The sequence below is a fragment of the Streptomyces cinerochromogenes genome (genome assembly GCF_014648635.1).
GTDB classification, from domain to species: domain Bacteria; phylum Actinomycetota; class Actinomycetes; order Streptomycetales; family Streptomycetaceae; genus Streptomyces; species Streptomyces cinerochromogenes.
This window is the reverse complement of the sequence record NZ_BMRM01000029.1, coordinates 1-56,155: the sequence shown is the minus strand read 5'-3', so window position 1 is coordinate 56,155 and position 56,155 is coordinate 1. Positions and strand designations below refer to the sequence as shown.

Below are 56,155 nucleotides of genomic sequence, written 5' to 3'. Positions count from 1 at the left end.
CCGCGCGGACGAACCCCTCGTCGGCGAAGTCCGCGTACGCCGGCCCCCGCCACAGTCCGAGGGCCTCGGTGAGCAGGCCGGCCCGCCTCCGCGGGTCCGCGACGGAGCGTGCCTCGGCGACGAGCCGGCCGAAGCGGTCGGCGTCCACGTCGTCGGCGGGGCCGAGCCGCAGCCCGTACCCCGGCGGCTGCCGCAGCAGCCGTTCCCGGCCGAGCACCCGGCGCAGCTGCGAGACCTTGGCCTGCAGCGCGCCCGCCGGATTGCCGGGGAGACGGTCGCCCCACAGGTCGTCGATGAGCCGGTCCGCGGAGACGGGGCCGCCGTCGTGCGCGAGCAGATCCGCCAGCAGCGCCCGCACCTTGGTCTCGGGGACCTGAAGCTGCTCCCCGTCGTCGTCCCACACCGCGAGTGGTCCGAGCACCCCTAACCGCATGTGCACCACCGTACCCGTTCCGTAATGCGTCCGCTCGGTTCCGGTTCCGCCCTGGGCCCGATCCGTTCCGACACCGGCCCCGACCCGTTCCGGCACCGGCTCCGAAGCGTTCCCGAAGGCTTTCCGAAGCATTCCCGAAGTGGCCGCGCGCACAGTCGTGACTCCCCGGATGTCCGGCTGCCGGGTGTGCCCGGCGGCGTCACGGCAGGCCCCCTCCTCCCCGGCCGCGCCCCCGGGCTTCGCACCAGCAGATACGGAGTACACCCCATGAGCGCCTCACCCGAAACCGCCGCCGCTGCCGCCCCCGGTGCCGCGCCGCCCACCGGGCGGGCGGGCGAGGAGCCGCGGCAGAGACTGCCGATGCTCGCACTGCTCGCCCTGGCCACCGCGGTGTTCGTCACCAGCCTGACCGAGACGCTGCCCGCGGGCCTGCTCCCCGACATGAGCCACGACCTGAGGGTGAGCGAGTCCGCGACGGGGCAGACGGTCACGATCTACGCCATCGGCACCGCGCTCACCGCGATCCCGCTGACGGCGGCCACCGCGGGCTGGCGGCGCAAGCGGCTGCTGCTCACCGCCGTCGCGGGCTTCGCCGTGGCCAACACGGTCACGGCCCTGTCGTCCGTCTACGGCCTGACGATGGTGGCCCGCTTCCTCGCGGGCGTCGCCGCGGGCCTCGCGTGGGCCCTGCTCGCCGGCTACGCGCGCCGCATGGCACCGGCCCCCCTCCAGGGCCGGGCCATCGCCGTCGCCATGGCGGGCATCCCGGTGGCGCTCTCCCTCGGCGTGCCCGCCGGGACCTTCCTCGGCCAGGCCCTCGGCTGGCGCTGGGCGTTCCTGGCGATGACGGCGCTCACGGTGGTGCTACTGCTGTGGATCACCGTCGCCGTGCCCGACTACCCGGGCCTGCGGCAGGGCGAACGCCCCCGGATGCTGCGGGCGCTGGGTGTCCCGGGTGTGCGCCCGGTGCTCTTCGTGACGCTCGTCTTCGTGCTCGCCCACACGGTGCTGTACGCGTACATCGCCACCTTCCTGGACGGCCTGGACATGGGCGGCCAGACCGATCTGGTCCTGCTCGCCTTCGGTGTCACCTCGCTGCTCGGCATCTGGATCGTGGGCGCCCGGATCCAGCACCGGCTGCGCGCGCTGACCGTCGCCAGCACCCTGCTGGTGGCTGCCGCCGCCGCGCTGCTCGCGGTGCTGAGCGACGGCGGCCCCCTGGTGTACGTCGCCGCCGCCCTGTGGGGGCTGGGCTGGGGCGGACTGCCCACCCTGCTGCAGACCGCCGTCGGCGACGCGGGCGGCGACCAGGCCGACGCGGCGCAGGCGATGCTCGTCACGCTCTGGAACGTGGCCATGGCCGGCGGCGGCGTGCTGGGCGGTGTGCTGCTCGACGCGACGGGCAGCGGTTCCTTCCCCTGGACGGTGCTGCTGCTCCTGGTGCCGGTGTTGGCCGTGGTGCTCGCCGCGCGCCGTCACGGCTTCCCGGCGCGACGGCGCGCAACGTGATGTTCATACACCGGTGATGGTTCGCGGGCTTTCTTCCGGACCTTCTTGGCCAGTGGCACCGGCCTTGGGCGGAATACCCGCCTCACGCTGCCTGACCAGTGGAAACCGGTCTCCTTCCGCGGGTCGCGGGAGGGGCGCAAGGGCTTTCACCGGCCTCCTGACCGACCTCGGCCGCACCCCTCCCCCGACCCTGTTCCCGCTGGTCAGCGGCCGAAATGTCAAAGTGACAGCACGACGCGTGAATTTGGCGATGCAGCCGGTAGCTTTGTCCCTCGTACGACTGCCCGTACATCCACACGGACACTGTGGGGCGACACGACTGCGAGGGGGCGTAGTTCAACATGTCGTCATTGGGAGTGCGCGTCGCTGCCGGGGATCGCGAGCGCATACAAACGTTTGTTGAAAGCGTATTCAATCCACTGCACCGGGCGGAACAACGCCGCTGGGCCCGGGCCTACTTGTGGGGGCTGATCCACACCCCCGGCAAGAAGACCCCGCGCCGCATGGCCGAGGCCGGCTTACTGCCGGCCGGGGCGGCGCACGGTCTGCACCAGTTCATCAACAGCAGCACCTGGGGCTGGGAACCGGTGCGCCGCGCGCTCGGCCGGACCATCGCGGCGCACCGGCCGGCGTACGCCTGGACGGTCGCCGACGTCCTGATCCCGAAGCAGGGCGAGCACTCGGTGGGGGTGCACCGTCGCCTGGACCAAGCGACCGGACGCACCGTCAACTGCCAGCGCGGTGTGGGGCTCTTCCTGTCGACGGGCTCCCGGTGCTTCCCCGTCGACTGGAGCCTCGTCCTCGACGGAGCCTGGGACTGGGACGATCTGCGCAGGCGCCGGGCGCGGATACCGGACACGGAGACCGGGCGCCCCGTGGGGGCGTTCGTCCTCGGCTTCGCCGCCGGGGTCACCGCGGCGCACCCGCCGCTGCCCACGGCGCCCTGGGTGCTGAACCTGACGCAGCGGTGCGACGACGCGAGCGGTGTCATGGCCGGACTCGCCCGCCGGGGGCTCGACTTCGTGTGCGAGGTCGACTCCGGGCAGATCGTCCTCGTCGGACGTCCCTCCCCGAGGGTGATCACGGTCGGCGAGCTGATGGAGGAACCGCACGCCCGGCAGCCGCATGTGCTCCTGCGCCCCACCGAGCACGGGATCTCCCGGGCCGTACGGGTCAACGTGTACACGGGGCCGGTCCGTCTGTCCCAGCGCGGGGCCGCCAAGGACGGCGTCCCGCGGGCGTACCACATCCTCGAACAGCTCTCCGCCGACGGCGCCCAGCCGTCCCGGTACTGGGTCACCAGCCTGATGGGCCGGGGCGTGGAGGAGGTCCTGGCGCTGGCCTGGAGCCAGGCCCTCGCCCGCCGGACCGTGGCCGTGCTGCGGGAGGGATTCGGTGTGCTCGACTTCGAGGGCCGTTCCTTCCCCGGCTGGCACCACCACATGACCATGGTCTCGGCAGCGTACGCCTACCAGCAGCTGTACGGCGCTCCCGGCGCCGTCCCCGCGCCGGCCACGGGGCTGGCCGCGGCCGGCACCGATGCCGCGGGCTACTGGGCGGACGCCGGAGCGAAAGGCCTGGGAGCGTGAAGAGAGTGCTGGTCGTGGAGCCGGACGCCACCGCGGCCGAGGCTACGGCGGGTGATCTGCGCCGGCAGGGCTACGCCGCCCACACCGTCGACCGGGGCGCACGGATCCTGCGTTCCTACCATGACGCCGATCTGGTGCTGCTCTCCCTGGACCTGCCCGACATCGACGGACTGGAGGTCTGCCGCACCCTGCGGGCGGAAAGCGATATTCCGCTGATCGCCTGCACGCACCGGGACAACGAACTGGAAAGGGTGCTCGCGCTCAAGGCGGGAGCGGACGACTGCGTGCTGAGGACCTGGAGTCCGCGGGAGATCGGCGCGCGGATCGAAGCGGTGCTGCGGCGCACCCGTCCGCACTCCGTCGGCGCCGACAGCATCTCGCTCCGGCCGCTGCACATCGACCCGCGGACGCGGGAGGTGCGGCTGCGCGACCGTGTCGTCGACGTGACGGCCACGGAGTTCGAGTTGCTCTACACCCTGGCCGCCCGGCCCGACTCCGTCGTGTCGCGCAAGGAGCTGATGGCCAAGGTCTGGGGCAGCAACTGGGTGAGCACCAGCCGCACCATCGACACGCACGTGAGCAGCCTGCGGGCGAAACTCGGCTCCAGCCGCTGGATCATCACGGTCCGCGGGGTCGGCTACCGCATGGGGCACGTCGGGCAGCTCCCGGAGGTGTCCGCGGGCTGACCCGCCCGGCCCGCTGCCCAGGGCCCCGGGCACACGCGGTGCCGGTCACCGCGCTGCCCGGGGCCGCTTCCCCCGCATCCGAGAACCCGCGCCTGACAAGGAGCACCGTGCCGAAGCAGATCCACCTCGCGGCCCAGCTGCCGGGCATCCACAACGTCACCGTCTGGTCGGACCCACGCTCCGGGAGCCAGATCGCCATCGGCTCCTTCGTGCACCTCGCGCGGACCGCGGAGCGCGGGAAGTTCGACTTCTTCTTCCTCGCCGAAGGGCTGCGGCTGCGCGAACACAAGGGCCGCGTCTACGAGCTGGACGTGGCCGGCCGCCCGGACAACCTGACGATGCTGAGCGCCCTGGCCGCCGCCACCACGCGGCTCGGGGTCGCCGCCACCGTCAACGCCACGTTCAACGAGCCGTACGAGGTGGCGCGCCGGCTGGCGACCCTGGACCACCTCAGCGGCGGACGGGCCGGCTGGAACGTGGTGACCAGCTTCGACGCCTTCACCGGGGAGAACTTCCGCCGCGGCGGCTTCCTCGCCGAGGCCGACCGCTACTCCCGCGCCGCCGAGTTCCTCGCGACGGCGCGTGAGCTGTGGGACAGCTGGCACGGAGCGGATGTGCCCGCGGACCCGGTGTCCGGGCGGTTCGTGCGCCCCGGGGCCGGCGCGTTCACCCACCACGGCGGGCACTTCGACATCGCGGGGCGGTTCACCACCCCGCGCAGCCCGCAGGGGCACCCGGTGGTCATCCAGGCCGGGGAGTCCGACGCGGGCCGTGACTTCGCGGCCTCGGACGCCGAGGTGGTGTTCAGCAAGTACAACCGGCTGGAGGAGGCCCGCGCCTTCTACCGGGACGTCAAGGGCCGGCTCGCCCGGTACGGCCGCTCACCGGACGACCTGCGGATCATGCCCACCGCCACCGTCGTCGTCGCCGACACCGACGCGGAGGCCGCGGCCTACGCCGACGAGATCACCCGCGCCCAGGTGAGCCCGCAGACCGCGATCGCCCACCTGGAGGCCGTCTGGGGCCGCGACCTGTCCGCGTACGACCCGGACGGGCCGCTGCCCGACATCGACCCCGAACCCGAGTCGCTGGTCCTGAAGGGTCACTCCGTGTTCCGCACGGGCCGGGCGGAGACCGCCCGGCGCTGGCGGGCCCTCGCCCACGAACGCGGGCTGAGCATCCGCGAACTGGTCATCGAGGTGCACGGCGGCCAGACCTTCGTCGGCAGCCCGCACACCGTCGCCGACGCCGTCGACCACTTCGTGCAGACCGACGGCGCGGACGGCTTCGTCTTCGCCACGCACCTGACGCCCGGCGGCCTGGACGACTTCGTCGACCGGGTGGTGCCCCTGCTCCAGGAGAAGGGCGTCCACCGCCCCGACTACACCGGCACGACGCTGCGGGACCACCTCGGCCTGCGCCGGCCGCCGGACACCGGGCGCACGTCCAGAACCGCTTCGGCCCAGTGGGAAGGCAGTGCATCGTGAACGACAGCCCGCTGCACCTCGCCGTCGCCCTGGACGGCGCCGGCTGGCATCCCGCGGCCTGGCGGTCCGAGGGCGCCCGGCCCGGCGCCCTGTTCACGCCCGGGTACTGGGCGGACCTGGTCGCCGAAGCCGAGCGCGGCCTCCTCGACCTCGTCACCTTCGAGGACGCGCTCGGCCCGCAGTCGGCCGCGCCGCACCGCCCCGACGACCGGACCGACCAGGTCCGCGGCAGCCTGGACGCGGTCCTGCTCGCCTCCCATCTCGCCCTGCTCACCACGCGCATCGGCCTGGTCCCCACGGTCAACGTCACCCACACCGAGCCCTTCCACGTCGCCGTCGGCATCGCCACCCTCGACCACGTCAGCGAGGGCCGCGCGGGATGGCGCCCGCAGATCGCCTCGCGCGCCGCCGACGCCGCCCACTTCGGCCGCCGTACGACCCCGCAGCTGACCGACGACGACCTGCGCGACCCCGAGCTGATCGCCGCGCGGCTGCGCCCGCTGTTCGCGGAGGCCGCCGACGTGGTGGAGGTGGCCCGGCGGCTCTGGGACAGCTGGGAGGACGACGCGGAGATACGGGACACCGCCACGGGCCGCTTCCTCGACCGCGACAAGCTGCACCACATCGACTTCGAGGGCGCCTGGTTCAGCGTCAGGGGCCCCTCGATCACCCCGCGCCCGCCGCAGGGCCAGCCGGTGGTGGCGAGCCTCGCGCACGCCTCGACACCGTACGAGTTCGCGGCGCGCGCCAGCGACGTCGTCTTCGTGACGCCGTTCGACCGCGCGGGCGCCACGGCGGTCCTCGCGCAGGTGGCCGAGGCCGCCGACCGGGTGGGCCGGGACCTGCGGGACCGGCCGCTGCGCAGGTTCGCCGACCTGGTCGTCCTCCTCGACGACGAGCCCGGCGCCGCCGCCCGCCGCAAGGAACGCCTGGACGCGCTGGCCGGCGCGGAGTACACCTCGGACGCCCTGGTCTTCACGGGCACCCCCGGTGAGCTGGCCGACCTGCTGCTCGACTGGCGCACCGCCGGACTGGACGGCTTCCGCCTGCGCCCCGGGGCGCTGCCGCACGACCTCACCGCCGTCACCCGGCGGCTGGTCCCGGAACTGCGCCGCCGCGGCGCGTACCGCAGCGCGTACGGCACCGGGACCCTCCGCGAGCGGCTGGGCCTGCCGACGCCCCGCAACCGGTACGCCGGGCAGGGCTGACCACCGCCGGCGAGCGGTGTTCCGGGCAGCGTTCAGCGGGTGTCGTTCACCGGGCGTCGTCGGGGACGCCGAGCCCGGTCAGCGCGCCCACCGGGTCGGGGTCCGGGGTGCCGCGGGGCCACCAGTCGTCCTGGCCGGGCTCCGACTCGTAGGCGTACCAGAGGCCGTCGCGGCCGAGGCGGAGCTGGACGTGGCCGCGGGGGTGGGTGAGCCGGTTGCGCCAAGGGCGGAACGCCGGGAGGTCGGCGGCGAGCAGCAGCGGGCGGGCCCGGTCGAAACGCCCGGCGGGCGGATCCCAGGGCTCCTCCAGGACGGCCAGGCCCGCGGGGCCGCCCTGCCGCCACGCGGCGACGGCACGCGCCAGGTCGACCGGGGTACGGCCGACGGCGTCGGCGAGCGTGGCGTACAGCGCCCGGGTGGCCGCGGTCAGCCCGGAACCGGGGCGAGCCGCGGCGAGCCGTACCGCGTCCTGCCACAGGGTCAGCTCGCCGACCGGGTCGCGTCCGGTGCCGAGCAGGGCGTGGGCGCGGGCGGCCGCGTCGGTGGCCAGCTGGTCCAGCGCGAAGGGGTCCGGGCCGCCGGGTGCCGAGGGGTAGACCGGAGGCTGCCCGGGGTGCGGGGGCACCGGCGACGGCGGGGGCAGCGGCGGGCGTTCGCGCGCGGCGAGGGCCTCGGTGGCCCGGACGCCGGGCAGGGTCTGCGGCTGTGCTTCCCGCGCGGCGCGGGCGGCGCTGCGCCGGGACAGCGCGTCGAGCAGTTCCTTCTCGCCCCGGCCGCGCAGCAGGAGCAGCACGAACGGGTCGGCGTCGAGCAGGCGGGCGGTCTGGTAGCAGAGGGCGGCGGCGTGCTTGCAGGGGTGGCCGGAGTCGGGGCAGCTGCACCGGGGGGTGAGGTCGCCGGGCCCGGGCAGAAGGGGCACGCCGCAGTCGGCGAGCGAGTGGGGCAGCTCCTTGTCGAGCAGCGCCGCGATGTGCCCGGGCCGGTCGGCCGCGGTGTCGAGGAACCTCTCCCAGTCCTCGTCCCCCAGGGTCCGCACCCGGACCTGCACCCGGTAGGGGCGGGGCCGGCTGCCGCGCACATAGGCCAGCACCAGCCCCGGGGTGACGGTGATCGCGTCCACGTGCCCCCGCTCCGCGTACCCCCGTCCGCGCGCCAGCCGCCTGCCGTCCAAGGCCCCCCGCTCCAGCGCCGCCACCCAGGCGTTCCCCCACCAGGTCCCGGCGAACGGCGTCTCCTCCCCCGCCTTCTCCCGCACCGCGAACGCCGGGAACGTACGCCGGAGCTCGGTGTCGCGGTGGGGGGTGGCCATGGTGGGGGGCACTTGGGGGGTCGCCGGTGTGACGGGGGCGACCGGACCGGCCGGGGCGGGGGCCGGGGGCGGGACCGGGACGGGGGACGACGGGGCTGACGTCGGCGTGGGAGGCTGCGTCGGCGTGGACGTGGGCGTGGGCGTCGGCGAGGTCGGCTCGGTGGGCGCGGGGGTGCCGTGGGCGGGGTGTTCCGGCTCGTCGGGGGTGTCCGTCCACGTGGGCATGCGGAAGGCGTTCGCCAGGTAGTGCCGCATCTCCTGCGCGGCTTTCGCCCTGGCGGCCCGGGCCTCCCCCTCCGGCGCGGGCGCCGCGGGACCGGTCGGCGCCGGTGCCCGCCGCTCACGCCGGGGCTCCGCCGCCCGGGCGCGCAGGGCCTCCCGGCGGGCCGCACGCAGCGCCTCCCGCGCGGCATCCCCGGGACGCCCACCCGTGGCACCGACAGCACCGGAACCGTCACGGGCACCGTCAGCACGGGCACCGGCACTGGCAGGACCGGCACCGCCAACACCCCCACCGCCAACACCGGCACCGGCCGCACCCGAACCGGCCGCACCCGAACCACCCGGCCCCGCTTCCGCCGCGGCGCGCGCCGGCTCCTCCTGCCCCGCGCCCGCCACCGGATCGGTGACGTCGCCCGCCGGCGCCCCGTCATCGGCCCCCGACGTGTCTCCCCGCCGCGCGGAGAAGGCAGCCCGGAGCGCCGCCCGCGCCGCATCCCCGGGCCGCACCGCACCCCCGGGCCGCGCCGCGCTCTCGCGGGACGGCACCTCGCGGGTCAGGTCCTCCGCCCCGGCCTCGCCGCCACCGGACAGCACCCCACGCGCCGCATCGCCCGGCTGACCGCCACCACCGGACGACACCGTCGCCGGCAGGTCACCCGACTCACCGCCACCACCGGACGGCACCGTCGCCGGCAGATCGCCCGGCTCCGCCTCCGTGCCGTCGGTGCCGGTGCCTGCTCCGTGGCGGGCCGCCCGCAGGGCGCGGCGGGCGGCGTCCGCGGGGCGGGGGTCGTCGGGGCCGGTCATGGCGTCCTCCGCAGGGAGACCAGGTCGGAGAGTTCACGGTCCGTGAGTTCGGTGAGCGCGGCCTCGCCGGAGCCGAGGACGGCGTCGGCCAGGGCGCGCTTGGAGGCGAGCATCTCGGCGATGCGGTCCTCCACCGTGCCCTCGGTGACCAGGCGGTGGACCTGGACGGGCTGGGTCTGCCCGATGCGGTACGCGCGGTCCGTGGCCTGTTCCTCGACGGCAGGGTTCCACCAGCGGTCGAAGTGGACGACATGGCCGGCCCGGGTCAGGTTGAGGCCGGTGCCGGCGGCCTTCAGGGACAGCACCAGGACCGGGGTCTCGCCGCTCTGGAAGCGGTCGACCATGCGCTCGCGCTCGGGCACCGGCGTGCCGCCGTGCAGCAGGTCGACGGGGACCGCGCGGGCGGACAGGTGGGCGGTGAGGAGGCGGGCCATGCCGACGTACTGGGTGAAGACGAGGGCCGAGCCGTCCTCCGCGAGGAGGGTGTCCAGCAGCTCGTCGAGGAGGGCGAGTTTGCCGGAGCGGGCGGCCAGGCGGTCGGGGTCCGGCTGCTCCTTCAGGTAGAGCGCGGGGTGGTCGCAGATCTGCTTCAGCGCGCCGAGCAGCTTCAGCACCAGGCCCCGGCGGGCCATGCCCTGCGCCGTCTCGATGGCCAGCATGGACTCGCGCACCACCGCCTCGTACAGCGCGGCCTGCTCCCGGGTGAGCGGCACCGGGTGGTCGGTCTCCGTCTTGGGCGGCAGCTCGGGCACGATGCCGGGGTCGGACTTCTTGCGGCGCAGCAGGAAGGGCCGGACCAGGCGGGCGAGGCGCTCCACGGCGTCCGTGTCCTCGCCGTTCTCGACGGCTCGGGCGTGGCGGGCGCGGAAGGACTTCAGCGGGCCGAGGAGGCCGGGGGTGGTCCAGTCGAGCAGGGCCCACAGTTCGGAGAGGTTGTTCTCCACGGGGGTGCCCGTCAGCGCCACGCGCGCGGGGGACGGGATGGTGCGCAGCGCCTTGGCGGTGGCGGAGTAGGGGTTCTTCACGTGCTGTGCCTCGTCGGCGACGACCATGCCCCAGGGCTGCCGCGCCAGCTGCGCGGCGGTGGAGCGCATGGTGCCGTACGTGGTGAGGACGAAACCGCCGGTCACGTCCTCCAGGGTGCGCTCGGGGCCGTGGAAGCGGCGGACGGGGACGCCGGGGGCGAAGCGGGTGATCTCCCGCTGCCAGTTGCCGAGGAGGCTGGCCGGGCAGACGACGAGGGTCGGCTCGGTGCGGGCCCGCTTCAGGTGCAGGGCGATGAGGGTGACGGTCTTGCCGAGGCCCATGTCGTCGGCGAGACAGCCGCCGAGGCCGAGGGAGGTCATGAGGTCGAGCCAGGCCAGGCCGCGCAGCTGGTAGTCGCGGAGGACGGCGTTCAGGCCGGGGGGCGGGGCGGCGGGGTGCAGGCCCGCGGTGAGCCGGTCGCGGAGGGCGGCCAGCGCGCCGGCGGGGACGACGTCGACGGTCTCGCCGTCCACCTCGGCCTCGCCGGTGAGGGCGACGGACAGCGCGTCGACCGGGTCGAGCAGGCCGAGTTCGCGCTTGCGGGCCTTGCGGACCAGGGCGGGGTCGACCAGCACCCAGCGGTCGCGCAGCCGGACGACAGGGCGGTGGGCCTCGGCGAGGGTGTCCATCTCGGCCTCGCTGAGCGGGTCGCCGCCGATCGCCAGCTGCCAGCGGAACCGGAGCAGGTCCTCGCTCTCGAAGAAGCCGGTGCCGTCGGTCGCGGAGCCGGGCGCCGGGCGGACCACCGCGGTGGCGGTCAGGTCGCGGGCGAGGTCGCGGGGCCAGTGGACGGCGACCCCGGCGGCGGCGAGCCGGCCCGCCGCCACGCCGAGCAGGTCGCCCAGCTCCTCCTCGGTGAGGGCGAGGACGTCGGGCACGTCCTGTTCGGTGAGGCGGTCCAGGGGCGGCCACACCCGGGCGGCACGCCGGACGGCGAGGGCGGTGTCCACGCGCGCGCGGGGTCCGAACGCCGCGTCGGCCCCGCCCGTCCACAGGGCCGCCGCGTCGGTCACCAGGGTGGGGTCGGCGAGGCTGTGCACCTGCACGATCGCCGCCCCCGCGGCACGCGTTCCCTCCCGTGCGCCGGCGTCGAACACGTCGTACGCGGACAGGTCCAGGCGCAGCGAGATCCGGACGCCCGCGTCCATCCCGGCGGCGACCTCGGCCGCCCAGGCGTGGGCCTCGGGCAGGTGCTGGGGCTCGCGGGCCGCGTAGGGCCGGCCGGCGGTGAAGGGGGCCGCGGGCGTGCGGGGCAGGGTGTCGGCGACCGCGTCCAGGAAGGAGCGGACCAGGGCCTCCGGTTCGGGCAGGCACAGCGGGCCCGGGCCGGGCAGGGGCACCGCGTGGCCCTCGGCGGGCAGGGCCGCGGCGACGGCGCGCAGGTGGGCGATGTCCTCGGGCTCCAGCGGGCCGGCCCGCCAGGCGTCGTGGCCGCCCGGGGTGAGGCCCGGGAGCAGCCGGCCGCGGGCGACGAGCCGCAGCGCGTGCAGGGCGGCGGCGCCCCAGCAGGCGGTGGCCGGGTGGGCGGCCGGGTCGCGCCGGGCGCGGACCAGCAGCGGCAGGGCCTCGGCGAGCGGCAGGGTCAGGGCGGGCACCTGCCGGCGGCGCACTCCGGGACCGTGCCGTCGTACGACCGTCAGCTCCTCGGCGGTCGCACCGGCACCCTCGGGCAGCGGGGCGCCGTCGGGGTCCCAGAAGGCGAGGCGGCCCTGGCGGGGCAGGGGCGCGGGCAGGTAGACGGACGCGAGACGCACCGGGACCGGGTGCCCGGCACCCGTCTGAGGGGAACCCCCTGTGCGCTCGGCCACCGCAGCCGTGCCGCTCATACGTCCTGCCACCTCCCGCCCGTGTCCCGGATCAGTCGTCTCCGACTCTACGGGCGGGGTCTGACAATCGGCTCCGGGGCCGGTCGGGGCCCGGCTACGGCACCGTGCGGGAGACGACGAACACCATCGGCTGCCGGGGGTCGGACAGGTTGACGACCACGTCCTGGGTGGGTGCCGGGTTCCTCTGTTCGTGGGTCAGGCCGTACCACGGGCCCGGGCCGCCGAAGGTCCAGCCGCTGACCTTCCGGTCGCGTTCGCCGACGGCGATCTCGTTCTTCCTCAGCTGGTCGCGGCGGACGCCCATGGCCCCCAGGAAGCTGTCCAGGCCGGCGGGGTTGGTGCGGAACTGGACGTAGAGACGGCTGGTCTTCCAGTTGTTCGTCTCGTAGGAGGCGATGTCGTCGGCGGGGTGCGGGACGGTCACCTGGTACAGGCGGCGCTGGACCTTCGACGGCCAGCCCGGGGTGAGGCCGGTCGCCGAGTACTTGGCCTCCTTGTCCTTGCCGCTGTCGCGGCTCTGGTTCGCGGAGATCACCAGGTAGCCGGCCGGGACGCCGATGAGCAGGACGATGATCAGCAGGGTGAGGGCCCGCCGCTTCGCCTTGTGCCGGGGGTCCTCGACGGGCCGCTGCGGCTCGTCGGGCGGGCCGCCCTGGTGGGGCAGCGACGAGGTCATGCGGTGTCCTGGTCGCGGCGGCCCTGGACGTACCGCTCGTAGCGCTCGTACCGCTCCACCCGGCGCCGCTTGGCCCGGCGGAAGCGGCGGGCGACCAGCCGGGCCAGGTCGGCGGCGCCCACCATGCCGGCCTCGGGGCCGAGCTGGGCGCGGGTGATGCGGGCCTCGGGGCGGTAGCCGCGGCCGGTGAGGTGGCGCTTGAAGGCGTCCCGGGCCGGGCCGATGAGCAGGTCGTCGGCGGCCGAGACACCGCCGCCGATGACGAAGCAGGAGGGGTCGAGGGCGGCGGCGAGGTTGGCGATGCCGACGCCGAGCCACTGGCCGATGTCCTGGAGCAGCTCCACGCACATCGCGTCGCCCTCGCGGGCCAGCTCGGTGATCATCGGGCCGGTGATCTCGTGGATGTTGCCCTTGACGTGCTCGATGATCCCGTAGGCCACCGGGGAGTCGGCCGCGGCCAGTTCCCTGGCCTCGCGGACGAGGGCGTTGCCGGAGCTGTACTGCTCCCAGCAGCCGCGGTTGCCGCACGGGCAGCGGTGCCCGCCGGGGACGACCTGCATGTGGCCGAACTCTCCGGCGACACCGAACTTGCCGCGCTTGACCTGGCCGTCCTCCAGGATGGCGCCGCCGATGCCCGTGCCGAGGGTGATCATGACCAGGTGGTCCTCGCCGCGGCCGGCGCCGAAGCGCCACTCGGCCCAGGCGGCGGTGTTGGCGTCGTTGTCGACCAGGACCGGCACGGCGAGGCGGCCGGCGATGCGGTCGCGCAGGGGTTCGTTGCGCCAGGACAGGTGGGGGGCGAACAGGACGCGGTTGCGGTCGGCGTCGACCCAGCCGGCGGCGCCGATGCCGACCGCGTGCACGTCGTGCCGGTCGGACAGGTCCAGGACCAGCTCGACGATGGTGTCCTCGACGACCTTGGGGCTCTTGGACTTGTCCGGGGTCTCCGTGCGGAGCTTCTCCAGGATGTTGCCGTCGGCGTCCACGACGCCCGCCATGACCTTGGTGCCGCCGATGTCGATACCGACCGTGGGCACCCGGGGCGCGGTCAGGTGGGACCGGCGCTCTCGGGTGCCGACGGTGCGCAGGACCGGGGCTCGGCGGGAGCCGATGGGGGCGGTGAGGTCGCGGTAGGTGCTCATCGTGGGTCGATTCTGCCGCACGCTCACGCCGGGTGCTGCGCAGGGCAGGGCCAGGGGGTGCGCGTCTCAGGTCCGCTGGAGTTCGTGGACCAGGGCGTCCAGGTCCGCTCCGCCCGCCATCTGCTTCGTCAGGTCGTCCAGTGTGATCTCGTCCCGTGTGTGATGGCCCACCATGGTGCCGCGCCGCAACAGCACGAAACGGTCGCCCACCAGGTAGGCGTGATGCGGATTGTGGGTGATCAAGACAACACCCAGGCCTTCGTCCCGTGCCGCCGCCACATATTTCAGGACCACACCGGACTGCTTCACGCCCAGGGCCGCCGTCGGCTCGTCCAGGACCAGGACCTTCGCGCCGAAGTGGACCGCCCTCGCGATGGCGACACACTGGCGCTCGCCGCCCGAGAGGGTGCCGATGGGCTGGTCGACGTCGCGGAGGTCGATACCCATGCGCAGGAGCGCCTCACGGGTGGTGCGGCGCATGAGGTCGGTGTCGAGGCGCTTGAAGGGGCCGGCGCCCTTGCGGGGCTCGGAGCCGAGGAAGAAGTTGCGCCAGACCGGCATGAGGGGGACGACGGCGAGGTCCTGGTACACCGTGGCGATGCCCCGGTCCAGGGCGTCGCGCGGGGAGGAGAGGGTGGTCTCCTCGCCCTCGATGCGCAGGGTGCCGGCGTCGTGCCGGTGCAGGCCCGCGATCACCTTGATCAGCGTCGACTTGCCCGCGCCGTTGTCGCCGAGGACGCAGGTGATCTGGCCCGCGTGGACCTCCAGCGAGACCCCTTCCAGGGCGCGGACGGTGCCGTAGTGCTTGCTGACGTCGGTCAGCTCCACGAGTGTCACTTGGTGGCCTCCGCGCGCTTCTTGACCCAGGCGTTGAGCAGGGTCGCGAGGAGCAGCATCGCTCCGAGGAAGAACTTGAACCAGTCGGGGTTCCACTCGGCGAAGACGATGCCCTTGCTGGTCATGCCGAAGAGGAGGGCGCCCACGGCGGAGCCGATCGCGCTGCCGTGGCCGCCGGTGATCAGACAGCCGCCGATGACGGCCGCGATGATGTAGATCAGCTCGTTGCCGACGCCCTCGCCGGACTGGACGGCGTCGAAGGAGAACAGCAGGTGCTGGCCGGAGATCCAGGCGCCGAACGCGACGCCCATGTAGAGGCCGATCTTGGTCCGGGCGACCGGGACGCCGACCGCGCGGGCCGCGTCCTCGTTGCCGCCGACGGCGAAGATCCAGTTGCCGGTGCGGGTGCGCAGCAGGATCCAGGAGGCGAGGGCGACCAGGCCGAGCCACCACAGGATGGTGACCTTGACGTCGACGCCGCCGACGCCGATGGTCGAGGCGAAGACGGCGTGGGCGCTCTCGAAGCCCTCCATGTCGGCGATGGTCTTGGTGGAGACGGTGCCGTCGATCAGCTTGGTGAAGCCGAGGTTCATGCCGGTGAGCATCAGGAAGGTGCCCAGCGTGATGATGAAGCTGGGCAGCTTGGTGCGGGTGAGCATGAAGCCGTTGAAGGCGCCGACGGCCAGGGTGACCAGCAGGGACACGCCGACGCCGACCCAGGTGTTGGCGGTCATCTGGTAGCTGAACATCGAGGAGACCAGCGCGGAGGAGGTCACGAGGACGCCCGCCGAGAGGTCGAACTCGCCGCCGATCATCAGCAGGGCCACGGGTACGGCCATGATGCCGATGGTCGAGGAGGCGTACAGGACCGTGCTGAGGCTGGAGGCGCGCAGGAAGCCGTCGGCGGCCAGGGCGAAGAAGACGAAGACCGCGAGGGCCCCGACGACCGAGCCGAGTTCGGGGCGGGCCAGCAGCTTCCGCAGCGGAGAGGTCTGCAGAATCCTTTCGTCCGGCATCTTCCCGTCGGTGACCGCGCTCATCGGGTGCCCCGCTCGGTGTACTCCGCGAGGGCGGACGCCTGGTCCCTCGTGATGATCTGCGGGCCGGTCAGGACCGGCTTGCCGCCGCCGAGGACGTCGCCGTTGTACTTGTACAGCCACAGCAGGTCGACGGCCTGGTAGCCCTGGAGGTACGGCTGCTGGTCCACGGCGAAGCCGAGGGTGCCGTCCTTCAGCGAGGCCGCGACCTTGGCGTTGAGGTCGAAGGTGTCGATCTCGGCCTTGCTGCCCGCGTCCGTCCTGGCCTTCACGGCGGTGTCGGCGTAGGGGGCGCCCAGGGTGACCACGGAGTCGATGGAGGTGTCGGCCTGGAGCTTGGCCTCGATCGCGGACTGCACGTCGGGCATGTTGGTGCCGTTGACGTAGAGCTTGCGCAGGGTGCCGCGGAAGGTCTTGGCGACGCCGTCGCAGCGCTGCTCGTGGCCGACGTTGCCCTGCTCGTGCAGGACACACAGGGCCTTCTTCCTCCCGCGCCTGTTCAGCTCGTCGCCGACGGCCTCGCCGGCGATGGTCTCGTCCTGGCCGATGTGGGTGAGGGCGCCGAAGGCCTTGGACTCCTCGGAGCCGGAGTTCACCGTGATCACCGGGATGCCGGCCTTCTCGGCGCGGGCCACGGCGGCCTTCATGGCGTCCGGCTTGGCGAGGGTGACGATGATGCCGTCGACCTTCTTGTCCACCGCCGCGTCGACCAGCTGGGCCTGCTGCTGGGCCTCGTCGTCGTGCGAGTACAGGAAGTTGATGTTGTCCTTGACGGCGGCCTGCTTGGCACCGCTCTGCACGATGTCCCAGAAGGTGTCGCCGTCTCCCGAGTGGGTGATCATCGCGAAGGTCCAGCGGGGGGTGTTCACCGCCGCCCGCCCCTGGGCCGCGGCGGCCTTGCGGGCGTCCTCCGCCCGCTTGCCTCCGGTGCTGCTGCACGCCGCCAGGGACACGGAGAGTGCCCCCGCCAGCGCTATGCCTACCCAGGTCCGAAACCGTGCCACGAGGCCGTGCCCTTCTTGCCGTGTTCTTCCATGCGCAAGGGGCCGTCGATCGCATCAGCGGCCCCAAACGCTCCAGTATCGAACACGGGGGACACCCATGACATGACCGGGGAGCCCCCACGGGCCGCATTGTCCGGACATTGCGACGAAGCGGGGCGGTCGCTCAGGGGCGTACGAGCAGCTGGAACTCGAAGGAGTAGCGGCTCGGGCGGTAGGTGTGGTCGCCGAACTCGACTGCGCGGCCGGTGTCGTCGTACGTGGTGCGCTGCATGGTCAGCAGCGGGGCCCCCTCGGTCTCGCCGAGCCGCTCGGCCTCGGCGGCCGTGGCGCCGCGGGCGCCGATGGACTGGCGGGCGCTGTGCAGGGTGATCCCGGCGGAGCGCATCAGCCGGTACAGGCCGGTGGCCTCCAGCTGGTCGGTGTCGAGGTCGAGCAGGCCGGGCGGCAGGTGGTTGAGCAGGTACGCCATCGGTTCGCCGTGCGCGAGGCGGAGCCGCTCGACGCGGTGGACGTCACTGCCCTCGGCGACCCCCAGGGCGGCTGCGACCGTGGCGGAGGCCGGGACGACCGTGTTGACGAGGACCTTCGTCGCGGGGCGCTGCCCGGCCGCCTCCAGGTCGTCGTAGAGGCTGCTCAGCTCCAGCGGGCGCTTGACCTGGCTGTGCACGACCTGGGTGCCCACGCCCCGGCGCCGCACGAGGAGCCCCTTGTCGACGAGGGACTGGATGGCCTGGCGGACGGTGGGCCGGGACAGACCGAGCCGTGCGGCCAGCTCGATCTCGTTGCCCAGCAGGCTGCCCGGGGTGAGGCTGCCCTGCTCGATGGCGGCCTCCAGCTGCTGGGAGAGCTGGAAGTACAACGGCACCGGGGAGCTTCGGTCCACACGGAGGTCGAGCGACACGGTCGGGTCCACATCTGGTTTCGGCACGGGCTCGAGCGTAGTCCCGTGCCCGGTTGACGGGAAGTTGTGTAGTCCGGTTGTCCGGACATGCACATTGACAGGGTGCGGGGTCCGCCCTCACTTTGTTTCCATGCGCATCGGGGTCATCGGTACGGGCCGCATCGGCACCCTTCACGCGAGGACGCTCAGCCGCCACCGGGAGGTCGGATCCCTGATCCTCACGGACGCGGACCCGGCGCGGGCGCAGGAGCTGGCGCACCGGCTGGGCGAGACGGCGGCGCCGGGCGTGGACGAGATCTTCCGGTGGGGCGTGGACGCGGTGGTGATCACCACGGCGACGGCGGCCCACGCGGAGTACATCGGCCGGGCGGCCCGCTCGGGTCTGCCGGTCTTCTGCGAGAAGCCGATCGCGCTGGACCTGCCGGGCACCCTGCACGCGCTCGCCGAGGTGGAGACGGCCGGGACGGTCCTGCAGATGGGCTTCCAACGGCGGTTCGACGCGGGCTACGCCGGCGCCCGGGAGGCCGTCGGCGCCGGCCGGCTCGGACGGCTGCACACCGTGCGCGCCCTGACCTGCGACCAGGCCCCTCCCCCGGCCGCGTGGCTGCCGCTGTCCGGCGGGCTGTTCCGGGACACACTGATCCACGACTTCGACGTGCTGCGCTGGGTGACCGGCCGTGAGGTGCGCGAGGTGTACGCCACCGGTTCGGACCGCGGCCCCGCGATGTTCCGGGAGGCCGGGGACGTCGACACGGGCGCGGCGCTGCTCACGCTGGACGACGGCACCCTGGCCTCGGCGACGGCGACCCGGCTGAACGGCGCCGGCTACGACGTCCGCATGGAGCTGGCCGGGGAGCGCGACACGGTCGTGGTCGGCCTGGACGACCGTACGCCCCTCGCGTCCACCGAGCCGACCGGTCCGCCGCCCGCGGACAAGCCGTGGACGGGGTTCCTGGAACGCTTCGGCCCCGCCTACGAGGCCGAGCTGAACGCCTTCGTGGAGGTCGTGCGCGGCGAGCGGCCCAACCCCTGCGACGGCCGGGAGGCGCTGCAGGCCCTGCGGATCGCCGAGGCCTGCGAGCGCTCCCGCCGCGAGCGGCGCCCGGTGCCGCTCGCGGAGATCCCGGGCGGCCGGCAGACGGCGTACGGCTGAGAGGGGCGTACGGCCGAGGGCGTACGGCCGAGGGCGTACGGCCGAGGGGCGCACGACCGCTGTCCGGACTCCCGTTCGCCCGCTACCAGCGCACCGGCAGGCTTCTGACGCCCCGCATGAGCAGACCCGGCAGCCACTCTCCCGGTGCGCCGTCCAGGGCGAGGCCGGGCGCGCGGTCCAGGAGGGTGCCGAGGGCGATCCTGCCCTCCAGGCGGGCCAGGGGTGCGCCCAGGCAGTAGTGGATGCCGTGGCCGAAGGCGAGGTGGCCGCGGGTGTCGCGGCGGATGTCGAAGCGGTCCGGCTGCGCGTACCGTCCGGCGTCGCGGTGGGCGGCGGTGAGACCGACGAGCACGCCCTGGCCCCGCCCTATCCGGGTGCCGGCGATCTCCAGTGGTTCGGCGGCGTACCGGAAGGTGGCGTTCTGCACCGGGCCCTCCCAGCGCAGCGTCTCCTCCACCGCCGCGTCGAGGAGGGCCGGGTCGGCGCGCAGGGCCGCGAGCTGGTCGGGGTGGGTGAGCAGGGCGAGGACGGCGTTGCCGATGAGGTTGACCGTGGTCTCGTGGCCGGCGATGAGCAGCAGGTAGGCCAGGCCGCGCAACTCCTGCGCGGAGAGCCGGTCGCCGTCCTCGGCGGTGGTGCGGATCAGGTCGCTCAGCAGGTCGCCCGTGGGCCCGGCGCGGCGCTTGTCCTCGATCAGCTCGGTGAGGTACTCGGCGAGGCGGACGGTCGCGGCCTGCTCGCTGTCCTCGCCGGTCGGCGCGACGACCTCCGTGGAGAGCTTCCGGAACTCCGCGCGGTCCATCTCGGGGACGCCGAGCAGCTCGCAGATGACCGTGATCGGCAACGGGTAGGCGAGGGCGTCGATGAGGTCGGCGCGGCCGCGCGGCAGCATCTCGTCGAGCAGTTCGTCGGTGATCTGCTGGACGCGCGGGCGCAGTTGCTCGACCCGGCGCATGGTGAACGCGCGCGCGACCAGGCCGCGCAGGCGCGTGTGCTGCGGAGGGTCCGCCGTCAGCAGGTACTTGCCGATCAGCTGCTCGTCCAGCGGCACCTCGCCGATCTTGGCGGTGTCCTTGGCCAGCCGGGCGTCGGCGAGGGCGGCCCGCGCCTCCTCGTACCCCACGACCAGCCAGGTCTCCCAGGGTCCTCCCGGCGTGGCGAACCGGACCCGGTGCACGGGGCCCTGTTCGCGCAGTCGTGCGTAGACCGGGTGCGGGTCCCGGCGGAGTGCGTCGCCGTACTCCGTCAGGTCGATCACTGGTTCCATGTCCTCCCCTTACGGACAGCCCCGAGGTCCCGGACAGCCGCCGGTACCCGGACAACGCGCACGGCGGCCGGCTAGTGCCCGTCGCCGCCGTCCGTCAGCCCGGCGTCGTAGGCGAGCAGAGCGATCTGGACCCGGTTGTCGAGGCCGAGCTTGGCGAGGATGCGCGAGACATGGGCCTTGACGGTGGCCACGCTGAGGAAGAGCTCGGCGGCGATCTGCGCGTTGGCCAGTCCCCGGCCGACGGCGACGGCGACCTCGCGTTCGCGGTCGTTGAGGACGGCGAGCCGCTCGCGCGCACGGGTCTGCCGGGAGTCGGCGGCGGCGCCGGCCGCGTGCCGCATCAGCTGCCGGGTGACGGCGGGCGACAGGACCGGGTCGCCGGCGGCGACCCGGCGCACGGCGTCGACGATCTCGGCGGGCGGGGTGTCCTTCAGCACGAAGCCGGCGGCTCCGGCGCGCAGGGCGTGCAGCACCTGTTCGTCGGCGTGGAAGGTGGTGAGCACCACGACCTGCGGGGCGTCCGGCCGCGCGCGCAGCCGCCGCGTCGCGGTGATGCCGTCCACCGCCGGCATCCGGATGTCCATCAGCACGACGTCCGGCCGGACCCGCCGCACGACGTCCTCGGCCTCCGCCCCGTCGGCCGCCTCCCCCACGATCTCGATGCCCTCGGCCCCTCCGATCATCAGCGCCAGACCGGCGCGGACGAGGGGGTCGTCATCGACGAGGAGCAGTCTGATCGGCGTCGCAGTCATGGGGGTTACGTAATCACGGGCGCGGCGTGGCACACACGCGCGTACGGAACAGGGCTCCCGGCCGCACCGCGTCGGCGGCCGGGCACACGCGCGTGTGCCGTCCGCGTCGAGCGGTGCCCGCTGACGACGGGCCCCGGGCTCGCCGGGGTCACGGCCACGGCAGCCACCCCCGTACCTCGAAGCCCCCGTCGGGCCGCACCCCGTGGCGCAGGTGGCCGCCGGCCAGCGTGGCGCGTTCCGTGAGGCCGATCAGGCCCTGGCCGGAGCCGGGGACGGGGGGTACCTCGGCGGGCGGGGCGGGGTTGGTGACCGTGACCGTCAGGCCGTCGCCGGGGGTGCCGGCGAGGCGGACCCCGACCACGGTGCCGGGGGCGTGCTTGCGGGCGTTGGTCAGGGCCTCCTGGGCGATGCGGTAGGCGGTGCGGCCGACGGAGGCGGGGACGGCGCCCGGGTCGGCGACGCGGTGGTCCAGGGTGATCTCCATGCCGGCCTCGCGGCACTCGGCGACGAGGGCGTCCAGCGCGGCCAGCGTCGGCTGGGGACGCCCGCCGGAGGCCTCCTCGGCCTCGCCGGCCCGCAGTACGCCGATGATCTCCCGCAGGTCCTGGAGGGCCTCGTGGGCGCTCTCCCGGATGACCCCGGCGGCCCGCGCGATCTCCTCGCGGGAGGCGTCCGGCCGGAACTCCAGGGCGCCCGCGTGCACGCTGAGCAGGGTGAGCCGGTGGGCGAGCACGTCGTGCATCTCCCGGGCGATGGCCTCGCGGGCCAGCCGCTGCGCCTGCTCGGCCCGCAGCCGGGCCTCCGTCTCGGCGTGCCGGGCGCGGTCGCGCAGGCTCAGGATGAGCTGCCGTTTGGACCGCACGAACATCCCCCAGCCCACCATCGCGGCGGTGAGCAGCACGCCGGAGGCGACCGCCCCGACGTACGGCACGTCGGGGTCGGGCCGCAGCCGGTAGAAGACCGGGAGCAGCGCCACGGACACCCCGCCCGCCCAGGCCACGTACCGGAAGGGCCGGTGCACGGCGAGCGTGAACAGGGCGACCACGCCTGCGCCGCCCGCGGTGTTCGACAGGAAGGCGACCGGCACCATCGCCACGGCGAGCCCCACCGGCCACCGGCGCCGCAGCCACACGGCGGCGCAGGCGAGCGCGCCCAGCACCTGGTCGAGGGCGGCGTAGCCGTCCGGGAGGTCCTCGTGCCGCAGGCTGTCCGCGCTCAGCAGGCCGATGAACACGGCCAGCAGGAAGCAGGAGAAGTCGACCACCCAGTCGCGCGCCGTGCGCCGGGGCCGCCGGCCGGGGGCCCCGGCGTCCGGGTCCAGTTCGTGGATCAGCGCGGAGGGGAACAGCCACCGGCGGCCCGTGATCCGCTGCGGCGCCCGCGCCCTCTCGTCAGTGCTCACGGTCGGCAAATCTACGCACCCGGGGGCGTGGTGGCGCCGTCCCGTGCGGCCATCGCCTACCGGAGGAGCGGGATCGTCGACCGAAGTCGCACCCTCGTGGACTTTCGGCGCCGGCCGTCGACGCGGGCGCAGCCTTTCGGCGCCGCGCGCTCGCCCCGCGGCCGATGTGCGGGTGCGGGCGGTGGGACGAGAGTCGTGCCATGAAGCGTTTGCTGGAGTTCCTCGGGTTCCTCGCCCTGACGCAGGGCACGGGCGGTCTGGTGTACGAGATCACGGGCAAGGTGCGCTGGGGCGTCACCCAGCAGTGGAGCGTCCTCCACGGCTACGAGATCTACGCGGCCATCGCGCTGATCGTGCTGGCGCTGGCCCTGTTCGCCGCCGCCGAGAGCCGGAAGCCCGACTGAACGCCGGGCCGGTCCGTGGGGGCTCCGTGGAACCGTCGGCCGCGAGGTTAACTTCCCGAGAACTCATCGGACGTCTCGGCAAAAACACCCGTGTTGTCATTGACATGCCATGCTCTACGCGCGTCACCATGGGCGCATGAGAATCCCCCACAGCATCGCCCGGACCGGCGCCGTGGCCGCCGCCCTGTCCGCTCTCCTCGTCGGCGGCACCGTCTCCGCCACCACGGCGGACGCCGCGGTCGGCAGCGTCTGCTACAGCGCGCTGCCCTCGCAGGCGCACGACACGCTCGACCTGATCGATCAGGGCGGCCCCTTCCCCTACTCCCAGGACGGCTCCGTCTTCCAGAACCGCGAAGGCGTCCTCCCCCGGCAGTCCAGCGGGTACTACCACGAGTACACCGTGATCACGCCGGGCTCCTCCACCCGCGGTGCGCGCCGCATCGTCACCGGCCAGGAGTACGAGGAGGACTACTACACCTCCGATCACTACGCCACGTTCAGGCTCGTCGACTTCGACTGCTGAGATCCGGGCCGCCCCGTCGCCTCGCCCCGCGTTCCCCCCACCACTCATCGGGGCGCGGGGCGAGGCCGTTGCGTCACCCGGTGCCCGTCCGGGCGTCCTCGGGCAGGCCGAAGGTGCCGTACTCCGGGCCGCCCGCCGGTTCGTACGTCTGGATGGAGACGCCGGAGCCGGTGACGCGGCCGGAGCGGTGGGTGAAGCGGGCGGGGACCGTGCCGTCCGGGAACAGGCGGTGGCCGGCGCCGAGGACGACCGGGAACGTCAGCAGGTGCAGGGTGTCGACGAGCCCGAGGTCCAGCAGCGAGCGGAGCAGGACGCCGCTGCCGTGGGTCTGGAGTTCGCCGTCCGTGCGCTCCTTCAGGGCCGTGACCTCCTTGGCGAGGTCGCCCGGGACCACGCTGGTGCCGGACCACCCGGGTGCCCGGAGAGTCGAGGAGACGACGTACTTCGGGAGGGAATTCAGCGGGCCGGCGACGGGGTGGGCGGGGTCGGTCACCCTCGGCCAGTAGGAGGCGAAGATGTCGTACGTACGGCGGCCGAGCAGGAAGCCGCCCGCGCGTGCGAAGACCTCGGTGACGAACCGGCCGGAGTCGTCGTCGGCGTGCGGGAAGCTCCAGCCGCCCTGGGTGAAGCCGTCGCGGGTGTCCTCCTCGGGGCCGCCGGGGGCCTGGTGGACACCGTCGAGGGTGACGAAGATCGTGGAGACGAGCGTGCCCATGGCGGGTTCCTTCTTCCGGGTGCGGGGTCTGCTGTCATGGGTGCAGACCCCGCGTCCGCCCGCTTCTCATCGGTCGGGCCGCGTGCCGGGGGAATCCGGCGGCTCCTCGGTCCGGCCGCGCGCCCGGGGGATCCGGTGACGCCTCGGTCCCGCCGCCCGGGGATCCGGCTCAGCCGGCGTGGGTGGAGAACAGTCCGCCGGTCGGGCCCTGCTTGTCGCCGCCCTGGGCCTTCTTCAGCGCGTTGGCGAGCCCCTCGATGGTGAGGGACTGCAGGATCACCCGGCCGTTGCCCTCCAGGGTGGCCAGGGACAGGCCCTCGCCGCCGAACACGGCGTTCATGATCCCCTGGCGGTTGAGGCCGCCGACGCGCTGGACGCCGTACTGGATGCCCTCCTCGAACGCGACCACACAACCGGTGTCGACCTCGATCCGGCCGCCGAAGTCCGCCGGGTTCAGGTCGATGAAGTTGCCCGCGCCGGCGATGATCACCGTGCCGTGCCCGGTGAACTTCTCCAGGACGAAGCCCTCGCCGCCGCTCATGCCGGTCCGGCCGCCGGCGAAGGCGATGCCGAAGTCGACGGTGGACTCGGCGGCCACGAAGGCGTCCTTCTCGGCGAACCACGCGCGCGTGCCGTCCAGCTCCAGGGCGCGCATCTCGCCCGGGAGGACACCCGCGAAGCCGACGGTGCCCTCGCCGCTCTGGGCGGTGAAGTACTGGAAGGCGAGCGACTCGCCCGCGAGCATGCGCTGGCCGACCTGCATGGCGGTGCCCATGGCCTGGCGGAGCAGGCCGCCCATGCCGCCGCCCGAGCCGCTCTGCTGCTGCCCGCCGCCGTTCGACGGGCCGGACAGGCGCGTCTCCATGGTCACGTTCGCCGTCTTGAACAGGAATTTCCCGGCCTCGCAGTACACGGTCTGGCCGGGGCGCAGGTTGACGACCGCCATCTGCATGGCGTTGCCGACGATCTCTTGCTGAAGGGTCACGTGGGAGACAACGCGGGAGGTGGACGGAAGAGTTCCGCACCGGCTCCGTCCGGGCGGGAAACCTGGGCCCGTCCGGGTGGGACACGGATCCGTCCCGGTAGGACACGGATCCGTCCCGGTGGACAAGAGCCCGCCCGTTCGAGAGGGGCAACGGCCCGTCCGTCCAAGAGGACACGGGCCCGTCCAGGCGAGGGCCACGGGTCCGGGCGGGCAGGGCCACGGACCCGGGCGGGTAGCCCCGGACCCGGGCGGGTAGCCCCGGACCCGGGCGGGCGGGAGCCACGGGGCCGGGCGGGTGACGCGTGGGGCGCCCCGGTGCTGTCCAGCCGGGGCGTCCCACGCGCGCGTGTGGACGGGGATCAGCCGCCCAGTTCCTGGTGGCGGGCGGCGAGGCCGCTCGCGCCCTGCTCGGTCAGGGAGCCGAACAGACGCAGCCGCGAGATGCCGCCGTCGGGGAAGATGTCGATCCGCGCGTGCGTGCCGACCGCCGGCTCGGGCAGGACGAAGCGGTGGTTGGTGTCGGGCTGGAGGCGGGTGCGCGGGAGGATCTCGGTCCACTCGCCGGCCCCGCCCGCACCGGCGTCCCTGACGGAGACCGACGCCCAGCCGGCGCTGTTCCCCTTCAGGTAGGCGGTGTCGATCTCGATCGCGCGGATCTGGGACTGCGCGGCGAGCCGGTAGCGGATCCAGTCGTTGCCCTGGTCGCGGCGGCGGCGGGTCTCCCAGCCGTCGTCCATCTTGCGGGAGCGGCCCGGCTGGATGGTGTTGGTCGCCGGGGAGTAGAAGAGGTTCGAGGCGTCCTCGACCTGACCGCCGTTCTCCAGGGCGACCACGTCGAAGGTGCCGAGGACCGCCAGCCACCGCGGGTCCGGGACGACCTCGCCGTGGACGCGCAGGCGGGCGATGCCGCCGTCGGGGTGCTGGTTGACGCGCAGGTGCGTGAAGCGCTGCTCGACGGAGACGGCGAAACCGTTGGCCGCGTGGCCGCCGACGGCCGTGCGCGGGACCAGGGTCGTCCACTTCACGTCGTCGCCGAGCAGCTCCTGCGGGGACGGCGAGCCGGGTACGGAGGTGCCCTCGATCGAGACCGCCTGCGGGTAGTTGCCGCGGAAGTGGGCGGTGTCGACGACGATCCCGCGTACGACGCCCGGCGCGCCGAGCCGGACCAGCGCCCAGTCGTGGTCCTCGGCGGTCGGCCAGGGGTGCTCGGCGGAGACTCCGCGCCGGCGGCGGGTCTCCCAGCCGTCCATGATCTTGCCCTTGTGGCCGAAGTGCTCGGGGTCGAACTCGGCCCGCTCGGGCACCAGCAGGTTCTCCCGCTGGGCGAAGAACTCGTCGTTGGCGGCGATGACACCGGCGCCGAGCTGCCGGTCGGCGAGGTTGGCGTACTGGGTGAAGGGGAAGTCGGCGGTGCGGTAGTCCGCGTACGGGTCGCCGCCTCCGTAAGGGTTCGCGTCGCCGGTGAAACTCGGTATCGCCGTCACGGTGATCAGGGGGTCCTTTCTGGAGTCGGCCGGTGCGGGTGCGGGGGGTGGCTCACTGGGGGCGGGCGAGCAGCGTGCCCTTCGGCGCGGTGAACTCGCCGTCGGCGACGATGCGTTCGCCGCGCAGCCAGGTGGACTTGACGACGCCGTGCAGGGTCCTGCCGGCGTAGGCGGTGACCCGGTTGCGGTGCTGGAGGCCGGCCGGGTCGACGGTGAAGGTCTCGTCGGGGGCGAGGACGGCGAAGTCGGCGTCGCGGCCGGCCTCGATGGCGCCCTTCCGGGTCAGGCCGACGAGGCCGGCGGTCCGCGTGGACATCCAGCGGACGAGGTCCTCCAGGGTGTGACCGCGCTTGCGGGCCTCGGTCCATACGGCGGACAGGCTGAGCTGGAGGCCGGAGATGCCGCCCCAGGCGGTGGCGAAGTCGTCCGTCTTCAGGTCGGCCGTGGACGGCGAGTGGTCGGTGACGACGCAGTCGATGGTGCCGTCGGCGAGGGCCTCCCAGAGGAGGTCCTGGTTGGCGGCCTCCCGGATGGGCGGGCAGCACTTGAACTCGCTGGCGCCGTCGGGGACCTCCTCGGCGGTCAGGGTCAGGTAGTGCGGGCAGGTCTCCACGGTGACGCGGACGCCCTCGGCGCGGGCGGCGCGGATCAGCGGGAGGGCGTCGGCGGAGGACAGGTGCAGCACGTGCACGCGCGCGTTCAGCCGCCGGGCCTGGGCGACGAGGTTCGCGATGGCGGTGTCCTCCGCGTCGCGCGGGCGGGAGGCGAGGAAGTCGGCGTACCGGGGGCCGCCGTGCTGCGGGGCGGCGGCGAGGTGGTGCGGGTCCTCGGCGTGCACGATCAGCAGCCCGTCGAAGCCGGCGATCTCCGCCAGGGACTGGGCGAGCTGGTCCTGGTCGAGGTGCGGGAACTCGTCCACGCCGGACGGGGAGAGGAAGGCCTTGAAGCCGAAGACGCCGGCGTCGTGCAGCGGGCGCAGGTCCTTGACGTTGTCGGGCAGGGCGCCGCCCCAGAAGCCGACGTCGATGTGCGCCTTGTCGGCGGCCACCCGCTGCTTCACCCGGAGGTGGTCGACGGTCGTGGTCGGCGGGAGGGAGTTGAGCGGCATGTCGACCAGGGTGGTGATGCCGCCGGCCGCCGCCGCGCGGGTGGCGGTCCAGAAGCCCTCCCACTCGGTGCGGCCCGGGTCGTTGACGTGCACGTGGGTGTCGACCAGGCCGGGCAGCAGGACGTGGTCGCCGACGTCCTCCAGCCGGGCCGCGGCCGGGACCTCGGCGTCGTAGGGCAGGACCGCGGTGATCTTCCCGGCGGACACGGTGACGGTGGCGGCCCGCGTCCCTTCCGGCGTGATCACGCGCGTGGAGCGCAGCACCAGTTCAGCGTCGGACACCCGAACCCCTCTCTCTACCGCCGTTTTACGTCCAGGAAACGGGATTTACACCCACGTAACGGTTTTCAACGTTCTGTTGAAGGAGTCTTCACTCCCGCTCCCCCGCCGTCAAGAGGCACACTTCCGGGCGGAACGGAGGGAGTACGCGCTCTGGACGTTTCCACAAAGCGGAATTAGAATTCCAGTAGGCAGAACGTAGCTATGTACAAGCGGGGAGTCAACCGGCTGCCGGGTAGGCTTCTGCCCTCCCGCCAGTCCCGAAAGGAACGCGCCGTGCCGACGTCCAGCGCCAGCACCACCGACTCCGCCAAGCCCTCCGCCGCCGGCGGGGTGCAGTCCCTGGAGCGCGCCTTCGACCTGCTCGAGCGGATGGCGGACGCGGGCGGCGAGGTGGGCCTGAGCGAGCTGTCCGCGGCCAGCGGGCTGCCGCTGCCCACCATCCACCGGCTGATGCGCACCCTGGTCGCCTGCGGCTACGTCCGCCAGCAGGCCAACCGGCGGTACGCCCTCGGCCCCCGCCTGATCCGGCTCGGCGAGTCCGCGTCCCGGCTGCTCGGCACCTGGGCGCGGCCCTACCTGGCCCGGCTGGTGGAGGAGACGGGCGAGACGGCGAACATGGCGCTGCTCGACGGGGACGAGATCGTGTACGTCGCACAGGTGCCCTCGAAGCACTCGATGCGGATGTTCACCGAGGTCGGGCGGCGCGTGCTGCCGCACTCCACCGGCGTGGGCAAGGCGCTGCTGGCCGGGGTGCCGGACGACGAGGTGCGGGCGCTGCTGGCCCGGACGGGCATGCCGGCCGCCACGGAGAAGACCATCACCACGCCGGAGGGCTTCCTGGCGGCGCTGGAGGACGTACGGCAGCTGGGGTACGCCGTCGACGACAACGAGCAGGAGATCGGGGTGCGCTGCCTCGCGGTCTCCGTGCCCGACTCCCCCACGGCCGCGGCGATCTCCATCTCCGGGCCGGCGGGACGGGTCACCGAGGCGGCCACGGACAAGATCGTGCCGGTGCTCCAGCAGATCGCCCGCGAACTGTCCGCGGCGCTGGCCAGCCAGAACCCCGGATGACCGGCCCGCGTCGCCGGGGGGTCCGGGCCCCCGGGTGACCGGCGCCCCCGGGGGGGGCGATTCCGGGTGCCCGGCCTGCGTCCCTGGAGGGGACCGGGAACCCGGATGCCCAGCCGCGCCTCCGGGGGATCAGAACCCCGGTGGCCGGCCCGCGCCCCAGAGCACCAGAGCACCAGAGGCACCGGAGCCCCGTCCCCGGGGCGCCCGCCCCGGCCCGCCTGAGTACCCGTACTCAGGCGCCCGCCCCGCCCGCGAGGGCAAGGTGGTGGGCATGGACCTGCCCACCGCCCCGCCGGCCTTCGACGCCACCGAGGGTCCCGGGCCGCACCGCCGCGCCGACCGGGGTGCCGACATCGGGGCAGGGTGCGCGCTGGTGCTGCTGGAGCTGATCGCCCTGGTGGTGGTCTTCGGGCTCTGGTGGCTGTCCGGGTTCCACCTCGACCCGGCCGAGACGGCCACCGCCGACTCGTTGTGGGGCTATCTGGCCGCGGCCGGCGCGGTCGGGGTCCTCGCCGTCGCCGCGGCGGCGGTCGCCGCACGGGCCGGGGCCGTCGTGACCGTCGTCGGCCAGACCGTCATGGCCGTCCTGGTCTGCCTCGTCGTCTTCGCCGGGGCCTCGGCGCAGTCCCACCAGGACCGGGTGTGCCGCGAGAGGCCGTCAGCGCCCGGATGCGCGGTACGGCGTTAGGTCCGGGGCGGCTCGCCGAACAGGTCCACGGCGTCGCGCACCTGCGACAGGCCCCGGGCCAGGGCGCTCATCGAGCCGATCGCGCCGGCTATCAGCAACAGGGAGTTGCGCAGGCGCGGGATCTCCGGCAGGCCGCCCGCGGCCATCGCCGCCAGGGCCGCGAGTTCGTCCTCGGCTACCGCCCGGTCGGGGAAGTCCGCCGGTAACGCGGCGAGTTGGCGGCGCAGCCGGGACACCGCGGTCCGCAGTTCCGCCACCCGCGGGTCCTCGTCGCTGCCGGTCACTGGCCTCTGCCCCAAGCTCCGCAACACAGCCCTCCCCCCTGGCACGCCCTCGTGCGCGGGCCAGTAAACGCCACCCGGTGCGGGGAGCGCCACAGCGCGGACCGAAATTCAGCCCATCGGAACCGGCGCCGGGGAACCGGCCGGTTTCCCGGCGCCGTCGGGTATGCAGGACCCATGACGGACAACCAGGATCTTCAGGGGGAGGTCGCCGGGCTGCTGCTCGCCGCCGGCGGCGGCAGACGGCTCGGCGGACGCCCCAAGGCGCTGCTGCCGCACCGGGGGCGCCCCCTGGTCGAGCACGCGGTCGGGGTGCTGCGCGCGGCCGGGTGCGGGCGGATCCACGTGGTGCTGGGCGCCTCGGCGGCCGAGGTACGGGCCCGCGCCGAGCTGGGCGGCTGCGTGCTGGTGGACAACCCGGACTGGGCGGAGGGGATGGGTTCCTCGCTGCGCGCGGGCCTCGCCTCACTGGCCGGTACGGGGGCGCGGGCGGCCCTGGTGAGCCTGGTGGACCAGCCCGGCATCGGACCGGCCGCGGCGGCCCGGGTGCTCGGCGCGTACGAGGACGGCACCTCGCTGGTCTCGGCCGCCTACGACGGGGTGCGCGGGCACCCGGTGCTGTTCGGCTCGGCGCACTGGGCGGGCATCGCCGCGACGGCCACCGGGGACCGCGGGGCGCGGGACTACCTGAAGGCGCACGCCGCCCGGATCCGGCTCGTGGAGTGCGCGGACGTCGCCGAGCCCTACGACATCGACACCGAGGCCGACCTGAGCCACCTTGAGTGAACGGGGTGGCACCGAGCGCCACCTTGCCTCGAACCAGAGAATCTCGACATCAACAAACCATTGAACTTCCACGATGAGGAAACTACTATCCACTGATCAGAAGCGTCCGACCGCACAGTGGGCGCTCACTGTCCCATTCGTGCCACTTGGCACTAGGTGCCACCGCTGAAGGAAGTGACAGCTCATGTCCGCACCAGCGCCGTCCCCGCTGGCCATCGTCGACGCCGAGCCCCTGCCCCGGCAGGAGGAGGTCCTCACGGACGCGGCGCTCGCCTTCGTGGCGGAGCTGCACCGGCGGTTCACCCCGCGCCGTGACGAACTCCTGGCCCGCCGGGCCGAGCGCCGCGCCGAGATCGCCCGCACCTCCACGCTCGACTTCCTGCCCGAGACGGCCGCGATCCGCGCGGACGACTCCTGGAAGGTCGCCCCGGCCCCGGCCGCGCTGAACGACCGGCGCGTCGAGATCACCGGCCCCACCGACCGCAAGATGACCATCAACGCGCTCAACTCGGGTGCGCGGGTCTGGCTCGCCGACTTCGAGGACGCCTCCGCACCCACCTGGGAGAACGTGGTCCTCGGTCAGCTCAACCTGATCGACGCCTACACCCGGAACATCGACTTCACCGACGGACGCACCGGCAAGTCGTACGCCCTGCGGCCGAACGAGGAGCTGGCGACCGTCGTCATGCGCCCGCGCGGCTGGCACCTGGACGAGCGGCACCTGGTCGACGCCGACGGCCGCGCCGTCCCGGGCGCCTTCGTCGACTTCGGCCTGTACTTCTTCCACAACGCCCAGCGGCTGCTCGACCTCGGCAAGGGCCCCTACTTCTACCTGCCGAAGACCGAGTCCCACCTCGAAGCCCGCCTGTGGAACGAGGTGTTCGTCTTCGCCCAGGACTACGTCGGCATCCCGCAGGGCACCGTCCGCGCCACCGTCCTGATCGAGACCATCACGGCCGCGTACGAGATGGAGGAGATCCTCTACGAACTGCGCGACCACGCCGCCGGGTTGAACGCCGGCCGCTGGGACTACCTGTTCTCCATCGTCAAGAACTTCCGTGACGGCGGGGCGAAGTTCGTCCTCCCGGACCGCAACGCGGTCACGATGACGGCCCCGTTCATGCGGGCGTACACCGAGCTTCTCGTCCGCACCTGCCACAAGCGCGGCGCGCACGCCATCGGCGGCATGGCGGCCTTCATCCCGTCCCGCAAGGACGCCGAGGTCAACAAGGTCGCCTTCGAGAAGGTCCGCGCCGACAAGGACCGCGAGGCGAACGACGGCTTCGACGGCTCCTGGGTCGCCCACCCCGACCTGGTGCCGATCGCCATGGAGTCCTTCGACAAGGTCCTCGGCGACAAGCCGAACCAGAAGGACCGGCTGCGTGAGGACGTCCACGTCGAGGCGGCCGACCTCATCGCGATCGACTCGCTCGAGGCGAAGCCGACGTACGCCGGTCTCGTGGGCGCCGTCCAGGTCGGCATCCGCTACATCGAGGCCTGGCTGCGCGGCCTCGGCGCGGTCGCCATCTTCAACCTGATGGAGGACGCGGCCACCGCCGAGATCTCCCGCTCGCAGATCTGGCAGTGGATCAACGCCGGTGTCGAGTTCGAGAACGGCGACAGGGCCACCCCGGAGCTGGCCCGCAAGGTCGCCGCCGAGGAACTGGACGCCATCCGCAAGGAGATCGGCGAGGAGGCCTTCGCGGCCGGGCACTGGCAGGAGGCGCACGACCTGCTGCTGAGGGTGTCCCTGGACGAGGACTACGCCGACTTCCTCACCCTGCCGGCGTACGAGCAGCTCAAGGGCTGACCCACCGGGCACACGGGTGCGCCGAGCGGCTCCGGGGAGCGCCCCGGGGCCGCTCGCGCGTTCAGCCCAGGTGCACCGACCAGTCCTGTTCCGCCGCCGGCTTGCCGTGCAGGTCCGGGACCCGCTTGAGCCAGTCCGGGCGGCCCGCCTGGGTCTTCGCCGCGCGGGCGGCCTCCTCGGCCGCGAGCTGCTCGCCGCTCGGGAAGTCGGTGGGCAGCCACTCGGCCGAGAGCCGGAGCCGGTCCAGCAGATAGCCGACGTAGGCGTCCCGGACGTCGTCGGGCGTCGCGAACCCTGCGTCCTCGGCCAGCCAGGCGTCCGGCACCTCGGCGACGATCGCGCGCAGCAGCTCCTCCGTCACCAGGGGCGCGAGTTCCGCGTCGGCGGCGCGCACGTCGGGGCCGTAGTGGCCGAGGGCGTGGTGCCGGAAGTCGTACCTGCGGCCCGGGGCCGTGGTGTCCCAGCGGTGGTGGAAGACGAGGGCGGCACCGTGGTCGATGAGCCACAGCCGCGGCGGCACGGTGCCGAGCGTGGGCCAGACCATCAGGTTGGAGCTGTGCACCGTACGGTCGACGTTGACGGTCAGCGCGTCCAGCCAGACGATCCGGCCGGCCTCCAGCGGGTCCACCGGGAAGGTCCGGGCGATCTCCGGGGTGAGGTCCCGGGCGCCCGGCAGGTAGTCCATGCCGAGGTTGACGCCCGCGCTGGCGCCGTGCAGCTCGCGCACCTCCTGGTGCGGTTCGGCGGCGGCGATGTCCGGGTCGAAGTGGACCAGGACCAGTTCCGGGAAGCGCAGGCCGAGCGCGCGGGCGAGCTCCCCGACGATGATCTCGGCGACCAGTGCCTTGTGGCCCTGCGCCGAGCCCGTGAACTTCACGACGTACGTGCCCAGGTCGTCGGCCTCGACGACGCCCGGTACGGAGCCGCCGGAGTGCAGGGGGGCGACGTAGCGGACCGCGGTGACCTCCCTCAGCGGTGCCATGCCGATCCCCGTCCCTTCCGAGCAGCCCGAAGTGAGCATAGTAACCGCGCGTGACGGCGGGCGCGGGGTGACCGGGTCCCCGGGGCCGGTGTCACCACGGGCCGCCGGAGCCGGGAGCGCCCGCCGAGCCGAGGCCGGCGATCGCCCGGGCGACCTCGCCGACGACGGCACGGGTGTCGGACTCCGTCGCCAGATAGGTGGTCATCGTCAGCGGGAGATCGGACAGCGGCTCCCAGCGCCAGCCCGGCAGCTGGGCGGCGGCGGTGTGGGCGACGACCAGGACCGCGTCGCACTCGGCCGCGTGGGCGTGGGCGAGGGCGTGTTCGGTGAACTGGGAGAAGTGCCAGTGCGGCCGGACCCCGGCGGCCTGCGCGGCGGCGATGAGCCCGTGCTGCTCGGTCGGGACCCGGTCCTGGGCGTGCAGCAGGGTGCGCAGCCCGTCCAGGTCGCTCAGCCGGTAGCCGCCCCGGGCCGCCAGGGGATGCCCCGGCCGGACGGCGATGCCCAGCGGGTCACGGCGCACCTCCCGGACCGCGTGGCCGTCGGGAGGCGCCTGGTGGACGAGGCAGATGTCGAGCCTGCCCTGCCGCAGCAGCCGCAGCTGGTCGGAGCTGGTGGCCTCGACGTACTCCGGTGCCGCGTCCGGGACGCGGGCCCGTACGGCGTCCACGGCGGCGATCAGCCAGGCGCCGTCGGTGCCGGGCGGGACGCCGATGGTCACCCGCTGGCGGACGGCCCTGGCTCCGGCGACCGTCTCACGGGTCGCGTCGGCCATCGCCAGCAGCTGGTGGGCGTGGGGCAGCAGCGCCTGGCCGGCCGGGGTGAGCCGGACGCCCCGGGAGGTGCGCTGCAGCAGTTGCTGTCCGAGCTGCCGCTCCAGATGGACGATCTGGCGGCTGAGGGACGGCTGGGAGACCAGGAGCCGCCGGGCGGCGCGGTTGACCGAGCCCTCTTCGGCGACCATGACGAAATACCGAAGGTGACGTAACTCCATCCGGTCCCCCGAGCACCTCTGGTGATGCCTGGTGAGCATATCCGGTCTGCGGCGCAGGACTTGGACGGCGACTGTGACGCCGGTCTCTAATGGAACGATCAGGCCACGAGGCGGGCAGCGGGGCGCCACCGGACCCGGCGCCGCGACGGCGCCCCACGCGGCTGTACGGCACCCGCGACATCACCGCTCGCCCCCGGCGAGTCCCGCACGTCGGCGGCCATCCCGCGCGCGCACGGCTGGAGTACCGCGATGCCCTTCGTCGATCTGCCCGAGGTACGGCTGTTCCACGTCGACCACCCGCCGCCCGCCGACGCCTCCCACCCCGGCGCGCTCACCCTGCCGACCGTCCTGGTGCACGGCCTGTGGGACAGCGCCGACACCTGGCTCCACCAGCTCCCCCACCTGCGGACGCGCTGCCGCACCCTCGCCGTGGACCTGCGCGGGCACGGCCGCACGGGACCGGTGGCGGACGGGGAGTACGCCACGGACCGGCACGCCACCGACCTCGCGGCCTTCGTCGAGCGGGTGGTGGGCGGACCGGTGGTGCTGGTCGGGCATTCGATGGGGGCCTCCGTGGCCACCGTGCTGGCCGCCCGCCGGCCCGACCTCGTCCACGCGCTGGTGGCGATCGACCCGGACTACGCGGGCGACGACGGCAGCCGTGCCCGGCTGCGCGCGCTCGCCGAGGCGCTCGACGGGCCGTCGGCCGAGGACACCGCGGTCCGCCTCGCCACCACCCTGGCCGAGGGCCCCGGGACACCGGCGCACCTGGTCGAACGGCAGCGGCTGGCCGTGCTGTGGCCGGCGCCCGGCACCCGGGCGCGGATCTTCCGGCACAACGCCTTCCACCCGGGCAGCGTCCGGTTCCTGCCCGAGGCCGAGGCCGTGCTGCGCCGGCGCCGCCAGCCGGTGCTGGCCCTGCACCGCGATCCGGCCCGGCTGCGCGCCGACGAGCGGTCCTTCACCCACCCGGACAGCAAGGCCGTCCACGTCACCGGCGCCGGCCACTTCCTCCACCAGGAGCTGCCCGCGTACGTCAACGCCGAGATCGACCGCTGGCTGGCCACGCTGCGCCTGCCCCCGGCCGGCCCGGCCGCGTCCCAGGGCGCCGGGCCCGCCGGCGCGCCGCAACGGGATCCCGTCCCCCACCGAAAGGAACAGTGATGCCTGTTTCCGACGACGCGGCACCCGCCACCGAGGGCCGGCCGAAGGCGGCGCCGCCGTGGACGGCGCGGGGACGCGCCCTGACCGTCACGGTGCTGGTGGTCGCCTCCGCGGTGGTGGTCTTCCTCGACAAGGTCCTCCTCGGGCTCGTCGCCACCCCGATGAGCGACGAACTGCATCTGGACGCGGCCGACTTCGGCACCCTGGCCAGCGCCTCGTACGTGCTGTTCGGCGTGACCTGCCTCGCGGCCGGCTTCACCGCCCAGCGCGTCTCCCCGCGCCTGCTCCTCCTGGTCTGCGGGCTGCTGTGGGCGGTGGGCCAGCTGCCGGCCGTCTTCGCGGTCACCGGGGGCATGCTGTACGGCAGCAGGCTCCTCGTCGGCGCCGCGGAGGGCCCGGCCAGTCCGCTGGCCGTGACCTCGCTGTACTCCTGGTACCCGAACGAGCGGCGCGGGGTGCCGACCGCCTGGTACACCTCGGGGGCCGCGATCGCGAAGATCGCCCTCGCCCCCGTGCTCACCCTGGTCATCGTCACCTTCGGCTGGCGCGCGGGGTTCGTCACCGTCTCCGTCCTCGCGCTGGTGTGGTCGCTCGGCTGGCTCGCCGCGGGCAGGATCGGTCCGTACGGCGCCCAGTCCCGGCCCGCGCCCGCGCCCGCCGGTGCGCCCGAGCCGGCCCGCCCCCCGTCGGTCCCCTGGCGCACGGCACTGGTCAACCGGACCTTCCTGGGCTGCCTGATCGCCCAGCTCACCCAGAGCGCCCTGGCCGCGGTGATCTTCACCTGGCTGCCCTCCTACTTCCACCACGCGCTGGGCTACTCGGAGCTGACCGCCGGCTCCCTGCTCGGACTGCCCAGCGTCGGCGGCATCGTCGCCCTGTTCACGGCCGGCTTCACCGCCGACCGCCTGGTGCGCCGGGGCGTGGGCTCGCGGCGCGCCCGCGGGGTCCTCGGAGGGTCCGTGCTGGCCTGCGCCGGGCTCGTGCTGACCCTTCTGCCGTGGATCCAGCACCCGATCGCCTCCATCGGGATCCTCATGCTCGGGTACGGCGGGTCGGTGAGCCTCAACACCTTCACCAATCCCGTGCTCGCCGAGATCGTCCCGCCGCACCAGCGCTCGGCCATCCTCGGGGTGCTCAACGGTCTCGGTGTCAGCGCCGGCGCCGTCAGCCCCATCGTCTCGGGGATGCTGCTCGACGCGAGCGACACCCCGCAGCAGGGGTACACCCTCACCTTCTTCTGCTTCGGCGCCCTCGTCGCGTTCGGCGGGCTCTGCTTCGCGCTCATGGTCGACCCCGAACGCGACGGCAGGCACGCGCGCTCGCTCCCGACCCCTCTGAACCCGGCAGCCTGAAACCGCCCAAATCCGACACCTTCTGGGTGACTATTATTTGACAGCAGATAATTTTGTTCCTACGGTCACGAGCATGACCCTGGATCTGACACCCGATCAACTGCTGTCCACCACAAGGGCGGTGCGCAAGCGCCTGGACTTCTCCCGCCCCGTCCCGCGCGAGCTGATCGAGGAGTGCGTGGACCTGGCCACCCAGGCACCCACCGGACGCAACCGGCAGCGCTGGCACTTCCTCGTCGTCACCGACGAGGACCAGCGCATGGTCGTCGCCGACATCTACCGCCGCGCCATGGTCACCGGCGGCGGAGCCCCGGTGAACGCCCGCGACCTGCGCCGCATGAACGCCCACCCCGGCACCATGGAGCGCATCTTCGACGGGGTGCAGTACCTCTACGCGAACATCCACCGCGTCCCCGCCTTCGTCATCCCGGCGGTGGAGGGCCGCACGGAACGGGCGTCCGTGCTCGACCAGTCGATGACCTGGGGGTCGATCCTGCCGGCCGTGTGGAGCTTCATGCTCGCGGCCCGCGCGCGGGGCCTGGGCACCTGCTGGACGACCGCCCAGGGGCCCCTGGAGCGCGAGCTGGCCAAGGCCCTCGGCGTGCCCTACGACGAGGTCATGCTCGCCGCGTTCCTGCCACTCGCCTACACCATCGGGACCGACTTCAAGCCCGCCCGCCGCATCCCGCGCGACGAGGTGCTGCACTGGGACACCTGGTAGTCCTCACCGGCCGACCCGGGCGGCGGTCGCCGGGGTGCCGCGGGAGCGGCACCCCGGCGACCGCCTTGTACGTTCCGGAATTACACGCGAGAATTCTGTCAATTCAGCACCGCGCCCTGTCACTTCACTCGGAAGGTATCTCATGGCCGGCTCTTCCGCTTTCGACCGCACCGGTGTCGAGAAAGAGGCCCGTGCGGCCCTCGACGCCTTTCTCGACGGACTCAACAGCCATGACCTGGAGACCTGGACCCGCACCCTGCACTTTCCCCAGATACGGGTGCACGAGGGGGCCGTGACGGTATGGCGGGAGCCGGAGGAGTACATCCGCGCCTCGCAGGCCGAGCTGGAGGCCCTGCTCGCCTCCGGCTGGCACCGCAGCGCCTGGGACGAGGTGGAGTTTCCGCAGGTCTCCGCGGACCAGGTGCACGCCCAGGTGCGGTTCAGCCGGCTCGACGCCGAGGGCCGGCGACTGGCCGTCTTCGACTCGGTCTACGTCGTGACCCGGCAGGACGGGCGCTGGGGAGTGCTCGCCCGGATCGGATACGAAGTGAGCTGAGGTCCGTCTCGGCGGACACGACGAAAACCCGCAGTGGCGGAGCGGGCCGGGGGATTTACCCGCCCCGCCACTGCGGGTGGTTCATTTCGTCGGCCGAGCCGGCCGCGCTTTCCGCGCTTTCCGTGCCGGCCGCACTTTCCGTGCCGGCCGGACTTTCCGCGCCGGCCCGGCTTCCGTGCTTTCCGTCGCCCCGTCCGCCGTCACGGGCCGGCCGGTGCCACGGCTTTTCGCAGAGCGGCGCCGATTCTGGCAGCCAGGACGTGTTCGCCGCCCGCCGTGGGATGCAGTCCGTCGGCGAATATCGCGTCCGCCTCCTGGACCGGCGCGATGCCGAGTCCGTTCACGGTGTGCAGGTTCTTGTCACCGAGGCGCTCCAGCACCCGTACCGCCTCCTCGGTCCGGGCGCGCAGCTGTGCCAGCGTCAGACCGACCCGGTTGGCGGAGTCCTCCCGCTCGGGCGAGGACAGCGGGGTGATCACGGCGATCGGGACGTCGGGGTGACCGTCCCGGATGGTGTCGATGAAGCCGCACACCGCCGGCCCCCAGCTGCGCTCGGAGTAGGTGTCCCGGGTGTGGACGTTGATGCCCAGTTCCAGCGAGACCAGGTCGGCCGGCCGGTCCCGGATCGTCCGCGCCACCACCGGGTCGAGATGCGCCTCCCCGGAGAACCCCAGGTTGTGCAGCCGCCAGCCGTGTTCCGCGGCGATCAGCGCGGTCCACGTCCGCGACGGCCCGGAGGGGAACATGCTCTGCGTGATGGAGCTTCCGTACGCCACCCAGCGCAGGCCGGGGCGGTCGGCCGGACGGACGGTGCCGTGCCCGCGGAAACCGATCTCCGAGACGAGGACCCGTCCGAGGTGCGGCAGCCACACCTCCACGTCCCGCAGCGCGGTCGCGCCGGGACCTTCCGCCCGCCCGGGGGCCAGCGCAACGGTGATCTCGCGTTCGCCGTCGACCTCGGTGCGCAGCGCCAGGGAGCCGTCGACGACGACGTCCAGCGGAGCGTCGGACGTCTCGACGGACAGCCTCAGCACCAGCTCCTCGGCATCGGTGCGGACGCCGCACCGGATGCCCGCGGGCATCGCCGCGAGGCGGCTGAAGTTCGGTGACAGGGTGGTGGCGAGCCGCTCGGCGGCGATGCGCCGGGGCAGCCAGCCCCCGGGGAGCCGTTCCAGCTCCACGAGCCCGTCCCAGCCGAGCCGCGGGTCATCGGGTGTCAGCCACTCGATGCCGCGCGGCCCCGCCTCGGTTCCCGCGGGCCCGCTCACGCGCGTCCGCTTTCGAGTCCGGCGCCCTGCTGCGGGGCCACGGCCTCCTCCGGCGCGGTGCCGGCCTCGTCGCCCGACGAGCGCGGGGCGCCGAGCCCCAGCGCCGAGGCGAGCGCACCGACCAGCGAGAAGAGACCGACGGCGAGGAAGGCGTGGTGGTATCCGCTCACCCCGCCGGTCGCCGCACCGGCCAGCACCGCGGCACCCACGGCGACACCGAGGCCACCGCCCAGCTGGACGGCCGACTGGATCAGCGAGGCCGCGAGGCCCTGCTTGTCGTTGGCGACGCCGCTGACGCCCGCGATGTTGAAGCTCAGGAAGCTCGTGCCGTTGCCCAGGCCGTGGATGATCAGCGCGGGCAGCAGCACCGCCGGGTAGGAGGCGTCCTCACCGGCCCGCAGGAACAGGAAGATACCGAGGCCCTGGAGCAGCAGGCCGATCACCGCGGGCACCCGGAGCCCGGCCTTGCCGATGATGCGCGGGGCGATGTTGACGGCGACCAGGATGGACGCGGCCATCGGGACGATCGCCATGCCGGCCTTCAGCGCGCTGTAGTGCAGCGTGTCCTGGAGGTAGAGCAGGGCGATGAACTGCCAGCCGATCGTGGCGCAGGCCCAGGCGATGCCCACGATGTTGGCGGTGGACAGGGTGCGCGAGCGGAAGATCCCGAGGTCGACCAGAGGGTCGTTGCGGCGCTTCTGGATGACGACGAAGGCGATCAGCAGCAGCACCGAGGCGACCAGGCTGATCACGGTGGTGGAGGAGCCCCAGCCCACCTCGGGGGCCCGGGTCAGCGCGAAGACCAGCAGGAGGACACCGCCGGTCGCGGTGACCGCGCCGAAGGCGTCGAAGCCGGGGCGCCGGCCCTCGTGCGCCTCGTCGGGGGCGATGACGCTGCGCACGGTGAGCAGGACGAGCGCGGCCACGACGAACGGCACGAAGAAGGTCAGCCGCCAGCTCATCGAGGTGAGCACGCCGGAGAAGACCAGGCCGGCCGCGTACCCGCTGGCGCCGGTGAGACCGAACATGCTCATGGCCCGGTTGCGCTCGGGGCCCTCCGGGAACGTGGTGGTGATGATCGACAGGGCGGCCGGCGCGATGAACGCGGCGGCGACACCCTTGATCACACGGGTGAGGATGAGCAGCCCGCCACTCGACACCAGGCCGCCGGCGAGGCTCACGACCGCGAAGACCGCGGTGGCCCAGAAGAACATCCGGCGGCGGCCGAACAGGTCCGCCGCACGTCCGCCCAGGAGCAGGAACCCGCCGTAGGCGACGGCGTATCCCGAGATGATCCACTGCAGTTGCTCGGCGCTGAGGCCCATGTCGTCCTGCATCTCGGGGAGGGCCACACCCATCAGCGAGACGTCCATGGAGTCCAGGAAGAGCTGCGCGCACAGCACCAACAGGACCAGGTTCTTCCGCGCGCTCATCCCCGGCGTCGCCGCTAAGGCGTTCGACTGGCGATCCGACATCTTCCCTGCCATTTCGTCTTGCAGACATCAATCTGCGCGCCAACGATTGGATCGTAAACGTAGCAATCAAATAATCTGCCGTCAAACGATATTGGCCCCAACTTCTGCCGGACGTATCTGTCCTTCACGGGAGTTGGGGCCGGTGCCGGGGCAGCGCAGGACGGCCGGTGCCGCGCCGGGTTCCGCACCCCGCGCGACACCGGCCGTGGTGCCTGTGGTCAGCTGCCCTGCCTGGTCCCCCAGGCCGTGAAGACCGCGAGGGACAGGTCGTGGAAGCCGGGGTCGGCCAGCTCCCGGTAGGCGGCCTCGAAGTCCTCGTCCGTCGCGAGGCCCTCGGCGACCACCGCCTCGCGGGTCTGCTCCAGCGTCAGCCGCCACCACTCGGCCTCGTTGTCGCCGCCGGCGATCCGCTGGAACCTTGCGTCGTACCCGATTCCGTCGAGTCCCTTGTCCCGCAGCGGCACCGGAAGGTTGCGCGCCCACTCGGTGTCGGTGCCCACGGCGCTCTCCAGGTGCTCGCGGAAGGCACGCATGACCTTGCGGTACGCCGGGTGCGGGGAGTCCTTGATGGGGAAGAACGCGGGCTCCTCCAGCAGCAGCACGCCGCCGGGCTTGAGCCACTGGACGAGCCGGGCCACGGCGCGCTCGGGGTCGGGCAGGTGGATGACGACGTACCGGGTGTGGATGAAGTCGAAGGAGCCCTGCGGGAAGTCGTCCGTGTAGACGTCGTGGCGCAGCACGCGCACACCCGCCTCGGAGAGTTCGTCGAGGTAGGTGGTGTCGAGGTCGGTGACGGTGACGTCGGCACCCTGGCCGGCCAGCCAGCGGGCGACCGATCCGCCGCCGCCGCCGACCTCCAGGACGCGGTGCCCGGAGGTCAGGCCGAGGCGCTGGAAGTGTCCGCGGGTGTGGTCGTCCAGTACGGACTCCAGCAGCCGCAGCCGCTCCCGCTCGGTGGCCACGGCGTGGCTGAACACCCCGTCCCGGTAACGCTCCTCGGTCCACTCCCAGCGCTCCTTGGACGCGTCGGTCGGGGCCGCCGTACCGGATGATGCGGTCATCTGCGTTACTCCTTGGATGGTGAGAAGCCGGCAGCGGGCGGATCGCCCGCGGGCGGCTCAGACGAAGGCGAGGATGCGGGCCGGACCGCCCGTGCCGCCGGCGTGCTTGGGGGCGCCGACGACCACCGTGGCACCGATGTCCGGCACGGTGTCCAGGTGTGCCAGGTTCTCGATGCCGTAGAGGCCCGCGGGCAGCAGGACGCGGTGGGTGAAGGGGTCGGCGGGGCGGTTGCCCGGCTCCAGGCTGGGCGTGTCGATGCCGACGCCGACCACCGAGCGCTCCTCGACCAGGAAGTGCGCGGCCTCGACGGAGATGCCGGGATGGCGGTAGTGGCCTTCCTTCTCGTCGTAGTTGAGGAAGGCGCCGGGGACCTCGATGCGCTCGGACCAGCCGTTGTCGACGGCGAGCAGCGCGCCGTCCGGGATGCGGCCGTGCAGGCTCTCCCACCGCAGCAGGTCGTCCACCGACAGTTCGGTGAGGTTGTCCCGGGCCGCCCGCTCCCGCACCCGGACGACCGCGAGCGGGGCGACCAGGTTCTGCGCGGGGATCTGCTCGACGGTCAGGCCGTCGTCGTCGAAGTGGGCGGGCGCGTCGACATGGGTGCCGATGTGTTCGTTGTAGGTGAGTTCGAAGGCGTTGTACTCGTGTTCGGCGAGGTTGGCGAGGCGCCTCATCTCCATGGGTTTCACATAGAGTTCGAAGACCGGCCACTCGGTGCTGAGGACGTGGGTGAGGTCGCGCACGGCACCTCGGGGCACGTAGGGCGCGGAGGTGCCGCCCTGCTCGGCCGTTCCTTCGGCGCGGGTCCGCCGGGAGGGGTCGGGCGGCTCCGCGGAGGCCGCGCCGATGATGGTTTCCGGACTGCACATGGCGTGGGGCTCCCTCAGTCGACCAGGGCCTGATTGACCAGCTGACGCAGGCGGCTGTGCAGCGGGTGCGCGCTCGACGGCATGAGCTGGGTGAAGAACAGCGCGGTCAGTTCCTCCGCGGGGTCCACCCAGAAGATCGTCCCGGCCGCGCTGTGCCAGGCGTACTCCCCCGGACCGGCCGGCACTCCGGCCGCCGCGGGGTCCTCGATCACGGCGAAGCCGAGCCCGAAGCCGACACCGGCGGTCGGCATCTCGGAGAAGACCGGACGGCCCACCGTGTGCAGGTCCTTGCCGCCGGGCAGGTGGTTGCGGCGCATGTGCCGTACGGTGCGGGGGCCGAGGATCCGTTCCCCGTCGAGGGTGCCCTCGCCGAGCAGCATCTGGGTGAAGCGGTGGTAGTCGGCGAGGGTGGTGACCAGTCCGGCGCTGCCGGACAGGCACGCGGGCCTGTGCAGCGCGCCCGCGCCCATGTGGTCGGCGCGGGTCGCCTTCCCGGTGGCCGGGTCCGCGGTGTAGAAGGCGGCGAGCCGGTCGGCCTTCTCCTGCGGGACGTGGAAGGCGGTGTCGGTCATGCCGAGCGGTCCGAGGACCCGCTCGGCGAAGAACTCGTCCAGGCTCCGGCCCGAGGCGACCTCGATGACACGGCCGAGCACATCGCTGGAGACGCCGTAGTTCCAGGCGGTCCCCGGCTCGAAGAGCAGCGGGAAGGAGGCCCACTGCTCACAGCAGGCGGCGAGGTCGAGTCCGGGCGGGGTGGCCCACTCGAAGCCGTTCGCGGTGTAGATCTCGTCCACCGGGTGGGCCCGGTGGAAGCCGTAGGTCAGCCCCGAGGTGTGGCTGAGCAGGTGCTGGATGCGGATGGGGTTCGCGGCCGGCGTGGTGACCGGGCGGGTGGCCGGTCCGCGCTGGTAGACGCGTACGTTCTCGAAGGCCGGGATGTAGCGGCTGACGGGGTCCTGCAGGCCGATGGTGCCGTCCTCGACCAGGGTCATCGCCGCGACCGAGGTGACGGGCTTGGTCATCGACCAGGCGCGGTAGATCGTGTCGCCGTCGGCGGGCAGGCCGTTCTCGACGTCCCGGTGGCCGTACTCGGCGAGGTGGGCCACCTTGCCGCGGCGGGTCACGGCGAGCTGCCAGCCGGGCAGTCGTCCGTCGTCGACATAGGAGGCCAGGTAGTGGTCGAGCCGCCGTAAGCGGTCGGCGTCCAGCCCCACTTCCGCCGGATCGACTTCGGTCTTCAGCTCGGGCACCGTGCCTCCTTGTGATCGGCGTACGATGGTTCGTGTTCAATGGTTCGCGAGCAATAGAACTATAGGAAGAGGTCGACTACCAGAACAAGGGCCTTATTTCGATACTATGCAAATCTCCGAAGTCGAAGGGAAGCGGAGCCGCTCCCCTCACCCGAAGAGGAGTCCGCGCGGTGCGCACGCTGAAGCATCCCAGCCGGGAAGAGATCCAACTCACGGATGTCTTCCACGCGTTGAGCGACCCCACCCGGCTGGCCATCGTCCAGAACCTGGGCGACGCGCACGAGCAGTCGTGCAGCGGCCTGAACATCCCCATGGCCAAGTCGACGCTCTCCCACCACCTGAAGGTCCTGCGGGACGCGGGCCTGACCCACACCCGCGTCGAGGGCACCCACCGCCTGATGTCCCTGCGCCGGGAGGACCTCGACGCCCGCTTCCCGGGCCTCATGGACGTCGTCCTGCGAACCGGGCCGGTCAGCTGACCACACCGACCGCCACCGTGTTCCCCTCCCTGATGTACGCGTGCGGACCGCGCAGCGGGTGGGCGGCGCCTTCGGGGTCGAGGAACTCCCGCCACGGCCCGTCGGCGCCCGCGTCGACCGCCATCCGCGCCACCCGGGCGCAGGCCAGGGTGTAGAACCGCAGCACCTGCGGCGGCATGGGCGCGAAGTGCTCGATCAGCAGGCTGTGCTGGCGCACCGCCGTCAGCCCGGCCCGGTCCAGCCACCGGTACAGCTCTCCGGTGCGCAGCAACTGCCGTGCGTAGCCCGGCTGCCGCGCCGCCCGGCGGAAGAAGTCCGGGAACAGGAACGGATCGCCGGGGCGTACGACGATCAGCCCGGCGTCGAGGTCCTTGACGGCCACGGTCCCGCCGGGCCGTACGACCCGCCGGAACTCGCTCAGGGTCTGGAGGAGTTCCTCGTCGCTGAGGTACTGGGTGGTGTTCGCGCACCAGACGGCGTCGAAGCTGTTGTCGGGGTGGTCCAGCCGCCGGATGTCGCCCTGCCGGACCTCGACCGGGCAGTGACCGCCGTGCGCCCGCATCCGCGCGGCGGCGCGTTCGGCGTTCTCCGCGGCGAGATCGACGGCGCTGACCCGGCCTCCGGGCCCGACCGCCTCGGCCAGCCAGGGCAGGAAGGCACCGGTCCCGCAGCCGGCGTCGAGCACGCTCCATCCGGGCTGGATCCCGGCCGAGTCGAGCGTCGCCCGGTACGGGCCGGCGCAGGCCTCGAAGTGCGCGTCGACGATGTCCTCGTGGGTGAATCCGAGCCCCGTGGAGGCGGTGTAGCCCCAGGAGCCGTGGTCCGTCGTCAGCATCCTCACGGTTCCCTTCGCGCGGTCCGCGCCACGGCGGTGGCGTCGCGGTGCAGTGCGGTGAGCAGGCGGGTGACCTCGCCGGGCGCCTCCAGCGGCGGCAGGTGGCCGACGCCCGGCAGGACGACCAGCCGTCCCCGGGGCAGCGCGCCCGCGGTGGCCCGCGCCTCGGCGGCCGAGACGAGTTCGTCCTCCGCCCCGGCGACGACGAGCGCGGGGACGTCGGTCGCGCGCAGGACGTCCAGGCCGTCCGGCCGGGCGGCGATGGCCTCCTGCGCCCAGGCGACCGACTCGGGTTCGGCCGCCCGCACGGCCGCCAGCAGGTCGCGCAGCAGCGCCGGCCGCCGGGTGCGGCTGGTGGCGCCGAGCAGCGCCGGCGTGGTGGCCTCGACGAGCCGGTCGCGGGCGGCGGGGTCCCGCATGGCCCGGGCGAATCCCGCACGCCGGGCCGCGGCCTCGGCGGTGTCGGCGGCGGCCCGGGTGGACAGCAGGGCCAGGGCGCGGACCCGTCCGGGGTGGCGGCGCAGGAAGGCCAGCGCCGTGTAGCCGCCCATGGAGCAGCCGGCCAGGACGACCCGGTCGACGCCCTGCCGGTCCAGTGCCGCCGCGAGGTCGTCGGCGACGAGGTCGAGCGAGGGCGGTGCGGAACCGAGCGGCGCCCGGCCGAACCCGCGTTGGTCGACGGCCAGCACCCGGTGGCCCAGCGCCGTCAGCTCGTGTGTCTGCGCCCGCCACATCGCCGAGTCCAGCGCCAGCGCGTGCAGCAGGACGAACGGGGTCCGGTCGGCGGCGGTCACCGGTCCGCGCTCCGTCCCGCGGTGGCGAGCGCGCTGCGTTCGGCGGCGGCGACGAACGCGTCCCGTGCGGGGGACGGCGGGGCGTCCCGCAGCCAGGCGAGGGACACCGGGGCGGCCGGGAGGTCCGGCACGGGGATCACCCGGACGCCGGGCGGCAGGCTCCCTTCGAGCGACAGGAACGACAGGTGGACGGCGTCCGAACCGGTCAGCGTCGCCACCAGGTCGGCCGGGGTGCCCATGAGCCGCACCCGGTGGATCGGCCGGCCCCGCGGGGTGCGCAGCGGCACGATCCGGTCCCAGACGTACGGCGGGAAGTCGCCCGGGCAGTGGAAGGCGTCGTAGGGGGCGACGTCCTCGACGGAGAGGGTGTCGCGGGCGGCCAGGGGGTGGCCGGCCCGCACGAGGGCGGCCCGGGGGTCGAAGGCGACGGGCGCGCTGGTGACGATGTCCGGCTCGTGCAGCGCGTACTTGACGAGCATCAGGTCCAGTTCGCCGGCCCGCAGCGGTCGGAACGGTTCGCGGACGTCGTACGGCACGTGGGCCACGCGCGCGGGGTCGTACCCGGCGGCGGCGACGATCCGCGCGGGCTGGGGGGAGGAGCCGTGGACCCCGAGGCGCAGCGGGCGGGGGGCGGCGGGGGGCGGGGGCTTGGGCACCTAGTTCTCCTGGGTCAGTGCGGCGTAGGCCCGCAGGCGGTCCGGATGGTGCTGGTCGGTGTCGACGCGCAGGGCGGCGTAGGGGGCGGGCAGGGCGGTCAGCCGCGGTACGGAGCGCAGGGTCAGCCGGTCTCCGGGGCCGATCGTGCCGTCGATGACGGACTCGGCGAGGAGATGGCCGAGGTGGACCAGCGCGTCGGCCACGGTGAGCTGGGCGGTGGCCAGGTACAGGTCCCGGTGGACGGGCCGCCGGCCGGCGGACGTGCCGGCCCGGGCGCCGGTGCCGGGAACCTCGACGGTGGTGGGGTGCCAGGCCGTGAGCGGGCGCCGTCCGCTGTACGTCCTGAGCAGCCGGCGCAGGCCGGTCGTGGCCGCGTCCGGCGCGGGCGCGGCCCAGGCGGCCGTGGCGTCCGGGGCGACATGGGTGAAGGCGAAGCGCTCGCGCAGGTTGTCGGGGCGGCCCGCCAGGTAGAGGGTGCGGGTGAAGGAGCGGCGCCAGGCGTCGGTCTGCTCCGGGGTGAGGGACAGCACGAACGCGCACGTCTCCCTCGTCCAGGACGGCAGGTCGGCCTCCTGGACGACGGCGACGGCCGACACCTGGCCGGCGGGTGCGGCGCCCGCGGCGGAGCGGATCTCGTCCTTCACGGCGAGCAGGGAGCGCGGGCCGGACAGCCCGGCGGCCGGGAGGTCCGGGCGCGCGGCCCTGAGGCGCTCGGTGGCGACGGTGAGCAGCAGTTCCGGGGAGAGGGTCATAGGTACACCGTGGAGAGCAGGTCGTGGCCGAGGGCCCGGCGGGAGCGGGCCAGCAACGACGAGGTGAGCCGGTAGGGATCGACGTGGGTGTGGGCGCCGCGGTGCCGGCGCAGTTCCTCGTGCAGCTGCGGACCACCGAGCCGGTGGCCGTCCGCCCGGCGCAGCAGCCGTTCGGCCCGGTCGAGGCTCTTGTGCAGCAGGTCGGCGCGGAACGACTGGGCCTGTCCGGGGCCGAGGCCGGCGATGAAGTACAGCCGCACACCGAGCCGGCGTACGTCGGGGTCGCCGTCCGTGCCGAGGGCCCTGAGCAGGGCGCCGGCGGTGTGGTCGTGCCAGCCGCCGTGCCGCGCCGACCGGATCCGCCCGTCGATGGGCACGCGGCCGACGGGGACGCGGTGCACCCGCGGTCCCAGTGCGCCGAGCACCCTCTGGAGGAGCAGGTAGTCGGCGGCCAGCTCGGGGTCGTGGAGGAGCACGACCTCGTCGTACGCGGGTGCCAGCGGGAGCAGTTCGCGCAGGGCGCAGGCGAGGTAGTTGGGCTGCCCGTCGGCGGTCATGATCTGCCGCAGGGGCAGGCCGTACCGGGTGGCGTCGAGGTAGACCGGTCCGCCGCCGGCCCGCTGGTCGAGTCCCATCCCGAGGGTGACGAGCCGCTCGACCATCTCCTCCGTGCCGAGCCCCGGCGGCTGATGGCGGGTCAGTCCCGGGTCGTGGAGGCCGAGGGCGCCGTAGTGCGCGGTCCACAGCCGCAGCACGCGCTCGCTCGCCGGGTGGACCCAGCCGTTGCGCTCCACTTCGTGGGCGTAGGGGCGCAGCGCCTCGGCCGGCGGGGGCGTGTCCTTGCGGAACAGGACGTACAGGTCGCCGATCTCCTCCTCCGACAGCGAGGCGTACGGCAGGTCGCCCTGGGTGCGGTCGAGGAACTCCCAGAAGCCCAGGGTCTGTTCGGTGAGGTGGTAGGTGGTCGGGCTGTAGCGGTAGGTGACGTCCGCGAGCGGGGCGGTGGCCCGGAACATGACGTCGGTCCACAGCAGGCCCTTGAGGTGGCTGGGGGTCAGGGGCTTGGCCGGGGTGACGGTGACGGGAGCGAGCAGGACGGTGGGGCGCTCGGCCGTGCGGCCCGCCGGGGGGTCGGCCCGGTGGCCGGCCCGGTGGTCGGGGAGCGTCATACGGGCTCCTCGCCGGAGACGGCGCGGACCAGTTCCGCGCGCGTCGGCGGCAGCGGGCCGCGCGCCGCGGGCGCCGGGGCCGAGCGGACCCGCTTGCGGAACACCTCGTCGTCGAAGACGTCCTCCGCGGTGTCCAGGCCCATGAGGACCCGGGTCAGGCCGCGCCACACCACGGTGTCGGCGGCGGCCGCGGCCGCGACGGCGGCGAGGGCCGGGCGGCCGTCGGGGGACGGCGTGGCGGGCAGGGGGCCGCCGGTGGCCTGCGCACGCCACAGGGCGGTGCGTGCCGCGTCCTCGCGGACGGCGTGCTCGTACCACGGCCGGTAGACGCGGTCGGCGAGCGCCGCCGCCCGCTCCGCCCGCTCCGCGGCCGGGCCCGTCCCGCCGTCGAGGAGGTCCGCGAGCAGGAACGCGTGGTGCAGCGCCAGGGACATGCCCCGCCCGAACAGCGGGTTGGTGACGCACAGGGAGTCCCCGACCGGGTACAGGCCCGCGACCGGACCGGCCTGCGCGTCGGTCTGGGGGCGCAGGATGTCGGGGGGCAGGGTGATGGGGCGCACGGGGCCGGTCGGCTCCCCCGCGGCGGGGTCGGCCCAGGCGGCGACGTACGGCGAGAGGCGGGCCACCCGGGTGAACGCGGACGGGTGGCGCAGGCCGGTCGTGGCGGGGTCCCGCGTGGGCACGCCGAGCGTGAGGGCGTAGGTGCCGTTGTCGGCGGGGTGCGCCACGGCCGCGTAGTGGCCCCAGATCCCGCCGGCCGCGTTGCCGCGGTTGAGCGGGCCGGGCAGCGGGCCGGGGGACGTCTGCCGGTAGAAGCGGGTGAAGCCGCGGACGCGGGTGGGCGCGGTCAGCTCGGCGGGGACGGGCAGACCCGCGGCCGCCAGCCAGGCCCGCCAGGCCCCCCGGCGTCCGGTGGCGTCCACCACGGCGTGCGCCGGGAGGTGCGCGCCGTCGCCGGTGACGGCCCCGGTCACCCGGCGGCCCGCCGTGGACAGGCCCCGTACGGTGACGCGGTGGCCGAGCGTGACGCCGGGCAGGGACCGTACCGCCTGCCGCAGGACGAGTTCGAGGACCGGGCGGCGTACGGCGAGGGCCACCAGTTCGTCGTCGTCCAGCCGGTCGGGTGCCGCGTCGGTGAGGTCGAGGAGGCGGGCGCCGGCGCCGAGGGCGGCGTCGAGCACGTCGGGGGCGTGCTCGCGCAGCACCCGCACCCCGAGCGAGGTGAGGACGTGGGAGTGGCCGTGCTGCGCGACGGTGGGCCGGTGCCACCGGTCGGCCGCCCGCTGCGCGGGGCCCTCGGGGGGCGGCGGCGCCTGTTCCAGCACCGTGACCGGGAAGCCGCGCCGGCCCAGGGCGAGGGCGCAGGCGAGTCCGGCCACGCTGCCGCCGGCCACCACGACCGGCCGGGTCATCGGCGCCGGCCGTGGACGAAGAAGACCCGCCGGACGTCCTTCACGCAGCGGTCGGGGACCGGGTCGGGCCAGCGTCCGAAGTCGGCTCCCGGCTCGCCGGGCTGGACCGCGGTCACGTCGAAGCCGTACTGCCCGAACAGCGCCTCGGGTTCGTCGCTGCCGAACAGCCAGGGACAGCCCCAGCCCGCGAACACGTCCAGCAGGGGGCGCATGTGCGGCAGCGTGAGGGCCGCCGCGTTGACGAGGTCGGCGGCGACGAGGCTGCCGGGGGCGCAGAAGGCGGCGACCCGTTCCAGCATGCGGCGGGCGTCGTGCTCGGGGATGTAGTACAGCAGCCCCTCGAGCATCCACACGGAGGGCGCGTCCGGGTCGTAGCCGGCGGCGCGGAGCCGGTCCTCCCAGTCGTCGGCGGTGAGGTCGACGGCGACGGTGACGTGATCGACGCGGGGGGTGGCACCGCGCAGCCGCTCCTCCTTGAACGCGAGCACGGCCGGGCGGTCGACCTCGAAGTACCGCAGGTGCGCGGGCCAGTCCAGCCGGTAGGCGCGGGAGTCCATGCCGGCGGGGGCCATGACGAGCTGGGCCGTGCCGGTCTCGCCGACGGCCCGCTGGAGGAAGTCGTCGAAGAACCGGGTCCGGATGGCGTTGTAGTCCGGGGTGCTCGGGATGGAGCGCGGCCGGTCCGGCGGGAAGGTCGCGGCACGGATCTCCGCCAGGAGCCGGGGCCCCGCGTCGCCGACCAGTGTGGCCGCGTACGGGTCCGTGTAGAGCCGGTCCTCGCGGAGGCTCTCCGCGGCGCGCAGGGCGGCGGTGAGCAGGGCGGTCTTCTCGACGGGGTCGGCGGGGTCCAGGACGTGCGTCACGTGCCTTCTCCTCGTGGTGCGTCGGACGCGGCGACCAGTCGTCGCCACTGGGGTTCTTCCTGCCGGAACAGCCGGTCCTTCACCTGGGCGGGCCGGTTGCCGTCGGCCACGCGCGCGTGCCAGTCCCGCTGGAAGCTGTCGGGGTGCAGCAGCCGCAGCTCCGCCCCGCCGAGGCGGCGGTCCCGCAGGGCCCGCGCGTAGCCGGCGGACTGGCCGCCGAGCGCCGTGTCGAGCAGGGCGGTGAACCGCGCGGGGGCGTCCGCCGGCCAGGGGGTCTCCGGGGCGACCGCGAACTGGTACCGGGGCGGCCCGCCGGCGGGTTCGGCGACGCGGCAGGCGACGTTGCGCGCGGTGACGCCGGCGCCGGCCAGGGCCTCCTGCAGCGCCCGGACCACCTGCGCCTCGCGCAGCCGTTCACCGGCCGCGTCCGAGCGGGTGGACCGGCCGGCGTACATCAGGCGCGGAACGCCCCGGACCCGGTCCACCACCCGGACGACGTCGCCGACGGCGTACCGGTACAGGCCTCCGACGTGGCTGAAGACGACGTGGTAGTCGCGGTCCGGTTCGAGGTCCTGCGGGAGGAGGGTCGCGGTGTCGGGCCGGAGGTCGTCGTCGGCGTCGGCGAACTCGTACACGCAGGCGGAGGGGATGAGGGTGCCCGCTGTGGGGTGCGTGTCGAGGGGCACCGCCACCGGCCCCTCCGACGCGGCCACGGGTGCGGGCAGGGCGGCGACCGAGGACCCGAACCGCTCGCGCAGGGCGGGCAGGTACAGGGAGGCCACGCCGGTCGTCCACCCGAACAGGGCGCGGATCCGCGGCCAGACGTCACCGGGCCGCACCTGCCCGGAGGAGTCGGCGAGCGCCTCCAGCCGGGCGGCCAGCGCGGGATCGCCGGGCCCGTACGGCACGCCTCCGAGGGTGCCGTCGCGCACCTCCTTGACGATGCGCTGCCACCACAGCCCCAGCAGGTACGGCACGGCCGCGAGCACCGCCGGGTTGATGCCGATGAGGCCGCGGACGTCGCTGTGCACCGCCAGCCGCAGCCGCAGGTACATCCGTTCGAGGTGGTCGTCGGGTGCCACGGCCGCGCGCAGCGCGGCCCAGGGCGCGGCGGTGCCCATCTCCGCCGCGAGCGGCTCACCGAACGCGGTGCCGAAATCGACCTGGCTGGCGCCGACGTGGGGGTGGCCGTCGGCGGTGACCGGAGGGGCGGCCGGCGGGTCGTGCTTGAGGTTGAGCATCGCGTCGGGCCGGTCCATGAGCTCCGGGAAGCTCTCGATCAGCGGTGCCCAGGCCGCGTAGTAGAAGGGGAAGAACACGGTCTTCATGAAGCGCCGGGTGACCGGGATCTTCTTGTGGGCCCCGGTGCTTCCGCTGCTGGTGAAGTAGACCACCGGGGCGTCGGCGGTGAGGACGCCGGGCTCCCCCGCGGCCATGCGCTCGATCCACGGGGCGTGGGCCGCGTAGTCCTGGATCGGTACGGCCGCCCGGAAGTCCTCCAGGGTGCGGATCGCGGCGAAGTCGTGCCGCCGGCCGAACTCGGTCGCGCGGTTGAAGTCCAGGAGGTCGGTCAGCACGCTCTGCTGCCGGCCCGGCAGGTCGGCCAGCTCGGCGGTGAGCCGCGCCTGTTCGGCGAGGACGCGCCGGCGGTAGCGTTCGGCGTGGCCGGGGGCGCCCCAGCCCAGGTCCGCGCTCATGCGGCGAGCGCCTTGCGTACGGCCGCCACGGTGGTGTCGGTCCCGGTGCTCTCCTCGATCACCGTCACCGGCAGCCGCCCGGTCTCCTCCAGCATCAGCTTCCGCAGGTTCTTCTGGTAGCTCTCGAAGCCGAACCACTCGGGCCGGGGACCGAAGTGCTCCAGGGGGTTGAGGCGGGTGCCCCGGCCCGAGCGGCGCCAGGCGGTCTCCGGCGACACGTCCAGGTAGATCACCGCGCGCGGCTGCGGGAAGGAACGCCACCAGCCGTACAGCGGGTGGGTCGTGAGACCGGCGAGCCGGCACTTGGCGAGGATCTTGTAGTAGTAGGAGTCCATCAGGACCGGTGTCCGCGGGTCCTGCCGTTCCAGCTGGTCCCGCAGGTGGACGACCGCGGTGCCGAGCAGGTGGGCGAGGAAGTCGACGGAGTACGCCCGGCCGAGTTCCGGCAGGACGTCCTCGACGACGCTGCGCCGCAACCGGGTGATCAGCCCGTGCCTCCCGGCCACCAGCTCGTCGTCGGTGGACAGGGTCCGCCAGCCGGGCAGTGCCGCGGACAGCTTCGCCATCACGGAGGACTTCCCGGCGCCGTCGGGGCCCAGCAGGACGTAGAACTGACGATCCGTCACGTCTGTTTCTCCTCCAGTGCGTCCAGGGCTGCCTGGGTGACCTCTTCGGGGGTACGGCCGTCCGTCGCCACCACCGCGGTGGCGACCTCCTCGTACAGGTGCCGGCGTGCCTCCATCAGCTCCCGCCACCGCCTGCGCGGGTTGACCGCCAGCAGCGGGCGGGCCTCGTCGAGCGCGGCGCGCCGGACGGCCTCCTCGGCCCGCATGGAGAGGTAGACCACCCGGTGGCCGGCGAGCAGCGCGCGCGTGTCCGGGTCGAGGACCGCGCCTCCGCCGAGCGCCAGCACACCGTCGTGCTCGGTGAGCGCGGCCCGTACGGCGGCCTTCTCGATGGCACGGAAGGCCGCCTCGCCCTCGTCGACGAAGATCTCGGCGATGGCGCGGCCCTGCGCGGTGACGATGTCCTCGTCGGTGTCCCGGTAGCCCACGCCCAGACGCCCTGCGAGCAGCCGCCCGACGGTGGACTTGCCCACCCCCATCGGCCCGACCAGGACGACCGCGGGCACGCCGCTCACCTGATCCCCAGGCTGTCGAGGTAGGACCGGACGTTGCGGCGGGTCTCGGGGACGCTGTCGCCGCCGAACTTCTCCGCGACGGCGTCCGCGAGGACCAGCGCCGCCATCGCCTCGGCGACGATCCCGGCGGCCGGCACCGCGCACACGTCCGAGCGCTGGTGGTGGGCCTGGGCGGGTTCGCCGGTGGCCACGTCCACCGTGGCCAGCGCCCGCGGCACGGTCGCGATCGGCTTCATCGCCGCCCGCACCCGCAGCAGCTCACCCGTGCTCAGGCCGCCCTCGGTGCCGCCCGAACGGCCCGACGCCCGCCGGATGCCCCCCGGGGCGGGGACGATCTCGTCGTGCGCCTGCGAGCCGGGCACCCGGGCCAGCTCGAAACCGTCCCCGACCTCGACCCCCTTGATCGCCTGGATGCCCATCAGGGCGGCGGCCAGCCGGGCGTCCAGGCGCCGGTCCCAGTGGACGTGGGAGCCGAGCCCGACGGGAACACCGTAGGCCAGGACCTCCACCACACCACCGAGCGTGTCCCCGTCCTCGTGGGCCCGGTCGATCTCCGCGACCATCGCCTTCGAGGCGTCCGCGTCCAGGCAGCGCACCGGATCCGCGTCCAGCCGGGCGACGTCGCCCGGAGTCGGGTGGACCCCGTAGGGGGCCCGGGCGCCGGCCAGCTCCACGACGTGGCTGACGATCTCGATACCGGCCGTCTCCTTCAGGTACGACCGGGCCACCGCGCCCAGCGCCACCCGCGCCGCGGTCTCCCGGGCCGAGGCGCGCTCCAGGACCGGGCGGGCCTCGTCGAAGCCGTACTTCTGCATGCCCGCCAGGTCCGCGTGGCCCGGACGCGGCCGGGTCAGGGGGGCGTTGCGGGCCAGACCCGCCAGCACCTCCGGGTCGACCGGGTCGGCCGCCATGACCTGCTCCCACTTCGGCCACTCGGTGTTGCCCACCATGACCGCGACCGGGGAGCCCAACGTCAGGCCGTGCCGCACCCCGCCCAGGAAGGTGACCTCGTCCCGCTCGAACTTCATCCGCGCACCGCGGCCGTAGCCGAGCCGCCGCCGCGCCAGGTGGTCCGCCACCGTCTCCGTGGTGATCGGCACGCCGGCGGGAAGACCCTCCAGCGTCGCGACCAGCGCGGGACCGTGCGACTCGCCCGCGGTCAGCCAACGCAGCCCGCTCAACGGACACCCCCCGCCCGGCCGGAGTGGTGCGCCGCGACCGCGGCGTACCCGTCCCTGCCCTGCTCCAGAAGGTGCGCCAGCTGTTTCCGGCTCTGCTCCCGGTCGGTGGCGTCCGGTGAGTCCACGCCCTCCAGCGCGGCGAGCAGGACGTCGAGGTCGGCGCTCACCTCGCGCAGGACGGCGGACACCGCGGCGGCGTTGCCGCGCAGCAGGTCGCTCCACAGCTCCGTGTCCAGGTCCGCGGGGCGCAGCAGCTCGCACAGGTCCGGCTCCGTCAGCCGCAGCAGGTGCGGCTGCGGGGGGTGGAAGCGGGCGGCCAGGAGGGCGGTGAGCAGGCGCGGGGCGTGTGCGGTCCGGGCCATCGCCGCGTCGTGGGACGCGTGGTCCATGACGACGGGGACGGCACCGCAGAGCGCGGTCAGCCCCAGGACGCGGTTGAGGGTCTCCCGGGAGGTGGCCGGGGTCGGGGCGAGCACCCAGGGGCGGCCCTCGAAGAGACCGGCCGAGGCGTCGGACCCGGTGAGGTCCGTCAGCGGGTGCCCGGCGAGGTAGTCGGAGTCGTCCGAGCGGGTCGCGTCGGCCGAGCCGGTCGCATCGGCCGAGCCGGTCGCTTGGCCGTCCGCGGCGTCCCGCCCGGCGGTCGCGTCCACGCCGGTCATGTCGGTGTAGGCCTCGGCGAAGCCGACTCGCCGGCAGTGCGCGAGGACGGTGGCGACGCGGCTCGGCGGGACGGCGAGCACCGCCAGGTCCGCCGGCCGGTCCGGAGCGCCGGCCCCGGCTTCGGCCGCCCCGGCCCCGGCCAGGTTCTCGGGTACCAGCCGCACCCGCACGCCGTGGCGTGCCAGCGCCAGTGTCAGCGAGGACGCGATCGTGCCGCCGCCCACCACGGCGACCGTACGCGGAATCATCGGGTCCTTCCTTCCGCTCGTCCGGGCGCGGGTGCGCGCCACCGCCGGCCGGCGTCCCGCCGGTACATCTCCGCCACGAGGAACGCGAGGTCCAGCGACTGACTGTGGTTCAGCCGCGGGTCGCAGGCGGTCTCGTAGCGCTGGTGCAGGTCGTCCACGAAGAT

At 73.8% G+C, this 56,155-nt stretch carries 54 protein-coding genes (1 of these 54 cut by a window edge); 17 read left to right on the top strand and 37 right to left on the bottom strand.

Annotation, left to right across the window (positions count from 1 at the left end; all coding sequences use genetic code 11):
- Positions 1-433, bottom strand: partial view of an AfsR/SARP family transcriptional regulator gene (locus tag IEZ20_RS36575; protein ID WP_189306899.1) — the beginning only. It extends 3,005 nt beyond the left edge of the window; 433 of the gene's 3,438 nt are visible here — the first part of the coding sequence; the start codon lies at positions 431-433; its stop codon lies off the left edge, out of view.
- A gap of 267 nt (positions 434-700) precedes the next feature.
- Here IEZ20_RS36575 and IEZ20_RS36570 point away from each other — a divergent pair, with 267 nt between their 5' ends.
- The 5 genes from IEZ20_RS36570 to IEZ20_RS36550 all read left to right on the top strand — a co-directional run bounded on the left by IEZ20_RS36570 (position 701) and on the right by IEZ20_RS36550 (position 6,912).
- Positions 701-1,942: an MFS transporter gene (locus IEZ20_RS36570; protein WP_189306897.1), complete on the top strand. Its 1,242-nt coding sequence runs from the start codon at positions 701-703 to the stop codon at positions 1,940-1,942.
- A 341-nt stretch (positions 1,943-2,283) separates the two neighbouring features.
- A complete protein-coding gene (locus IEZ20_RS36565; protein ID WP_189306895.1) occupies positions 2,284-3,531 on the top strand; it encodes an IS701 family transposase in 1,248 nt (415 codons plus the stop codon).
- Complete coding sequence (locus tag IEZ20_RS36560; RefSeq protein ID WP_189306893.1) at positions 3,528-4,217, top strand: response regulator transcription factor; 690 nt, start codon at positions 3,528-3,530, stop codon at positions 4,215-4,217. The genes IEZ20_RS36565 and IEZ20_RS36560 overlap by 4 nt, the downstream gene beginning before the upstream one ends.
- 107 nt (positions 4,218-4,324) lie before the next feature.
- Positions 4,325-5,704: an NtaA/DmoA family FMN-dependent monooxygenase gene (locus tag IEZ20_RS36555; protein WP_189306891.1), complete on the top strand. Its 1,380-nt coding sequence runs from the start codon at positions 4,325-4,327 to the stop codon at positions 5,702-5,704.
- On the top strand, positions 5,701-6,912 hold the full coding sequence (locus IEZ20_RS36550) for an LLM class flavin-dependent oxidoreductase (protein ID WP_189306889.1): 1,212 nt from the start codon (positions 5,701-5,703) through the stop codon (positions 6,910-6,912). Before IEZ20_RS36555 ends, IEZ20_RS36550 begins: the two co-directional genes overlap by 4 nt.
- Before the next feature lie 46 nt (positions 6,913-6,958).
- On the opposite strand, the gene IEZ20_RS40190 is transcribed toward IEZ20_RS36550, so the two are convergent.
- From IEZ20_RS40190 to IEZ20_RS36510, 8 genes are all read right to left on the bottom strand, one after another.
- On the bottom strand, positions 6,959-9,250 hold the full coding sequence (locus IEZ20_RS40190; RefSeq protein WP_229896447.1) for an SWIM zinc finger family protein: 2,292 nt from the start codon (positions 9,248-9,250) through the stop codon (positions 6,959-6,961).
- Positions 9,247-12,102 carry an SCO1167/SCO6262 family helicase gene (locus tag IEZ20_RS36540; RefSeq protein WP_189306887.1) on the bottom strand — a complete coding sequence of 952 codons (2,856 nt, stop codon included), beginning with the start codon at positions 12,100-12,102 and terminating at the stop codon, positions 9,247-9,249. The genes IEZ20_RS40190 and IEZ20_RS36540 overlap by 4 nt, the downstream gene beginning before the upstream one ends.
- Before the next feature lie 94 nt (positions 12,103-12,196).
- Positions 12,197-12,778: a sugar kinase gene (locus IEZ20_RS36535; protein ID WP_189306886.1), complete on the bottom strand. Its 582-nt coding sequence runs from the start codon at positions 12,776-12,778 to the stop codon at positions 12,197-12,199.
- Positions 12,775-13,920, bottom strand: a complete 1,146-nt coding sequence (locus IEZ20_RS36530) for an ROK family glucokinase (RefSeq protein ID WP_189306884.1) — start codon at positions 13,918-13,920, stop codon at positions 12,775-12,777. The genes IEZ20_RS36535 and IEZ20_RS36530 overlap by 4 nt, the downstream gene beginning before the upstream one ends.
- A gap of 66 nt (positions 13,921-13,986) precedes the next feature.
- On the bottom strand, positions 13,987-14,757 hold the full coding sequence (locus tag IEZ20_RS36525; RefSeq protein ID WP_189306881.1) for an ATP-binding cassette domain-containing protein: 771 nt from the start codon (positions 14,755-14,757) through the stop codon (positions 13,987-13,989).
- Entirely contained in the window at positions 14,754-15,797 is a 1,044-nt protein-coding gene (locus tag IEZ20_RS36520; protein WP_189306879.1) for an ABC transporter permease, read from the bottom strand. The genes IEZ20_RS36525 and IEZ20_RS36520 overlap by 4 nt, the downstream gene beginning before the upstream one ends.
- On the bottom strand, positions 15,794-16,798 hold the full coding sequence (locus IEZ20_RS36515; RefSeq protein ID WP_189306877.1) for a sugar ABC transporter substrate-binding protein: 1,005 nt from the start codon (positions 16,796-16,798) through the stop codon (positions 15,794-15,796). Before IEZ20_RS36515 ends, IEZ20_RS36520 begins: the two co-directional genes overlap by 4 nt.
- 163 nt (positions 16,799-16,961) lie before the next feature.
- Positions 16,962-17,699: a GntR family transcriptional regulator gene (locus IEZ20_RS36510; protein WP_189306946.1), complete on the bottom strand. Its 738-nt coding sequence runs from the start codon at positions 17,697-17,699 to the stop codon at positions 16,962-16,964.
- Positions 17,700-17,829: 130 nt separating this feature from the next.
- Here IEZ20_RS36510 and IEZ20_RS36505 point away from each other — a divergent pair, with 130 nt between their 5' ends.
- The gene (locus tag IEZ20_RS36505) at positions 17,830-18,852 is read left to right on the top strand and encodes a Gfo/Idh/MocA family oxidoreductase (protein ID WP_189306875.1); all 1,023 of its coding nucleotides are present in this window, start codon (positions 17,830-17,832) and stop codon (positions 18,850-18,852) included.
- An 82-nt stretch (positions 18,853-18,934) separates the two neighbouring features.
- Here IEZ20_RS36505 and IEZ20_RS36500 read toward each other — a convergent pair whose 3' ends face one another.
- The 3 genes from IEZ20_RS36500 to IEZ20_RS36490 all read right to left on the bottom strand — a co-directional run bounded on the left by IEZ20_RS36500 (position 18,935) and on the right by IEZ20_RS36490 (position 22,273).
- Positions 18,935-20,119: a cytochrome P450 family protein gene (locus IEZ20_RS36500; RefSeq protein ID WP_189306873.1), complete on the bottom strand. Its 1,185-nt coding sequence runs from the start codon at positions 20,117-20,119 to the stop codon at positions 18,935-18,937.
- 71 nt (positions 20,120-20,190) lie between these two features.
- Positions 20,191-20,871 carry a response regulator gene (locus IEZ20_RS36495; protein ID WP_189306871.1) on the bottom strand — a complete coding sequence of 227 codons (681 nt, stop codon included), beginning with the start codon at positions 20,869-20,871 and terminating at the stop codon, positions 20,191-20,193.
- Positions 20,872-21,019: 148 nt separating this feature from the next.
- On the bottom strand, positions 21,020-22,273 hold the full coding sequence (locus IEZ20_RS36490; protein WP_189306870.1) for a sensor histidine kinase: 1,254 nt from the start codon (positions 22,271-22,273) through the stop codon (positions 21,020-21,022).
- Positions 22,274-22,473: 200 nt separating this feature from the next.
- On the opposite strand from IEZ20_RS36490, the gene IEZ20_RS36485 reads away from it, so the two are divergent.
- The gene (locus tag IEZ20_RS36485; protein ID WP_189306868.1) at positions 22,474-22,677 is read left to right on the top strand and encodes a hypothetical protein; all 204 of its coding nucleotides are present in this window, start codon (positions 22,474-22,476) and stop codon (positions 22,675-22,677) included.
- Between the two features lie 136 nt (positions 22,678-22,813).
- Complete coding sequence (locus tag IEZ20_RS36480; RefSeq protein WP_189306867.1) at positions 22,814-23,200, top strand: guanyl-specific ribonuclease; 387 nt, start codon at positions 22,814-22,816, stop codon at positions 23,198-23,200.
- A gap of 73 nt (positions 23,201-23,273) precedes the next feature.
- On the opposite strand, the gene IEZ20_RS36475 is transcribed toward IEZ20_RS36480, so the two are convergent.
- The 4 genes from IEZ20_RS36475 to allB form a co-directional block, all read right to left on the bottom strand.
- On the bottom strand, positions 23,274-23,915 hold the full coding sequence (locus IEZ20_RS36475) for a dihydrofolate reductase family protein (protein WP_189306865.1): 642 nt from the start codon (positions 23,913-23,915) through the stop codon (positions 23,274-23,276).
- A 169-nt stretch (positions 23,916-24,084) separates the two neighbouring features.
- On the bottom strand, positions 24,085-24,900 hold the full coding sequence (locus tag IEZ20_RS36470; RefSeq protein WP_189306863.1) for an AIM24 family protein: 816 nt from the start codon (positions 24,898-24,900) through the stop codon (positions 24,085-24,087).
- Between the two features lie 359 nt (positions 24,901-25,259).
- On the bottom strand, positions 25,260-26,384 hold the full coding sequence (gene alc, locus IEZ20_RS36465; RefSeq protein WP_189306861.1) for an allantoicase: 1,125 nt from the start codon (positions 26,382-26,384) through the stop codon (positions 25,260-25,262).
- A gap of 52 nt (positions 26,385-26,436) precedes the next feature.
- Positions 26,437-27,774: an allantoinase AllB gene (allB, locus tag IEZ20_RS36460; RefSeq protein WP_189306859.1), complete on the bottom strand. Its 1,338-nt coding sequence runs from the start codon at positions 27,772-27,774 to the stop codon at positions 26,437-26,439.
- Positions 27,775-28,047: 273 nt separating this feature from the next.
- Here allB and IEZ20_RS36455 point away from each other — a divergent pair, with 273 nt between their 5' ends.
- Positions 28,048-28,845, top strand: coding sequence for an IclR family transcriptional regulator (locus IEZ20_RS36455; RefSeq protein ID WP_189306857.1), 798 nt, complete (start codon positions 28,048-28,050; stop codon positions 28,843-28,845).
- 271 nt (positions 28,846-29,116) lie between these two features.
- Positions 29,117-29,533: a DUF6234 family protein gene (locus tag IEZ20_RS36450; protein ID WP_189306855.1), complete on the top strand. Its 417-nt coding sequence runs from the start codon at positions 29,117-29,119 to the stop codon at positions 29,531-29,533.
- Here the strand turns inward: IEZ20_RS36450 and IEZ20_RS36445 are convergent.
- Complete coding sequence (locus IEZ20_RS36445; RefSeq protein WP_189306852.1) at positions 29,530-29,844, bottom strand: DUF5955 family protein; 315 nt, start codon at positions 29,842-29,844, stop codon at positions 29,530-29,532. The genes IEZ20_RS36450 and IEZ20_RS36445 overlap by 4 nt on opposite strands.
- Positions 29,845-29,991: 147 nt before the next feature.
- Here IEZ20_RS36445 and IEZ20_RS36440 point away from each other — a divergent pair, with 147 nt between their 5' ends.
- Positions 29,992-30,600 carry a nucleotidyltransferase family protein gene (locus IEZ20_RS36440; protein ID WP_189306850.1) on the top strand — a complete coding sequence of 203 codons (609 nt, stop codon included), beginning with the start codon at positions 29,992-29,994 and terminating at the stop codon, positions 30,598-30,600.
- 184 nt (positions 30,601-30,784) lie between these two features.
- Positions 30,785-32,410, top strand: coding sequence for a malate synthase A (aceB, locus tag IEZ20_RS36435; protein WP_189306848.1), 1,626 nt, complete (start codon positions 30,785-30,787; stop codon positions 32,408-32,410).
- 61 nt (positions 32,411-32,471) lie between these two features.
- Here the strand turns inward: aceB and IEZ20_RS36430 are convergent, their stop codons facing one another.
- Entirely contained in the window at positions 32,472-33,392 is a 921-nt protein-coding gene (locus IEZ20_RS36430) for a HipA family kinase (RefSeq protein WP_189306846.1), read from the bottom strand.
- Positions 33,393-33,483: 91 nt separating this feature from the next.
- Positions 33,484-34,386 (bottom strand): LysR family transcriptional regulator, encoded by a 903-nt coding sequence (locus IEZ20_RS36425; RefSeq protein WP_189306844.1) that lies wholly within the window; start codon positions 34,384-34,386, stop codon positions 33,484-33,486.
- Between the two features lie 249 nt (positions 34,387-34,635).
- On the opposite strand from IEZ20_RS36425, the gene IEZ20_RS36420 reads away from it, so the two are divergent.
- From IEZ20_RS36420 to IEZ20_RS36405, 4 genes are all read left to right on the top strand, one after another.
- Positions 34,636-35,550, top strand: coding sequence for an alpha/beta fold hydrolase (locus IEZ20_RS36420; RefSeq protein ID WP_189306842.1), 915 nt, complete (start codon positions 34,636-34,638; stop codon positions 35,548-35,550).
- Positions 35,550-36,902: an MFS transporter gene (locus IEZ20_RS36415; protein ID WP_189306840.1), complete on the top strand. Its 1,353-nt coding sequence runs from the start codon at positions 35,550-35,552 to the stop codon at positions 36,900-36,902. The genes IEZ20_RS36420 and IEZ20_RS36415 overlap by 1 nt, the downstream gene beginning before the upstream one ends.
- Before the next feature lie 73 nt (positions 36,903-36,975).
- Positions 36,976-37,623: a nitroreductase family protein gene (locus IEZ20_RS36410; RefSeq protein ID WP_189306838.1), complete on the top strand. Its 648-nt coding sequence runs from the start codon at positions 36,976-36,978 to the stop codon at positions 37,621-37,623.
- 142 nt (positions 37,624-37,765) lie between these two features.
- Positions 37,766-38,179, top strand: coding sequence for a DUF6841 family protein (locus IEZ20_RS36405; protein ID WP_189306836.1), 414 nt, complete (start codon positions 37,766-37,768; stop codon positions 38,177-38,179).
- A gap of 200 nt (positions 38,180-38,379) precedes the next feature.
- Here IEZ20_RS36405 and IEZ20_RS36400 read toward each other — a convergent pair whose 3' ends face one another.
- The 5 genes from IEZ20_RS36400 to IEZ20_RS36380 form a co-directional block, all read right to left on the bottom strand.
- Positions 38,380-39,447, bottom strand: coding sequence for a GDSL-type esterase/lipase family protein (locus tag IEZ20_RS36400; protein ID WP_189306834.1), 1,068 nt, complete (start codon positions 39,445-39,447; stop codon positions 38,380-38,382).
- Entirely contained in the window at positions 39,444-40,880 is a 1,437-nt protein-coding gene (locus tag IEZ20_RS36395) for an MFS transporter (protein ID WP_189306832.1), read from the bottom strand. Before IEZ20_RS36395 ends, IEZ20_RS36400 begins: the two co-directional genes overlap by 4 nt.
- A gap of 260 nt (positions 40,881-41,140) precedes the next feature.
- A complete protein-coding gene (locus IEZ20_RS36390) occupies positions 41,141-41,983 on the bottom strand; it encodes a class I SAM-dependent methyltransferase (protein WP_189306830.1) in 843 nt (280 codons plus the stop codon).
- 57 nt (positions 41,984-42,040) lie between these two features.
- Positions 42,041-42,853, bottom strand: coding sequence for a cyclase family protein (locus IEZ20_RS36385; RefSeq protein WP_189306828.1), 813 nt, complete (start codon positions 42,851-42,853; stop codon positions 42,041-42,043).
- 14 nt (positions 42,854-42,867) lie between these two features.
- The gene (locus tag IEZ20_RS36380) at positions 42,868-44,103 is read right to left on the bottom strand and encodes a serine hydrolase domain-containing protein (RefSeq protein WP_189306826.1); all 1,236 of its coding nucleotides are present in this window, start codon (positions 44,101-44,103) and stop codon (positions 42,868-42,870) included.
- A gap of 170 nt (positions 44,104-44,273) precedes the next feature.
- On the opposite strand from IEZ20_RS36380, the gene IEZ20_RS36375 reads away from it, so the two are divergent.
- Positions 44,274-44,582: an ArsR/SmtB family transcription factor gene (locus tag IEZ20_RS36375; protein ID WP_189306824.1), complete on the top strand. Its 309-nt coding sequence runs from the start codon at positions 44,274-44,276 to the stop codon at positions 44,580-44,582.
- Here IEZ20_RS36375 and IEZ20_RS36370 read toward each other — a convergent pair.
- From IEZ20_RS36370 to IEZ20_RS36310, 13 genes are all read right to left on the bottom strand, one after another.
- Positions 44,575-45,417 carry a class I SAM-dependent methyltransferase gene (locus IEZ20_RS36370; protein ID WP_189306821.1) on the bottom strand — a complete coding sequence of 281 codons (843 nt, stop codon included), beginning with the start codon at positions 45,415-45,417 and terminating at the stop codon, positions 44,575-44,577. The two genes, IEZ20_RS36375 and IEZ20_RS36370, sit on opposite strands and share 8 nt — an antisense overlap.
- A 2-nt stretch (positions 45,418-45,419) precedes the next feature.
- A complete protein-coding gene (locus IEZ20_RS36365) occupies positions 45,420-46,211 on the bottom strand; it encodes an alpha/beta fold hydrolase (RefSeq protein WP_189306819.1) in 792 nt (263 codons plus the stop codon).
- Positions 46,208-46,867, bottom strand: coding sequence for a LysR substrate-binding domain-containing protein (locus IEZ20_RS36360; protein ID WP_189306817.1), 660 nt, complete (start codon positions 46,865-46,867; stop codon positions 46,208-46,210). The genes IEZ20_RS36365 and IEZ20_RS36360 overlap by 4 nt, the downstream gene beginning before the upstream one ends.
- Complete coding sequence (locus tag IEZ20_RS36355) at positions 46,868-47,620, bottom strand: DUF6182 family protein (protein ID WP_189306815.1); 753 nt, start codon at positions 47,618-47,620, stop codon at positions 46,868-46,870.
- A complete protein-coding gene (locus tag IEZ20_RS36350) occupies positions 47,617-48,789 on the bottom strand; it encodes a hypothetical protein (RefSeq protein ID WP_189306813.1) in 1,173 nt (390 codons plus the stop codon). Before IEZ20_RS36350 ends, IEZ20_RS36355 begins: the two co-directional genes overlap by 4 nt.
- Positions 48,786-50,201, bottom strand: coding sequence for an FAD-dependent monooxygenase family protein (locus IEZ20_RS36345; RefSeq protein ID WP_189306811.1), 1,416 nt, complete (start codon positions 50,199-50,201; stop codon positions 48,786-48,788). Before IEZ20_RS36345 ends, IEZ20_RS36350 begins: the two co-directional genes overlap by 4 nt.
- Positions 50,198-51,064, bottom strand: a complete 867-nt coding sequence (locus tag IEZ20_RS36340) for a class I SAM-dependent methyltransferase (protein WP_229896445.1) — start codon at positions 51,062-51,064, stop codon at positions 50,198-50,200. Before IEZ20_RS36340 ends, IEZ20_RS36345 begins: the two co-directional genes overlap by 4 nt.
- Positions 51,061-52,761 (bottom strand): GH3 family acyl-acid amido synthetase, encoded by a 1,701-nt coding sequence (locus tag IEZ20_RS36335; RefSeq protein ID WP_189306809.1) that lies wholly within the window; start codon positions 52,759-52,761, stop codon positions 51,061-51,063. Before IEZ20_RS36335 ends, IEZ20_RS36340 begins: the two co-directional genes overlap by 4 nt.
- Positions 52,758-53,387 (bottom strand): hypothetical protein, encoded by a 630-nt coding sequence (locus IEZ20_RS36330; RefSeq protein ID WP_189306807.1) that lies wholly within the window; start codon positions 53,385-53,387, stop codon positions 52,758-52,760. The genes IEZ20_RS36335 and IEZ20_RS36330 overlap by 4 nt, the downstream gene beginning before the upstream one ends.
- Positions 53,384-53,866, bottom strand: a complete 483-nt coding sequence (locus tag IEZ20_RS36325) for a shikimate kinase (RefSeq protein WP_189306943.1) — start codon at positions 53,864-53,866, stop codon at positions 53,384-53,386. The genes IEZ20_RS36330 and IEZ20_RS36325 overlap by 4 nt, the downstream gene beginning before the upstream one ends.
- A gap of 32 nt (positions 53,867-53,898) precedes the next feature.
- On the bottom strand, positions 53,899-55,083 hold the full coding sequence (gene aroC / locus IEZ20_RS36320; protein ID WP_189306805.1) for a chorismate synthase: 1,185 nt from the start codon (positions 55,081-55,083) through the stop codon (positions 53,899-53,901).
- On the bottom strand, positions 55,080-55,991 hold the full coding sequence (locus IEZ20_RS36315) for a prephenate dehydrogenase/arogenate dehydrogenase family protein (protein ID WP_189306803.1): 912 nt from the start codon (positions 55,989-55,991) through the stop codon (positions 55,080-55,082). Before IEZ20_RS36315 ends, aroC begins: the two co-directional genes overlap by 4 nt.
- A partial coding sequence (locus IEZ20_RS36310) for a 3-deoxy-7-phosphoheptulonate synthase (protein ID WP_189306801.1) occupies positions 55,988-56,155 on the bottom strand: 168 nt, incomplete at its 5' end. The genes IEZ20_RS36315 and IEZ20_RS36310, both read right to left, overlap by 4 nt.

Bases quoted from the DNA above. Each gene is read 5' to 3' on its own strand.
- IEZ20_RS36570 (WP_189306897.1), top strand. From the start codon at position 701: ATGAGCGCCTCACCCGAAACCGCCGCCGCTGCCGCCCCCGGTGCCGCG.
- IEZ20_RS36565 (WP_189306895.1), top strand. From the start codon at position 2,284: ATGTCGTCATTGGGAGTGCGCGTCGCTGCCGGGGATCGCGAGCGCATA.
- IEZ20_RS40190 (WP_229896447.1), bottom strand. From the start codon at position 9,250: ATGACCGGCCCCGACGACCCCCGCCCCGCGGACGCCGCCCGCCGCGCC.
- IEZ20_RS36540 (WP_189306887.1), bottom strand. From the start codon at position 12,102: ATGAGCGGCACGGCTGCGGTGGCCGAGCGCACAGGGGGTTCCCCTCAG.
- IEZ20_RS36535 (WP_189306886.1), bottom strand. From the start codon at position 12,778: ATGACCTCGTCGCTGCCCCACCAGGGCGGCCCGCCCGACGAGCCGCAG.
- IEZ20_RS36530 (WP_189306884.1), bottom strand. From the start codon at position 13,920: ATGAGCACCTACCGCGACCTCACCGCCCCCATCGGCTCCCGCCGAGCC.
- IEZ20_RS36520 (WP_189306879.1), bottom strand. From the start codon at position 15,797: ATGAGCGCGGTCACCGACGGGAAGATGCCGGACGAAAGGATTCTGCAG.
- IEZ20_RS36505 (WP_189306875.1), top strand. From the start codon at position 17,830: ATGCGCATCGGGGTCATCGGTACGGGCCGCATCGGCACCCTTCACGCG.
- IEZ20_RS36500 (WP_189306873.1), bottom strand. From the start codon at position 20,119: ATGGAACCAGTGATCGACCTGACGGAGTACGGCGACGCACTCCGCCGG.
- IEZ20_RS36495 (WP_189306871.1), bottom strand. From the start codon at position 20,871: ATGACTGCGACGCCGATCAGACTGCTCCTCGTCGATGACGACCCCCTC.
- IEZ20_RS36485 (WP_189306868.1), top strand. From the start codon at position 22,474: ATGAAGCGTTTGCTGGAGTTCCTCGGGTTCCTCGCCCTGACGCAGGGC.
- IEZ20_RS36480 (WP_189306867.1), top strand. From the start codon at position 22,814: ATGAGAATCCCCCACAGCATCGCCCGGACCGGCGCCGTGGCCGCCGCC.
- IEZ20_RS36475 (WP_189306865.1), bottom strand. From the start codon at position 23,915: ATGGGCACGCTCGTCTCCACGATCTTCGTCACCCTCGACGGTGTCCAC.
- IEZ20_RS36450 (WP_189306855.1), top strand. From the start codon at position 29,117: ATGGACCTGCCCACCGCCCCGCCGGCCTTCGACGCCACCGAGGGTCCC.
- IEZ20_RS36440 (WP_189306850.1), top strand. From the start codon at position 29,992: ATGACGGACAACCAGGATCTTCAGGGGGAGGTCGCCGGGCTGCTGCTC.
- aceB (WP_189306848.1), top strand. From the start codon at position 30,785: ATGTCCGCACCAGCGCCGTCCCCGCTGGCCATCGTCGACGCCGAGCCC.
- IEZ20_RS36430 (WP_189306846.1), bottom strand. From the start codon at position 33,392: ATGGCACCGCTGAGGGAGGTCACCGCGGTCCGCTACGTCGCCCCCCTG.
- IEZ20_RS36425 (WP_189306844.1), bottom strand. From the start codon at position 34,386: ATGGAGTTACGTCACCTTCGGTATTTCGTCATGGTCGCCGAAGAGGGC.
- IEZ20_RS36420 (WP_189306842.1), top strand. From the start codon at position 34,636: ATGCCCTTCGTCGATCTGCCCGAGGTACGGCTGTTCCACGTCGACCAC.
- IEZ20_RS36415 (WP_189306840.1), top strand. From the start codon at position 35,550: ATGCCTGTTTCCGACGACGCGGCACCCGCCACCGAGGGCCGGCCGAAG.
- IEZ20_RS36410 (WP_189306838.1), top strand. From the start codon at position 36,976: ATGACCCTGGATCTGACACCCGATCAACTGCTGTCCACCACAAGGGCG.
- IEZ20_RS36405 (WP_189306836.1), top strand. From the start codon at position 37,766: ATGGCCGGCTCTTCCGCTTTCGACCGCACCGGTGTCGAGAAAGAGGCC.
- IEZ20_RS36395 (WP_189306832.1), bottom strand. From the start codon at position 40,880: ATGAGCGCGCGGAAGAACCTGGTCCTGTTGGTGCTGTGCGCGCAGCTC.
- IEZ20_RS36390 (WP_189306830.1), bottom strand. From the start codon at position 41,983: ATGACCGCATCATCCGGTACGGCGGCCCCGACCGACGCGTCCAAGGAG.
- IEZ20_RS36385 (WP_189306828.1), bottom strand. From the start codon at position 42,853: ATGTGCAGTCCGGAAACCATCATCGGCGCGGCCTCCGCGGAGCCGCCC.
- IEZ20_RS36370 (WP_189306821.1), bottom strand. From the start codon at position 45,417: ATGCTGACGACGGACCACGGCTCCTGGGGCTACACCGCCTCCACGGGG.
- IEZ20_RS36355 (WP_189306815.1), bottom strand. From the start codon at position 47,620: ATGACCCTCTCCCCGGAACTGCTGCTCACCGTCGCCACCGAGCGCCTC.
- IEZ20_RS36350 (WP_189306813.1), bottom strand. From the start codon at position 48,789: ATGACGCTCCCCGACCACCGGGCCGGCCACCGGGCCGACCCCCCGGCG.
- IEZ20_RS36345 (WP_189306811.1), bottom strand. From the start codon at position 50,201: ATGACCCGGCCGGTCGTGGTGGCCGGCGGCAGCGTGGCCGGACTCGCC.
- IEZ20_RS36335 (WP_189306809.1), bottom strand. From the start codon at position 52,761: ATGAGCGCGGACCTGGGCTGGGGCGCCCCCGGCCACGCCGAACGCTAC.
- IEZ20_RS36325 (WP_189306943.1), bottom strand. From the start codon at position 53,866: ATGGGGGTGGGCAAGTCCACCGTCGGGCGGCTGCTCGCAGGGCGTCTG.
- IEZ20_RS36315 (WP_189306803.1), bottom strand. From the start codon at position 55,991: ATGATTCCGCGTACGGTCGCCGTGGTGGGCGGCGGCACGATCGCGTCC.